The organism is Acidobacteriota bacterium (genome assembly GCA_035471785.1).
Lineage (GTDB): Bacteria > Acidobacteriota > UBA6911 > RPQK01 > DATIPO01 > JANQFM01.
The window spans coordinates 1-42,986 of record DATIPQ010000079.1; the positions used below are offsets into that span (position 1 = coordinate 1).

Consider the following 42,986-nt stretch of genomic DNA (forward strand, 5'->3'; position numbering starts at 1 on the left):
ACCTACGGCTGCGTGGCCTGCCACGGCGATCCCGGGGTTCCCGACAGCAACATCATCGGTCCTCATCTGGGCCGCATCGGAACGGCGGCGGCCTCACGCATCGAGGGCAAGTCGGCGGCACAATACATCTACGAGTCGATCCTCGAGCCCAACGCCTTCATCGCCCCCGAATGCGAGCAGGGACTGCCCTGCGACGAGCCTTCGGCCATGCCCGAATACGCCGCCCTGGTCGACATCGAGCACGTGGCTCACTTGGTCACCTTCCTGCTCGAGCAGCAGGACCAGGGGACGGATGCGTCCTCTGAAGACGTGAACTCGGGGCAGTAAGTCAGGCCGTTTCGGCCGCATGCAGCTCAAGGCTGGGCGCGCGGCTCAGGCACTCGTTGATGCGGGGGGCGAATTCGTCGTGGATTTCGGAAAAGACGTCCTTAGCCTGCTGGCTCGCCAGGTCCTCTATCTCCATCCCGGTGTGCAGGAGCTTGTGGAAGTACTCATAGTCGACGTGGGCGATCTCCCTGGCCCAGGTCCGCAATCTCGCTGCCTGTTCTTTGTGTCCGGCATACTCCAGGTGAGGCACGTGAAGCCAGATCGCAGGCGGCCGGTCGTTGCTGCGGATATTGACGTTGAAGGGGGAGAAGACGGTGTTGAAAAACTGCTGCACCCGGTCATCGACGAAGTCGAAGTCGAAGTGGCAAAAAGACCCCGGCCGCGTGAGCAGCATGTTCTGCTCTTTCAACATGTCGTGGACCTTGGTGCCCTTGCGCGGAAGGAGCTTGTTGGAGAAGAGAGGAAAGTTGGCGCTGCCCAGTTGTTCTTGAATCTTGATCTGGTCCATCAGGGCCAAATGCTCGGCGGCTTCATCCATGGTGATCCAGGGATCCCAGAAGATGACGTTGGTCTGATAGTCGATGGAAAGCGATTCGGCGATTTCGAGGGCTTGAAAGATGTGTTCCTGCTTGTAGCCCTTGTTGTACAGCTTCAACTGACGGGGAAGTATCGATTCCATGCCCAGCGACATGTGGGAGAGTCCCAGTTCGATCATTTCCGGCAGCAGCGCCGAGCCCCTGATGACGTCCGCCACCCGGGTTTCGATGCCCCAGCAGAATGTCACTTTGCGGCGGCGGATTTCGTCGAGAAAGTCCTGGCACCATTGACGGTCGAACTTGGCCGACATGCCGAAATCATCGTCATAGACCATGAAGTTGGTGGCGCCCTGATCGACGCAGTGTGCGATCTCGTCGACCACGTCGGACGGTTCCCTGCGCCTCACGATGGGCCCCAGCGAAGTGTCGTAGAAAGGCACCATCGAGCAGAAGGTGCACCGGCTCATGCAGCCCCGCCGGGTGACGATGGGAGTGACGTCGCCTTGCTGCGGCCATTCCCGCACGGGCCAGGGGATCTTGGTCACGTCCACCAGCGAATGCTCGGGGTTGAAACGGATCTCTCCATTGTCGCGGTAGACCAGATTGGGTACCTCTTCGATGGGGCGCTTTCCTTCCAGATGCTCCATCAGGGCCACGATGGCGTGTTCCCCCTCGCGCATCACCACGTAGTCGATCTCCGGCCACTGGCGCAGCAGGTCTTCGGCGTGAAAGGTGGGAGTGTAGCCCCCCACCACGATGGGACCCTTGTAGGCCAGGCGCAGCAAGGAAAGGGTGCTCTTGGCCATGGGAAGCGTCTGGTCATAAAGCGTAAAGCCGATCAGACTGGGCTGATGAGAGTTGATCTCCGAAGCCAGCGTCAGGGGGTTGGGCGGATCCCACTGGCGGTTGAGAGTCACGACCGGATAGCCGGACTCCTCCAGTGAGGAGGCCACGTAATACATTCCGAAGGTCGGCATGCGTCCGATCAACACGTCGATTTTGTATTCGCTGCCGTCCGGAGCCATGACCAGGACGACTGGTCCTTTGCTTTCGCTCATCGTGAAACCTCCGTCGTTCATCGCGACCCTTTCTCTGGGGCCGGATGTCGCTTCTGCATGTTCTTCAGCCCAGGGCCGCCTCTCGGGGCCGGGGTCTAGTTCAAATAAGAGTTCATCCATTCTCCGGCCGACGGCAGCCTCGATACGCTGTCGAGGTAAGCCTCCTGCCGTCGCCACATGCTTTGCCGGGCTAGCGGGCTGTAAAGCAGTTGTTCGACCCGCTCCTCGAGCTTCTGGCTATCGAGCATCTCAATCCAGTCGAAACATTCGCAGTAGGCGTTTTCGGAGAGGATCGGTTCGAGGAAGCGCTGATAGCCCAGCGGCCACACCGTAAAGGGGTGGATGGGCAGGGCGCTCTTGAGCAGTCCCTTGAGACCGTTATCCAATCTCTCGACTTCCTCCAGGTCGCCGGGGCGCCGCAGGCGTCGGGAGTTGCGCAGCACCAGCAGGGGGGTCTTAAAGGCCATGGCCTTGACGTTGGTGGTGGCGGCGATGTTGCCGCTGACCACCAGGTCGGCGGCCGCCAGCAGGGAGTCGAATTCCTCGGCCCGGCAGGAGGGCAGCCAATGATATCGGCATCCTTCCTGGGGCAGCTCGAGGGCCGAAGGGCCGACGTGCACCAGGTGAATCCTGGAACCCAGCTTGCTGAGGCTGCGGTGGAGGATTCGAGGCAGCAAGCCGGCCAAGCCGCGGCTGTCCGCAGGCAGTCGATCGGGTTGCTGCCAGGGCGAGGTGGGGAAGAGCACCAAGCGCTCTCCCGGCGACAATCCCAGTCGCTGACGGGCTTCGAGATCCCACCGGCAGGTCCGCCAGTCGGGCAGACAGCGGAACTTCCCCCTGCGGCCGTCGCAGGCGGCAACCGGGACCGGTATCAGACGATGCTCGATCTGGGCATAGAGTCCCAGGGTTTCTTCGGCTTGCTCTAGAACCAGGCTGCGCGTGCTTCCGTCGGGCAAGTCGATGAGATGGCCGGTCTGGGCCGAGTCCCAGGTGTCGAGGGACGCCGTGAGGCAGTCGTATCCGAGCAGGAAGCGGGAGTCGCCGATTCCCAGGCGGTGCAACAGGTTGACGGTGTTGAAGAAGTCGAAATAGACGATCCCGCCCGGCTTGAAGCTGCTGACGCGGGCGTCGATCAAAAGCCGCAGCAAGCCGCCGATGTGGTTGCGCACGGTCTGGAACCTGAAGGGGCCGCCCTGGAGAAGAGCCCGAGTGGACTCGTGGACCAGGAACTCCACTTCATAGCCGGCCTCTTGGAGGTCGCGAGCGGCCCGCACGGCCATCTTGGTACGGCCCCAGGAACGGTCGTGAATCGCCACCAACAGAAGACGCCGCGCTCTGCTCCGCCGAGTGGCGCTATGCGCGATGGGCATGGCGTTCAAGCCGGCCGAAGAAGATCTGGTGACACTTCGGTTACTGGACATGATCGGCTACCAAAGTGGCCGCGCTGGGCAATTGTCGAAGGCGCTCGACATAGTGGAATTGACGGTCGACTTGCTCCTCTCGCGCGGTGGCATTGAAAAGCATTTTGTCCAGCTCCTCTAAAACCCGTTCCTCGTCGAGGACTTCGAAGGAGGGGATGGCGTCGCAGTATTCGTTGTTCTCCAGCAGAGGGGCGATGAATTCGAAGAAGCCTACCGGCCACATGTAATAGGGGTGGACGGGCGCCGCCTTTTTGAGCCAGGCCTTCATTTCACTGGAGACGCCGCCTCCGATGGCTTGGGAAAGATCGTCGGTTCCTTTCACCAAATGGCTGTTGATCAGCAGCATGCAGGGGAGGCCGTAAACCATGGCCTTGGCGATGGTGCTGGCCGAGACGTTGAACCCCAGCAGCAAGTCGGCTCCCGAGAGCAGCGCGTTGAAGGTATCCGGCGCGCAGGAGGGGACCCAGCGGTATTGGCCGTTCATCTCGAGCGGGAGAGCTGCAGGGCCGACGTGGACCAGGTGGACGTTGGAACCCAGCTTGCTGAGGTACTGAGAGAGGAGCTCGGGCAGCCAGCGCTTGATCCGGTTGCAGTTCTCGCTGGTGAACTGGCTGTGCTGCCAGCTTGCCGTCAGGAAGAGCACCATGCGCTCCTCGTCGCCGACTCCCAGCGAGCGGCGGACGTGGCGGCTGACCTTCTTCATGACGCGCTGCCGGGGCGCAGGGGGCAGACAGCAATAGGGACTTCCCCCCGGACCCGCTTCCACGGGAGCGATGGGAACCGGCGTCAAGCGGTAATCGAGCAGGTCGGACCAATCGGGAATCTTGCGGGTGACGTCGAACATGGTGTCCATGTGAGGGCCGCAACGCTTCAGGTCCCAGGTATCGATCGCTCCCAGGGGCACCTGAAACTCCTTCAGGAATTGGGGGGAGGTCTTCGACTTGTCGAAGGCCAAGTCGGTCGTGTAATAGTCGGCGAGGATGATCGAGTCCGGTTTGCACTGGTCGAAGAAGAGGCGCAGGGCGATGGTCAGGAACTCGGACATGGTGGCGTGATCGCCCATCTTCATGACCGGGAAGCTGAGATTGGCAAACAGGGGCCCGGCACCCTCGTGAGTGAGAAAGACGCACTCGTGCCCGATCCTGCGCAGTTCGTGGGCCATCCGGATGCCCAGGACGGTTTCTCCCCATCCGCGGGTGCATAGGGCCAGTATCAAGTGCTTCACTGAGCCACCTCCAGGGAAACGAGAGGACCTTGGGAGAAGTCCACCGGCGCTTCCCCGAAGCGGAGAGCCAGGCGGATGTTGATTTCTTCCTGCACCTGCGGACGGCTGGTGAATTCGCTCAGGCACTGGCGGCCTTCCTGGCTGACCAGCACCGAAAAACACATGTCGCAAGCCTCGCTGAACTCATCGCGTCCGACGGCCGGCTCCAGCGTGTCCGAGTACTCCTGGTAGAGGCGGGCGATTCCTTCCGGCCCGTGAGTGCGCAAGAACTGGTATTCCTTCTTGTAACGGGCCTTCTCCATGATCTCCCTGAAGGGCTGGCGCCTCAGATTGCCCAGCCAATAAGGAAGATCTTCCATTGAACCGTGTGCGCCCACTTTTCCGATGTGGCAGGCGAAGACGTCGCCGTTGGGATTGATGATGGGGGTTTCAAGCCAGCACTTGGGGCCGTAATCGGCCTCGGAGATCTTGGTCATCGGATCCTGCTCCCTGAGGATGCGCCCGATGAACTCGGTGGGGATCACGCGGGATTCGTAAAAGCGGACCCGGTCTTCGAATTCCTGATATTCCGACCTGACCTTCCCCAGGTCCTCGTCGGTGGCGTAAGTGATGCACAGGGTAATGCCCTCGATCCCGCACTGGTCGGCGACGCGGATCACGTTGCGGACGTTTTCGTAGGGCACGGTGCGCTGATGGTAGATGTCGGTGCTCAGGTAGAGGCGCTTCAGCCCCTTGAGCTGTTCCAGGTAGGAGAGAGTCACGTCCTCCGACGTGGCCCAATAGGAACTGGTGAAGAGCGAACTCATCGTCCCTTGGCTGGTGGCGGCCAGAACGCCGCTGCGCAGCACCTCGAATCGTTCGAAGGGTTCCCCGCCGGTAAAGATGATGTTGGGCACGCCGTAGGAACAGGTATCGGTCACCCATCGGCACAACTCCTCGGGATCGGTCTCGCGGTCCCGGATGGAGCCGATGAATCCGCAGTGGGCGCAGCCCACGTGACAGCCTTCGGTGACGCTGACCAAAACGGATGCGAATTCCGGAAGTGTCTTGATCATGATCCCACCGCCAGTCCTTCCTTGCCCCCTCGGTCGCGGCTGGAGGCCAGGCTTGCACCGAACTCGGACCAGCCGTTGTATTCGATGTACTCGGGATAGACGCCTGTGCAGTCTTCCTTCCAGGGGCAGCCCTGGCAGGGCGGACCGAAGACGGCCATCTGCTCCTTCATGAAGGTGTCGTAGTGTTCCAGGACGTCTCCCCTCACCAGCATCTTGATGTCGCGATATTCGTTGCACAGGTGGAGCCTTTCGCGGCCTCCTCCGATGGTGCAGTGTGGAAAACCCTCCAGGGTTACCGTACGTCCCTCCCCCACAACCAAATCGACGGCAGGATAGAGATATCGGCGGATTTCTTCGAAAGTGGCCATCTGCCGGCTCCGCGACAGGCGGGCGCTGCCCACCGGATGGAGATTGGAATAATTCACATGGGAAACGCCGACCTCGCAGGCCAGGCGGGAGATCTGGGGCAGCCGCTCCAGGTTCTGGTGAGTGATGACCGTATTGGTGCGGATGTGCACTCCCAGGGAATGGACGTGGCGCATGCCCTGCAGGGTCTTCTTCAGGCCGCCCTTGGTGAATGTCTGGGAATCATGGTACTCGGGCGTGTCGCCGTGCAGCGAGACGATGAACTTGGTGACGTTCAGATCGACCAGCTTCTCGGTGAACTCGCGCTTGGCCAGGCGTATCCCGTTGGTTTGCAGGTGGATTTGCGGATATCCGAGTTCGCGGATGGTTTGCAGGGTTTCCAGGAAACGGGGATGGATGGTGGGCTCGCCTCCGTGCAGGTTGACCACGTCGTAACCCTGCCCCCGATGACTTTCCAGGAAGGAAATGACGTCTTCATAGTCGACGGTATCCTTCGTATAGAAAGGGGAGGCGACGACGCAAAAGGTACACTCGCTGTTGCAAAGATCCGTCAGGTGAATACTCAAGCACTTCATGCTGTAGGCCTCAAGAGCCAGACAATGACGAGCGGCGAGAGACTCGCCGCCCGCTTGTCCAAATGAATGGTGATACCAACGCCGATCCGGACCCTCGACAAGGAGGGCGCCGGAGTTCAGCGCAGGAGGTTACTCGTACTCGAAGCCATCGTCGCAACCACAGCCTTGATCCTGCTGCAGTTGGAAGAGTGTGAAGTCGCTGAAGGTCACGGCTTCCGAGATGGCTGCGATCGAGGCGGAAGTCAGGTTAAAGGCTTTTTGGAAGCGACGAGGCTCCTTAACCAATGCACCTGCGAACCGCTCGTCCTGCACCGCCAAGCGGAGCAGGTCATTCACATCGAGTGTTGCTACATTTTCCATTATTGGAAACGCCTCCTTTCATGCGTCACACGGAGTGACGCACGTTGTGATTGGGCGCCCGGAGCGTTTGGCCCCTTCACATGAAGCGGCCGTCCGAACGCGTTTGGACAAGATCGGTGCGTTAACTGCCGCTTGCTCCAATGTGAGGATTGAGCAGGAGGCTACTCGTACTCGAAGCCACCGTCGCAACCACAGGGATCCTGCTGCAGTTGGAAGAGTGTGAAGTCGCTGAAGGTCACGGCTTCCGAGATGGCTGCGATCGAGGCGGAAGTCAGGTTGAAGGCTTTCTGGAAGCGACGAGGCTCCTTGACCAGTGCGCCTGCGAACCGCTCGTCCTGCACCGCCAAACGGAGCAGATCATTGACATCGAGTGTTGCTACATTTTCCATTGTGAACTCCTGTTTTATGCGTCATGAATGCGACGCGTGTTGTGATTGGGCTTCCTGCGAGTGTGGTCTCCTCCCGCCGAGCAATGCATCAATTGCCGTTCGCCCTGGCTCGAGGCGCGGGATATTGGTGCTCCAGCATTACCAGGGCCTGCTCCGGATCTGGGCTCGATTCCCCCGCCGAGCGAATTCCGGCGATCTGCGATTCGCTCAACTCGAAAGCCTCGTCCAAAGTTTCGGGGGTCGCGAAAAATACCGTGCGGAACTTCTCGTCCTTACGACACAGACGGATCGCGTCTCTGATGTTGAGGTCGCCCGTTTCTTGAACGGTCGCTTGGTCGGATCGGGTGGGAAGCGGCTGTTGAGACTTGACTAGTTCGGACAATGTTCACTCTCCGGTTGTCACCATCCATAAAATTCCTGACTTATCTGCCTGCTTATGCGAGAGAAGAACGGCCCATCCTTTCCTCTCCCCTGACAGCTTCAGAACGTGACGCGAAATCGATAAAGCGGATTATAAAGAGCCCAATTCCGAATTTTTCCTTGCAAAAATTGCCGATTCCTGCTGAAATGTCGCCAATGTCAATGTTAAAAACAAAACAAATTGTGTTCATGTGCTTTACAAGCGGAGTGTTCGGGGCAGGCCGTCCACGAGTGTGAAGCAACGTGTGCAGATTGTCGGCCAAGGAGAGGAGGAGAAAGAGCATGGAGTTTTCGGCAGTTGAAGTCGGCGTCGTCCTGGCCGCCGGCAAAGGAAGCCGCATGTTGCCTTTCAGCGCCACGCTGCCCAAGGCCCTGCTGCCCGTCGGCAACCGGCCCCTGATCGAGCGGCAGATCCGCCTCCTGCGGAATCTGGGCATTCGCAAGGTCGTCCTGGTGGTGGGGTACTTGGGAGAGGCCATCCGGTCGGCGCTGGGAGACGGCGCCGCCCTGGGCGTGCAGGTCTGCTACGTCGAACAGAAGCGACCTCTGGGCATCGCCCACGCCCTCTCGCTGCTGCGGGGACGCATCGAAACGCCGTTTCTGCTCTTTCTGGGCGACATCTATTTCGAGGCCCAGGGACTGGACTCCTTGCTGCAAGGAGAGCGTCCCCGCACCGACGCGGCCGTTCTGGCCGTGCGCCGGGACTCGCCCCGGGCCGTTCGCAAGAACTTCGAAGTTCACCTCGACCACCAGGGCTTGGTCCGTAAAGTGGTCGAGAAGCCGAGAGTCGTCAAGAGTCTTTTCAAGGGATGCGGCGTATACCTTTTTCAGGAAGCGATCTTCGACGCCATCGCCAGGACTCGTCCATCGAGTCTGCGCGGCGAGCTCGAGTTGACCGATGCCATCCAGGTGCTGATCGACGAGGGAAGGCGGGTCTCCGCCGCCGAGGTCATCCGCAAGGACATCAACCTGTCCTTTCCCGCCGACCTGCTGAGGAGCAATCTGTCCGCCCTTGAAGAAGAGCGGCAGCCTAACCTGATAGCGGCTGACGCCCGCCTCCACGAGCGGGCCGAGGTCCACAATTCGGTTATCGGTCCCGGGGCGGTCCTGGAAGGCCCCCTGCGCCTCGCAGACAGCCTGGTGCTGGCCGGATCCCGCTTGAAGGCAGGCGAAAACCTGCGCCGAGTCATCGTCACGCCCGACGGTGTCCTTTCCTGTTTCCAGAAGGCCGAGGCGCAAGGACGCATCGCAACTCTGCCGCAGTCTTCCCGCGGCGGCGCGATGCACCCCCAATCGAGGGTCGAACTTAGGGCGTTAGGAGAGGAATCATGAAGAAAATGAAGATACCGAAATCGGTTTGGATGGAGGCCCGTGATCTAGTCTGGAAGCATCGCTATCGCATTCTTATCGGCTTGCTGATTCTAGTGTTTTCCCGCCTGGGCGCTTTCGTCATGCCGATCTCTTCCAAGTTCATGATCGACGAGGTGCTGGCCAAGCAGAGACCTGAGTTGCTGCCCTGGCTGGTGGGTCTGGCCATACTGGGGGGGCTGATACAAACGGCCGGCACCTACGGCCTTTCGCGCTACCTGGGAGTGTCCGCCCAAAGGGTCATCGCCGATTTGCGGGAGGATATCCACCGCCGCATGCTGCGTTTGCCCATCCGCTTTTTCGATTCCCAGAAGAGCGGAAGCCTGACCACCCGGGTCATGAACGATCCCATGGCGGTCCGCAACCTGGTGGGCACGGGCATTGCCGAACTCATCGGCGGACTGGTTTCCAGCGCTTTCGCGCTGGCCATTCTGACGTGGCTGAACTGGCAGATGACGGCCCTCCTGGTGGCGGTGATGGGGCTGCACTCGGTCTACGTAGGCAAAGCCTTCATGGGACTGCGCTCCACCTATCGGCAGCGTTCCGAGCTTTATTCGCACGTCAACGGACGCCTGGCCGAAGCCCTGGGGGCGATTCGAACCGTGAAGGCCTTTCGAGCCGAGAAAACCGAGGAGGACGTCTTTCGGCAAGGCAACCGCAGCCTTCTCGACTTCAACACGCGCACCCTCATGATGGTGAGCGGATTCAAGTCCATCACGACCCTGACGTTCACCTCTCTGGGCGGCATTCTCATGGGTTGGGGGGGATATGCCGTTCTGCAGGGAACGATGACGTTGGGGGACGTGGTTCTGTTCACCACCCTTCTGGTGATGGCCTCCCAGCCCATGATGGAGATCACCCGGGTGGCCAGTCAGATCGGCGAAGCCTTCGCCAGCCTCGACCGTCTTCACGACATCCGGGGTCAGGCAACCGAGCAAGAGCGCGTGCGGGGAGAGCCCCTCACCGAACGCTTGGCCGGGCGTGTGGAGTTCAGGAACATCTCCTTCCACTATCAGCAGGGAGTCCCCGTGCTGCGCGATGTCAGCCTCAGGGTGGAGCCGGGCTTGACGGTCGCCCTGGTTGGCCCCAGCGGAGGGGGGAAGAGCACTCTGGTCAATCTCCTGCTCAACTTTTATCAGCCCGCGAGAGGCGAGATTCTGGTGGACGGCCGCGACATCTCCTCCATCGATCTGCACGACTACCGCGCACAGTTCGCGGTGGTGCTGCAGGACAACGTACTCTTCGACGGCTCGGTTGCCGACAACATCGCCTACTCCCGCCCCCAAGCCAGCCTGGAGGAGATCAAAGAGGCGGCCCGGATGGCCTATTGCGACGAGTTCATCGAACTGCTGGAAGACGGCTACGACACGGTTGTGGGAGAGAGAGGCGTCAAGCTGTCGGGAGGACAGAGACAGCGGGTGGCCATCGCCCGGGCCATACTGGCCAATCCCTCCATCCTGGTTCTCGACGAAGCCACCTCGAGCCTCGATTCGGAGAGCGAACAGCGTGTCCAGGAAGCCTTGAACGCTCTGCGCAAGGGGCGCACCACCTTCGTCATCGCCCATCGGCTCTCCACCATCCGCAGCGCCGACGAGATCATGGTGGTGGACAATGGCCGGATCGTGGAGCAAGGGACTCACGAAGAACTCATGCAACGGCCAGTGGGACGTTACCGGGGACTCTACGAGCGCTACCAGCAATTGGAAACGGAACGCTTTCTCAACCCTGGAGAGGAAGTGGAATCCGACGAAGACCAGTCGCAGGCCAGGGTCACCGCCTCGCCCTTGTCCGACTCGCCGCTTGAGGATCTCGATCCCCTCAGCGTCCTCGAGACTTCTTCCTGATACGGGTGAAGCCGGGCGCCTTTCCGCCCCCACGGGCGGGGAGGCTCCGGCCAGGCGGAACTGCTTGGCTGGGCGGAGGCGCAAAGCGCCCCTTGGCTAACCCGCATGGCGCTATCGCCTCCTCGCTACGAAAACTTGCGGGCTAAGAGGGGCTAAGAGGCTTTGCTGACGGCGTCGTTGCTGCAGCAGTGAGACCAGATTCCCTTGGTTTCAGTTCGCATCAAGCGCATGCACAAGTCGCACTCCGTTACGAACCGCTCGCCTCGAACCGCTGCCATAACTTCCTTGCGGCCTTGTGGAGTCAGGGAATCGATGAAGCCGCGGGCCTGAAGCATGGACTGATAGACGGGGTTGGCATCCAATTCCTTGAAGGCTTGTTTGATGGAGGCTTCCTCTCCGTTGCTGGGGTGACTGATGGGCGAGTCGTCGCCGCAGATGGCCCAGCAGCATCCATGCACCGTGTACTCGGTGTCCAGCAGGGTGTTGCCGAGCTGGCAGGTGCGGGGAATGCGGTTGAGATCCGCGTCCTCTTGAACATCGACCCAGACCTGCCCCAGATCGAAGTGTTCCGCGTTGCCTACCGAGTTCACCAGCGCCGGGGCGATGAGGGCCCGCGGCCCGAGGCTGTCCAGGGAATCCACCAGGCGCTGTTTTTCCTCCTCCTGGGCATAGCAGATCTCGAACACCACGTGGATGTTGCGCTTCATGGCCTCCTGGGCGGCGTTGCGGTAGTGATCGAAGGAGAGGAACTCCAAGTGGTAGTCGTCGTAGCTGAGGATGATCAGGTTGATTCCGCCCACCTTGTCCAGAAATCGCTGGGCCGTCTCTGCTGAGCGTCCCCAAACCGGGGCCGACACCATGTAGCTGAGCAGGCCTCGCTCCCGGCAGGCTTCGACACCGGCTCGAAGGGTCTTGGGCGACAGGGAGGGCTCTCCTCCCGCCATGGCCACGATCCCGTAGACGTCCGTGTCGACGAGATAAACGAGCCGGCGCATCTCCTCCGGCGAAATGGAGTGGCCGGTCCCCCGATAGGACTCCGAAAAGCCGATGGAGCAGTGTTTGCAACTTAAAGGACAGCGTTGGTTGACAAGAACTGCGACACACTTCATGAATGCTCTCCTCGCCGGTCTGGCTGCCGGCCTTTTCTTAAAGATCTGCACTTAAGGTTTCAGAGAAAGGTGCAGCGGAGGCTGATCGGCTGCTGCAATTCTTCTCCAATCCGTCCACGCCGGAGACGTCGCTTTGCTTCCCCGGCTCAGGTCTCATCGCGGAGCGCCAGGGCCGGATCGACTCGGCTGGCGCGCAGCGCCGGATGCAGCGAAGCCGCCGCCGAGAGCGTCAGCATCAGCAGCGCCACGCCCACATAGGTCAGCAGGTCGAAGGGCCGCACTCCGAAGAGAAAGCTGCTCAGGACCCAACTGACGGCCAAGGCCATCAACAGTCCTATCACGATTCCGCGCAGCACCAGCTTCATGCCTGCCGACATGACCATGCGCACGACTTCGCTGCGATTGGCTCCCAGAGAGATGCGCAGACCGACCTCGCGCGTCCGTGCGGCGGCCGAGTATTTGACGATGCCATAGAGTCCGATGGCGGCCATCAGGACGGTGAGCCCGCCGAAGATGCCCAGGACGATGCCTCCGGCCCGATAGGGAACCAGAACCAGCGCCAGATGCTCATCCATGCTCTGGCTCTCTACCACCATAACGTCCGCATTGAGGCCGGTGGCCAGCTCGGCGATCCGTTGGGCCACTCCCTTGGGGTTGCCGTGGGACTTGGCCACAACACGCACTTCCAGTACGTCGTTCTGGGCCAGAGGCGTGTAGATGAAGGGCCGGGGGGCTTCTCCGAGGCGGCGTACGTGGATGTCGGCGGCCACGCCCACCACGCGATGCTGGGTGCCGGCCGGGTCGACCACGAACTGGCCCAAGGGGTCGGCCTGAGGCCAGAACTTGCGCGCCATGGCCTTGCTGATGACCAGCACTGGATCAGCGTCCGGACCGTCCTTTTCGCTGAAGCTCTCTCCCGCCACCAGGGGGATGCCCATGGCCTTGAAGAATCCAGGATCGACGATGATGAAATCAATGCGGTGGCCCTGGGCTCCCTGAGGAGGATCGGCGCCCGCCACGTTGACGGTGGTGGTGAAGAAGTTGTTGCCGCTCAAGGGCAGCAAGTTGGTCATTCCCACGGCTTCCACGCCGGGCAGCGCCTCGGCCTCCCTGGCCACCTCGCGGAAGTAGCGCCGCGCTTCATCCACGTCGTACTGGCCCTTGGCAAGTCGCAGATGGGTCACGGCCGTGGGGCTGTGAGCGAAGCCGGGATCCGAAGTCTGGGCCTCCCATAGACCGCGCAAGAACAGTCCGGCTCCGATCAGCAACAGCGAAGAGAGGGCAACCTGCCCCACCACCAGGGAATCGCGTATGCGGAAACGGCGTTTTTGCCTCTTGAAGATCGGCTCGTCCTTGAGCGCCGGCGCCACTTCCGCCCGAGTGGATTGCAGAGCGGGGAGCAAGCCGAAAACGAGGCCCGCCAGCAGCGAAACCAGCAGGGTGAACCAGAGCGCCGTCTGGTCGAGGCTCATCTCCAACTGCAAGGGCACGGGCGTCGGCAGATCGAGCACGCCCAGCAGACGAAACGACCAATGCGCCATGAGAAGTCCCAGCGCCCCGCCCAGCAGGCTGATCACCAGGGTTTCGGTGAGCAGTTGCCGTATCAGCGTCCCGCGGCGGGCGCCCAACGCCAGGCGGACGGCGATCTCCCGGCGCCGGTCGGCGGCGCGTGCCAACAGGAAGGAGGCCAGGTTGACGCAGGCGATCAGCAGGACCAGGGCCGGAACGATCAGCAGCATGGCGGCCAGGGGATAGACGAAGCGGTCCACCAGCGGATGGAATCCCACCTCGGTGGTAGCCACCGCTTCAAGAGCCCAGTCGTCGTCATAGTTGGGAAAGCGCCGGTGGATGTCTTCGGCCACCCGCTCCAGCGCCGCCTGGGCCTGCTCGACGGTGGCGCCGGCTTTAAGACGGGCCTTGCCGAAAAAGACGTGATAAGTCCTGGCCTTGAGCTGGTCGAAATTCGAGTTGGTGACCTGATTGACCATCATGGCGGGCACCCAGACATCGGGTTGCATCGAGGGCATGATGCTGGGGGTTCCCTCTTTGGCGACACCCACGATGGTGTAGCGCAGTCCGTTGAGCCGCATCGTCCCGCCCACGATGTCGGGGTCGCCGGCGAAACGCTTGTGCCAAAAGGAATGGCCGATCACCGCCACCGGATGGCCGCCCGGAAGAAGGTCGTCGCCCGGGGCCAGCGGTCGGCCCTTGATGACTTCGCCTCCCACCAGGTCGAAGTAATTGCCGCTGACGATGGCTGCCATCAGGCTTTCACTTCTATCCTCGAAGTTCTCTTGAACCACCGAAACGGTCCCCACGCCGACGCTGGCGAAGACTTCTTGCGAACCTTCCGCCACGTCCTGGTACTCGGGATAAGAGAGGGTGCCGAAACTGACCTCGCCGCCCTTGCTGGGATAGATCTCCACCAGGGATTCCGGATTGCTGTATGGCGTATCGGGCAGCAGCAATGTGTTGACTACGGTGAAGTTCGAAGTATTGGCGCCCACTCCCAGGGCGATGGACAGTACGGCCACCAGCACGAAACCGGGATTTGCCTTGATGCGCCTCCATGCGTAGCGCAGATCACGAAGGGTCTGTTCCATACTCGGTTCTCCACAAGGGAGGGGTGGCCAAGCGTCCGCTCCACCCCATCCTCAATGTCGTTGTCTGAGCCTAAGAAATGAATTGACGAGTTTGAGTATAGCAGACGCCAAATACCGGCTTTCCCCCGAGAATCACTCGGGAAAAGGGGGTTGCGGAGTCCAGCCTGAGCCTGGGGCCCGAGCCGGCGGAGAAGATGCGCAGGCGGCGGCGGCCAAGTCGAGGGCTCTCTGCACCGAAGGCGAGGGGACGACCTGTTGGGGTGACTGCAGCTCCAGGCTCCACTCCGGGCCCCGGCGGGCGATGGTCATCCCGACGTTTTGCACCAGCGGGCCGTCTACCGCGATGGCCAGCAGGCGGGCTTGCTGTCGGTCGGCGTCCCACTTGACCCGCCTGAACTCGACCACGATGTCGCCGCGGGCGCTTCCCGGAGAAAAGGAGTCGGGACGGAAGCTCTGGATGGGTGGGATCTCCAACTCGATGTCGGTGATCAGCGGACGGTCGATGTGGCAGCGCTTTTGAAGACGGATTTCGTGAAAGCGCTGCTGGCCCCGCTCCTCCCGCCATTTGCGCTCGAACTTGGTGCCGTAGTGGGGAGGCGTCAAACGGTGGAGGCAATCAAAGCCCGTGTCCTGGGCCTGCTCCAGGATCCACTCCGAATAAGCCGCTTGGTCGGTCACGATAAAGGCCTCGCCTGCCTCCCTCAGGCGGCTGTTCATCAGTTCCAGGAAGTTGCGGGAGAAGAGGCGGAACTTTTCGTGCTTGGCCTTGGGCCATGGATCGCTGAAGAGACTGTGCACGCGGGAGATCGATTTCTGGCGGAAGAAGCGCTGGAAGGCCACCCGGGCGTCGGCCAGCACCAGGCGGACGTTGCCCAGGCCTCGCAGCTCTAATTGACGAAGGGCTTTCTTGAGGCGGAAGGCCTTGAGTTCGAGTCCCACGAAATTGCGCTCGGGTGCGTCCGCGGCGATTTCGCACAAGTACTCGCCGTTGCCGAATCCGATCTCGACTTCCAGGGGGGCCTCGCGCCGGAAGAGGGCGGTCCAGTCGAGTGGACGGGGCAGCTCTTTCCAGGGCACCTGGTTGCGCTGCCCCTGCTCCAGTTTCCAGTCCCGGTGTTTCTTGCGTCCCACCGAGGGCAAAGTCTAGCAAGGAAACGGCCTCGGCTGCCCGTCAGGTCGAGGAAGCCGGGTCAGGTGCAGTTGAAGTGAACGCCGACGACGGAGGGGACAGGTAAGATAGGTCCTTCATGGCACCCGCACGCGACCGTCTGCAAACCACTCTGGAAGAGGTCTTCGGCCACCGCACTTTCCGTCCCTTTCAGAAAGAGGTGTGTCGGGCTGTCGCCGGCGGGACGGACACGCTGGTGGTGATGCCCACGGGAGCCGGCAAGTCGCTTTGCTACCAGCTTCCCGGACTGGTGCGGGGAGGGACCACGCTGGTGGTTTCGCCGCTCATCGCCCTCATGGAAGATCAGGTGGCCAAGCTGCACAAGCTCGAGTTGAGGGCCGAGCGCATTCATTCCGGACGCTCGCGTCCCGATTCGCGCCAGGCTTGCGTGGAGTACTTGGCGGGACGCCTCGACTTCCTCTTCATCGCTCCCGAACGCCTGCGCGTACCCGGATTCCCCGAGATGCTGGCCAAGCGCAAGCCCGCTCTGGTGGCGGTCGACGAAGCCCACTGCATCTCCCACTGGGGACACGACTTCCGCCACGACTACCGGATGCTGGGCGAGCGCTTGCCGCTGTTGCGTCCGGCGCCGGTGGTGGCTCTCACCGCCACCGCCACCGAGTTGGTCCAAGACGATATCGCCTCCCAGTTGGATCTGCATTCCGCTTCCCGCTTCATCCACGGGTTCCGCCGCGACAATATCGCCATCGAGGTGGCTGAGCTGCCTGCGCCGGGACGTCCCGAGGCCGTCCGCCAGCTTCTGGCCGACCAGGATCGGCGTCCTGCCATCGTCTACGTTCCTTCGCGACGGCAGGCCGACGAACTGGGACTGCAGATGAACGCGGTGGGGAAGTCGGCTGCCTATCACGCCGGCCTCCCCAGCCAGCGGCGCGAGAAGGTCCAGCGCGACTTTCAGCGCTCGCGCCTGGAAATCGTGGTGGCCACCATCGCCTTCGGCATGGGGATTGACAAGCCCGACATCCGTACCGTCATCCACACCGGGCTGCCGGGCAGCCTGGAGGCCTACTATCAGGAGATCGGGAGGGCGGGGCGCGACGGCAAGCCTTCCCGGGCCGTCCTGCTCTGTTCGCGCGACGACCGGCAGATACAAGAGTACTTTCACGACCGCAACTATCCTGCGGTGGACGTGCTCAAGCAGGCCTACCGGCGCCTGGGCCAGCGTCCCCGGACCGTTTCCCAGCTCACTGAGGACTCGGGAGAAGACGCCGAAATCTTTCTCAATGCTCTGGAGAAGCTGTGGATTCATGGCGGAGCCCTGGGGCATCCCCGCCGCGGCTTGCGCAGGGGTGGGGGAGACTGGCAGCAACCCTACCTGGAGCAGAAGAGCTACAAGAAGGCCCAGCTCGATCAGGTGACTGACTTCGCCGAGGGCTCCCGCTGCCGAATGGTGCACCTGGTGGACTACTTCGGCGACCGCCGCGATTCGGGCCGGAGCTGCGGCCACTGCGACGTCTGCCATCCGGGAGAGTCCGCCGTGACCTTGCAGCGCCAGGCCACCGCGGATGAACAGGACATCGCCCGGGCCATCCTGGAAGACCTCCGCCGCTGGGACAACCGGGGATCGACTCAGCTCTACAAGGACGTTTGCGGTGTTGGAGGCGTGGAGCGCAGCCTCTTCGACCGGGTGCTGGCCAATCTGGCGGCTCAACGCCTGATCCGCCTGCGGGGCGACAGTTTCGAGAAGAACGGACGCAAGATCCGTTTTCAGCGCGTCTCCCTCACCGCCCGCGGATTCCGCAGCGGCGCCGACCCCATCACCATCAGCCTCACCGAAACCCTCTAGGCCACCCGCGGATTCAGGGCCCTCAAATTGAATCCCGTGGCGCCGGGGAACCTTCTCATGAGGAGGCCTCGGGACTGGCCTGGGATCGCGGTTTGCCCTCGGGTTGAGGCTTGTGCGCCTCGGCTCTGCGGGCAATTTCTCTCAGCATGCCCCGGAAAATGAGGGCATGGATCGGATAGATTCCGTACCAGTAGACGAGTCCCGAGAGTCCGAATGGGTCGAAGATCGCCGTTTGCCGGATCTTGGATCCGCCGGCCTCACCCGTGACTTCAAACTGGAGCCAGGCCCGTCCCGGAACTTTCATCTCGGCGCTCAGACGCAACAGTCGATCGGCCTCGTATGCCTCGATTCGCCACCAATCCAGAGGCTCGCCGACCTCCAGATTCTCGGGACTGTGTCGTCCCCGCCTGATGCCGATCCCACCCGCCAACAGATCTATGAATCCCCGCACACGCCAGAGCCAATTGCAGTAATACCAGCCGTTTCGACCGCCGATTCGCCGGATCGGACCAAAAGCCGTGGCAGGGGGCACACAGACATCAACCGTCCGCGAATCCACCAGCCGCTTTCCAAAGCGGATGCCTCCCCAGTAGGACTGCCCGCCTCCTGCCGAGTTGGCGTCCGACCAGCGGGTGGCGGCAAACTCCCGGTCCTCGTCCTCGAGAGCGTCCGCGATGGTCCGGCTCAGACCGCGCGGCCGCACTGAAAAGACCTCCAAGGCCGAGTCGTCGCGGACCACCGTGGGATGACGGATGCTGTCGATCAGTTTTCGCCCCACTCGGGCATAAAGGGGCGTGACCAGCGCCAACCAAAGACTGGAGAGCCGTGGAGTGAGCACCGGGACGGGGATCATGTAGCGGCGCAATCCCCGCTGCCGCGCGTATTCCTTCATCAGTTCGCCGTAGGTTACCCGGTCGGCGCCGCCGATCTCGAACACCCGGCTCTCAGCCGGCCGCAGATGAATCGCTTGCTGGAGGTACTGCAGAAGATCCTGAACGCCGATCGGCTGGGCTTTGACCGAAACCCAGCGCGGCGTGGTCATAACCGGGAGCTTTTCCACCAGATCGCGTACCATCTCGAAGGAAAGACTCCCCGAACCAATGATGATGGAAGCCCGGAACTCGATCGTCTCTATGCCGGACGACCGCAAGATCTCCCCCACCGCGTGACGGCTGCGCAGGTGAGCGGACAAATTCATTTCTTCGTCGCCCAGACCGCCCAGGTAAATGATCCGTTGAACGCCGCATTTCCGGGCAGCCCCGGCGAAGTTTTCGGCTCCGCGCCGTTCGATTTCCTCGAAATGCTTGGAGTCTCCCATCGAGTGGATCAGATAGAAGGCGGTGTGGATCCCCTTCAAGGCCTCGTCAAGGCTCTCCGCTTCCAGCACATCACCCTGAACGACCTCGGTGCCGGGAGCGACTCGCTTTTCCAGATAGGCCGGACGCCTTGCCAAACAGCGAACCCGGTAACCGGCCCCTGCCTGCGGTCTGTCAGATGTCGACTCCAGATTCTGCCTGGACCGGGACTTGTGGTTTCCTTCCAGCACCTTGAGAAGGCGCCCCCCCACGTATCCGGTAGCGCCCGTCAGGAGGATCATGTGCCTGTGTTTATCGAACATTGTGCCTTCCAGCAACCTACCCGCGTTCACGTTTAGAGGATCACCCAAAATAAGGATTCGGATGTTCCCCGACCGGTTTCAGGAAAAGGCTTCTCCCCCAGGGCTTCCCCCTCGCAAGACAAGGGCGATACGAAGAACGGCGGAGCTCCTGGATGAGGCGCGCCGGATTGCAACCAGCCTCCCGGCTGCTGGCTCGCTTTCGATACTTTTGAAGACTTTGTGCTTCAATAAGGGCATGTTGCCGGCTTTGTTGTTATTGGCGGTGCTGATGCAGGGAGGGCCCGATCGCGAGGCGGTGGAGTGGTTCCGCAAGGGGGAAGCCCTGATCGGGACCGGGCAGGCTTTCTCGGAGCAGCAGGCGGAATTCTTTGCCAAGGCGGTCGAGATCGATCCGGATTTCGCCGAGGCCCGCTACAACCTGGGACTGGTTTACCTGCGCCAGGGACGCCTGCAGGAAGCCCTGCAGCAATTCCAGGCCCACATCGGCCTGCGTCCTGATGAAGCCGCCTCCCATTTCCTGGCCGGACGCGCGCTGCTGCAGATGAGGCGCGACCAGGAGGCGGTCAGCCGGCTCAGGGCCGGACTTGAAATGGACCCCTCCGACGTGGGCGGCTGGTCAGACTTGGCCCGGGCCCTCTTCAACCTGGGCCAGTTTGAGGAATCGGTTCGGGCCTCGCGTCAGGCCCTGCAAAACTCGCGGGAGGAAGACCCGCAGTTGCGCTACCCTCTGGCGGCGGCGCTGCTGGAACTGGACCGCCCGCAGGAAGCCGAGCAGGTGTTGCGTCGTCAACTGGAGTTCCATCCCCAGGACTACGAGTCGGCTTTCCTGCTGGGCGAGATGCTGTTGCAGGATCCGCAGCGCCAGGAAGAGGCGGCCCGGTGGCTCCTGGAGGCCGAGTCGCTGGACGATTCCGATCCCCGCCTGGCGGCCCTGCTGGGCGACCTCCTGCTCAGCCTGGGACGGCGCGAAGAAGCCGTCGCGCGCCTGGCCCGGGCCGACCCGCAAGCGGCTTCCACCCTGGCCAACAAAGGCCTGGTGGCCTTGCAGGAGGAGCGCTACGCCGAGGCCGAGCAACTGTTGCGCCAGGCTCTGGCCAAAGAGCCCCGGCATCCCCTGGTGTGGGGCCATCTGGGGGACGCGCTGGCGGCTCAGGACAAGAAGCGGGAAGCCATCGCCGCCTATGACCGGGCCCTCGACTACGATCCCGACGACCTCAATTCGCTCATCAATGCCGGCGCCCTGGCGGCCGACTCAGGACGCCAGGAAGAGGCCCGGGACTACCTTGAGAGGGCCCTGCAAAGCGCACCTGAGAACGGGTTCGTCCTCTACAGTCTGGCGGTGGTGCTGGACCGCCTCAAGGAAGACGAACAACGCCTTTTCTCCCTCTACTCCAAGTCCCTTCAACTCGGAGAAGAGCGTCCGCTGGCTCATTTCCGCCTGGCTTTCCTGCTGGCCAAGCGGGACCGAGCTGAAGAAGCGCTCGATCACCTCGAGAAGGCCCTCGAGGCCGATGCGGAACGCTTCTATCCCCAGTTGCTGCAGGAACTGCGCCGGGTCCACTCCGATCTCGACAGCATCCGCTACACCGGCCGCTTCGCCCAATTGCTGCAAAAGTACGGCGACGCTCAAGATTCCGCCGACGGGGATCAGCCTCCTCCTTCGCCGCCCCGATGATGGAGAACGGCTGATTGGCGTATCCTGACCTGCATGGGACTCTATTCGCGCTACGTCTTTCCCCGCCTGATGGATTGGAGCATGCGCCGGGAAAGCATTCGGGGGCAGCGCCGTGAGACCTTGCAGGGGCTGTCGGGACGCGTGCTGGAAATCGGCTTCGGCACCGGGCTCAACCTGCCTCACTATCCCGATGAGGTCCGCCTGCTGGAGGCTGTAGACGTCAATCCAGGCATGAGCCGGTTGGCCCGCCAGCGGCTGCAAGAGACTTCCCTTAAGGTGCAGCATCACAGCCTGGATGGAGAACGCCTGCCCATGAGCGAGGCGAGCTTCGACTGTGCCGTCAGCACCTGGACGCTGTGCAGCATTGCCGACGTGGAGGCGGCGCTGGGAGAGATCTATCGCGTCCTCAAGCCCGGGGGCCGCTTCGTTTTCATCGAGCACGGACTGAGTCCTGAGGCAGGGGTGGCCCGCTGGCAGCGCCGGCTCACGCCGTTGCAAAGGCTGGTGGGCGACGGTTGCAGGCTCGACCGCGACATCGCCGCCCTGCTGGCCTCGGCCGGTTTTGAGGAGGAGGAAATGCACCGCTACTATTTCCAGGACGCTCCCCGCATTCTCGGCTATTTCTATCGGGGCGCCGTCTGCAAACCCGTCCGCCGCGACCGCGCGCCGGCAACCAGGGAGCCATAGATGGCCAAGTACCGCGCCGTCCTCCAGTACGCCGGAGGCCGCTATTCAGGGTGGCAAGTGCAAAAAGACCGCGACACCGTGCAGGGGGCCCTCAACCAGGCTCTGCGCCGCATCACGGGATTGGAGAAGGTCTCCTGGGTGGGCGCCGGACGGACCGACGCGGGAGTCCACGCCATGGGTCAATGCGCCCATTTCCGCCTTCCCGAGGCGGCCCAGGCGGAGGGCCTGCAAAGGGCTCTCAACGGTGTGTTGCCGTGGGATATACGGGTACAAAAGCTGAGCCGCGTCCAGGACGCTTTCCACGCCCGCCGCGACGCCCTCAAGAAGCTCTACGAGTACCGCATCCATCACGGCCCCGTGCTTCCTCCCTTCCGTCACGGATGGGTCTACCACAGCTACTACCGCCTCGACCCCGAGCGATTCCGTCAAGGCGCCGACCTGCTGCGCGGCACCTGGGACTTCAGCGGATTCGCCGCCTCTTCTTCCTCGGTCAAGACCCACGTCCGCACCGTTTTCGAGTCCCGCCTGCGCCGGCAGGGGAGCCTGCTGCGCTATCAGATCGAGGCCGACGGATTCCTTCAGCACATGGTGCGCAACATCGTCGGCACTCTGCTCGAGATCGCACGCGGACGGCGGGCGCCCGAAGACGTCCTGCGCATACTGGCTTCACGCGACCGGCGCAACGCCGGCCCTACGGCTCAGCCGCAGGGCCTTTACCTGATCAAGGTGTTCTATCCTGCAAGCTCTTGAGGCGGCCATGCCGCCACCGTCCTTTCAGAAAATTCATTCCCGTTAGCCTCATCGAAGGATTCGACATTTCCGCCGGGCTTGGGGTATGCTAAAAGCCCTGTCTCTATGAAAGATCTGGGCAAGAACTTCGAGGGCGTTTGGAGTCGCAACGGCGCCGAAATGCGCCTGCTGGAACAGATCGATCCCGAGCGGCTTCCCAATCACGTGGCCGTCATCATGGACGGCAACGGACGCTGGGCCGGAATGCGCATGCTGCCTCGTGTGGCCGGCCACAAGGCGGGCATCGAAGCCGTGCGGGCCACCGTCGAGCACACCGCCCGCCTGGAGATTCCGGCCCTCACCCTATACGCCTTCTCGACCGAGAACTGGAAGCGTCCCGAAAATGAGATCGACACCTTGATGAATCTCCTCAAGGACTACCTGCAGCGCGAGCTGGGGACTTTGCAGAAGCACCGCATCCGCTTCCGGCCTATCGGGCAGATCGACGATTTGCCGGTCGGTGTGGCCAAAGAACTGCGCCATGCCGAGAGGGCCACCCGCGACAACCAAGGCATGCAGTTGACGGTGGCTCTCAGCTACAGCGGACGGCAGGAATTGGTCGGCGTGGTCAACCGCATGCTGGAAGAGGGGCTGCAGCCGCCCATCGGCGAGAACGACATCCGCAGCCGCCTCTACACCGCCGAACTGCCGGACCCCGATCTGCTCATCCGAACCAGCGGCGAGATGAGGGTCAGCAATTTTCTTCTCTGGCAGATCGCTTATTCCGAGATCTACGTCACCGACGTGCTGTGGCCCGACTTCCGCGGACTGCATCTGCTGGAAGCCATACTCGACTACCAGAAGCGCGACCGCCGCTTCGGAGGCGTGCGTGTAGCCCCCCTGCAGCACACCGGGTGAGCGGCCTTTGGCCGGACTCCCAATTTCCAATCCCCAACTCGCAAGCCTTACTTGGGGGTTGGACGTGGTTGAAAGTTGAAAGTTGAAAGTTGGAAGTTGCGAAGCCTTCTTGCCTTAGCCGTCCCTAGACATTAGGCTTTCACCTGCCCCGGAGGGAGCGCCTTCGGGCGAACGCTCAAGATCCGATTCCCAACTCGCGAGTCTCACTCGGGCGTTGGCTCCTGGAGCTTGGAACTTGCGCAGCCCTCGGGCCGGAAATCATGCTGATCCGCTTTACCGTCGCCGCCGCTTTGATCTTGGCCACCGTCCTGGCGGTGGAGTTGACTTCGACAGCCGGGTTTCTCGCTACCCTCAGTCTCTTGGCCGTCATCAGCGCCCATGAACTGGGCAGGATGCTCAGGGCCTATTCCTTCTCGTTTTTTCCCTCCACCTATCTGTGGTGCGCAGTGCTGCCCTGGATGTGGGTCTACGGGCGGGGCTGGATGCCGGAAGTCGTGCTGGCGGCTCTGCTGCTGACCCTGGTTTTCGGGGTGGCGTCGCTTCGCAACATCGAGGTCGGTTTTCCCTCCATCTCCTGCAACTGGCTGGCCGTGCTCTACCTGGGAATGCCCCTTTGCATCCTGGCTCATTACCGCGAAGTCTCCCGTTGGGAAATCTGGCTGGTGCTGCTGACCATCTGGGCAGGCGACAGCATGGCACTGATGGCGGGGCGTTGCTGGGGCAGCATCAAGATCACTCCCATCATTTCGCCCAAGAAGACGCTGCAAGGCTATCTGGGCGGAATGAGCGCCTCGCTGGCGGCGGCCCTGATTTTGGGGTGGATGTGGTTTCCCGCACGCTCCTTGTGGTTCTGGGCGGCGGCCGGACTGACGGTCGGCTTCTTTGGAATCATGGGTGATCTCTTCGAGTCCGTCATCAAGCGGGGCGCCCACATCAAGGACAGTTCCCATCTGCTTCCCGGCCACGGGGGCCTGTTGGACCGCATCGACAGCACCCTTTTCGCCTTCCCCGCCTATTATCTGCTCAGCCGTCTGGTAGAATAGCGCCTCCCGGAGAACGACCTATGCCCCCTCGCCTAAAGAATCTGGCGGTCCTGGGATCGACTGGATCCATCGGGACCAGCACCCTGAGCATCGTCGACCTCTATCCCGAGCGATTTGGGGTGGCCACCCTGGCCGCCAACGGCAATGTCGACGAGATCGTACGCCAGTGCGACCGTTACTCTCCTCGTCTGGTGGCCATGTGCGATCGGGAGGCGGCCGGCGAGTTGCGCCGCCGCCGTCCTGAAGTGACGGTAGCCGAAGGTCAAGAGGGCATCGTCGAAGCAGCCACTTTGGCCGAGGTCGACGTGGTGGTGGCCGCCGTCACCGGAGCCGCCGGTCTGCCCGCCGTCTACAAGGCCCTGGAAGAGGGCAAAGACGTGGCCCTGGCCAACAAAGAAACGCTTATCGCGGCCGGCGAAGTGATCATGGCCCAGGTGCGGCGCACCGGTGTGCGCCTGATACCCATCGACAGCGAGCACAACGCGCTCCACCAGTGTTTGCGCGGGGCCAAAGAGGGCGAGGTGAAGCGCCTTTGGCTGACCGCTTCAGGGGGGCCCTTTCACCAGCAGCCCCAGCGCGACCTGTCCCAGGTCACCGTCGAGCAGGCTCTCGACCATCCCACCTGGAGCATGGGGCCCAAGATCACCATCGACTCGGCCACCCTCATGAACAAGGGCCTGGAGGTGATCGAGGCTCATCATCTCTTCTCGATTCCGCCCCGGGACATCGCCATCGCCGTCCATCCCCAGTCGGTGATCCATTCCATGGTGGAATTCGTGGACGGCACTTTTTTGGCTCAGATGAGCATCACCGACATGCGCTCGGCCATTCTCTACGCTCTCTGCGACCCCGAGCGTTGTCCCTCGCGCCTGCCCGAGTTCGATGTCTTTTCGCTGCCTGCGCTCGAGTTTCACCGTCCTGATCCCCAGCGCTTTCCCTGCATCCGCCTGGCCTATGAAGCCTTGCGGATGGGAGGCACTGCCCCCGCGGTACTGAATGCCGCCAACGAGGTCGCGGTGGGCCGCTTCCTGCAGGGCGGACTGGCTTTGACCGCCATCCCCGAAATCATCGAACGCACCCTGCAGCAACAGCAGCCGGTGCCGGCCGATTCCCTGCAGGCTGTGCTGGAAGCCGACCGCCAGGCCCGCCGCCTGGCCACCCAAGCCCTCAACCAATTCACCCCCGCCCCATCTTAGTGCAGTGCGTCAAAAGTTCCGAGCCATCCTGCATCCCAACTCGGGTTAACCTCGGTACCCAGGGTTCGAACTTCGCATATCGCCCCTCGGACGTGGCAAGACTCTGGCTCAAGACTTTTGAGGTGCACTGTACCAGGGCGCTGAAGGCGCGGGTGAGATTTGACAAATTGACCCCCTGCGGCGGACAATAAAGGCTCTTTTTCGTGGTGGAGAGGACGCTGGGCAGCGAGGAGAAGACGTGGACTTATTGAACGATTACGCCTTTACTGCGGCAGCTTTCATCTTTGTGCTGGGCATCCTCATTTTCATCCATGAGCTGGGACATCACTTGATGGCCAAGCTGCTGGGGATTCGGGTAGAGGCTTTCTCCCTGGGATTCGGGCCCCGCCTTTTCGGCTTCCGCATGGGCGAAACCGACTATCGCGTCAGCCTTCTGCCGCTGGGCGGATTCGTCAAGATGGCGGGAGAGAACGTGGTCGACGATTTGACGGGGGCTCCCTACGAGTTTCTCTCCAAGCCGCGCTGGCAGCGCTTTCTGGTGGCCATCGCGGGGCCGGCCATGAACCTCGGCCTGGCTGTGGCGCTGATGACCGGACTATATCTGGTCGGCATCGAGGTTCCCCGCTATCTCTCCCAGCCGCCCGTCATAGGCTACGTGGCCCCCGAGTCGGCCGCCCAGCAGGCCGGTCTGCAGAAGGGCGATCAAATCCTCTCCATCGACGGTGTTGAGACGACGACCTGGGAAAAAACCAACCTGCAAATCCTCACCAATGGAGGAAAGCTGGTTCCGGTCGTCTACCGGCGCGATGGTCAGCGGCAGGAAGAGCTCATCGAAATCCGCGCCGTCGGTCCCAGCCAGCAAGGCGCGCTGGGGATTGCTCCCGCTCTCGATTTCAAGATCGACCAGGTGTCGGAGGATTCCCCTGCCGAACGGGCCGGTTTGCGTCCCGGCGACGAAGTCGTCATGGCTGAACTGGACGGCCAGACGGCACAAGGTTTCTACGCCATCCAATACCTGGTTTCCCGACAAGAGGCGGGAACCCCTATCGACTTCACCATTGTGCGCGACGGCCAAACCATCACCAAGACGATCGCTCCCGTTCCCGACAAGAACGACCCCGAGCGGATCGTCATCGGTGCAGCCCCTTTCGTCCCCTTTGAAACGCGCCAATACAGTTTGGCCGGATCGGTTCAAGAAGCCGTGCGGCGAAATGTCGAGGTGGCCGGACTGCTCTTTAAGATCCTGGGTCAGATCGTTACCGGGGACACTTCCATCCGAACCCTCTCCGGACCCCTCGAGATCGCCAATTTTTCAGGAATCGCGGCCCGCCAGGGGGCCAGCACGCTCATCAACTTCATGGCCTTCATCTCCCTGCAACTGGGGATCCTCAACTTGCTGCCCATTCCCATCCTGGACGGCGGCGTCATTCTTCTGCTGGCCATCGAAGGACTGCGAGGCCGTGATTTGAGCGTGCAGGTGAAGGAACGCATCCTGCAGGCGGGGTTCCTCTTCCTGGTGCTGCTGATGAGCTTCGTCATCATCAACGACATCACCAAGCAGTTTTAGACCCCTGCCCTCCGTAGCCTTGGCGAAGGAGGGCCGCCCCAAGCCGCCTGAACCTATGCCCTACCGTCCCAGAGCCTGCTTGAGCAGTTTGTCGTGATCGATCTCCAGCTCCCGCCTCAGAGTGTTGGCGATGACCGAGAGCACTTCCCGGATGGTGCCCTCCAGGATGTCGTTTTCCACGATGGGAGTATCGTTTTCCTCGGCCTGATCGGCGATGAAATCCTGGATCATGCGGATTTCCTCGAAATAGGTCTTGTAGCGCTCGGCCGAGCGCAGCGAACAGCCCCGTTCACGCTCTTTGAAACGCTTGAGAAGGGCCTTGGAACTGAGGGTGGTGACGACCACCGGCACGATGAAAAAGCGCTCCCGAAAAGCCTCCAACCCCAGATATCCCGGTACCAGGTGGACCCCCTCCAGGATGATGGAATGTTCCTCCTGGGAGGCCCGGTCGAGGATGGCGTGGATGCCCACCATGACACGCCGCGTCTGCTCTTGAAAAGCCCCGATGACCGACTTCTTGTGACTGTTGCCCTGCCACTCGCGCCAGGCCTGGTAAGAGGAGGTGTGGATGGCGGGCAGCAGCTCGCGCGAGAAGAGCATGCGCATGACCTGACGCACCGAATCGGTGGAGAGCACGTGGCGAATGCCCAGGCGGTGGGCCACCTCGGAGGCGATGGAACTCTTGCCCGTGCCGGTGGCGCCTCCGAAGAGCAGCACCAGGGGCTTTTGGGGTTTGCGGCGGGAGTTGGGGTCGAGGGTGAAGAGGCGCCACAGCAGGTAATTCTCGGCGTTGCCCTTCTCGCCTATCTCCACCAGCGTGTCGAAGGTGAGGGCACGCAACTCGTCGCGGCTGATGCGGTTGCGCCCTTCTTGCAGAATGTGAGCCTCGATGCGGCGGGCGATGTCGAATCCCTCGGAAGGCTCAAGTCCGGCGGCCAGCAGCGACTGGGCCAGTACTCCCTTGCTGAAGGGAAGCCGGGTTTCCGCCCCTTCCACCGTGATGGTGTGAGGCTTGAGGGGGCGGCGGCTCAGGTCGTAGGAATCGCCGAATTTCTCTTTGACCACCTTGCGCACGATCTTGGGTAGCTTCTTTTTCTCGACCTGGCCCTTGGGCCGGATGAGATCGCGCACCGTGTCGGCCGTCTCATAGGCGTCCTCGAAGCTGAGTCCCTTGGCCACCAGCGAGTGGGTCATGACGCCCCGCAAGAAAGGGACTCTCTGTCCTTCATCTACGACAAAGAGGCCGTCTTTGCTCATAGGGACTCCTCCTGTAGCCCGCCAGGGCACAGCAATACTTGAGGCAGCGACGAGACGCAGCGAACGCACGCCTCCATCCTGCAAGCATTGGAGAGCCGAGCTCTCCCATGTTCGATTCACCCGTTGGGGACTATAGCACGAGCCACTGCCTATGCTCCGGCCCTGCTGATGCAGCGCACCGGGGCGGCTCTAAGGCTGGCGGGCCTTGAGAAGGGCTTTCGGTTCCTCGCGCGTGCTGCTTGTGGACTCCATGCGCCAACCGCCTCCCTTTTTGATCAGGTAGTGCTGGGAATCGATGGCGGTTTCGCCTCGGGCGGGCCGCAGGCGCATGCGGGTGCCGTCGGGCAGCAGCAGCCGGGCCTTGACGTTGTCGCGCAGGTGGAGGAAGAGGATATCGTCGCGAATGGCCTGCAGCAGCTTCGGATCCTCGACGGGGAAGAGGGTCTCCACACGATGGTCGAGGTTGCGCGGCATCAGGTCGGCGCTGCCGGCCAGGATCTCTTCCTGGCCTCCGTTGCGGAAATAGTAGATGCGGCTGTGTTCCAGGAAACGCCCCACAACGGAGGTGACGGTGATGTTGTCGCTGACGCCGGGAATGCCGGGACGCAGGCAGCAGATGCCGCGCACCTGAAGATCGATCCGCACGCCTTCCTGAGAAGCCCGATAGAGAGCTTGAATACAGCTCTTGTCCACCAGGGCGTTCATCTTGAAGGCCAGGTGGCCGCCGCCTTCCTCCCGATGCTTGCTGATTTCGCGGTCGATGCGCGAGATGATCTGCCGGCGCATCCCTCCCGGCGCCACCAGCAATTTGTGGTATTCCTGCTTGCGCGAGTAGCCGGTCAGCGAGTTGAAGAGGTCGGAGACGTCTTCGGCGATGTCCTGACGGCAGGTGAAAAAACCCACGTCGGTGTAAATGCGGGCGGTGGTGGGATTGTAGTTGCCGGTAGACAGATGGGCGTAGCAGCGCAGTCCCTCCCGTTCGCGCCGCACCACCAGGCACATCTTGGCGTGTGTCTTGAGTCCCAGCACGCCGTAGACGACGTGCACGCCCGCCCGCTCCAGCGCCTGAGCCCAGCCGATGTTGTTTTCTTCGTCGAAACGGGCTTTGAGCTCCACCAGTGCCGAAACCTGGATGCCGTTCTCTCGCGCCTCCTTCAAGGCCTCAACGATGGGGGAGTTGGTTCCCACGCGGTAGAGGGTTTGCTTGATGGCCAGGACCTGGGGATCGTTGGCGGCCTGGCGCAGAAAGTTGACCACCGGCATGAATCCGTCGTAGGGGTGGTAGAGCACCACGTCGCGGCGCTGGCGGAGGGTCGAAAAGATATCGGCTTTCTCCTGCAGCGAGTAGGACACCAGGGGCAGATAGCGGGAGAAGCGCAGTCCCGGCCGGTCGATGGAGTTGAGTTCCGAAAGGTGAGCCAGGCCGATGGGGTTGCGCATCTCATAGACCTGGTAGGGCTCCACTCCCACGTTGCGGGTCAAGAGGTCGCGAATGACCTGGGGCATCTTGGCGTCCACCTCCAGGCGCACCGCCGAGCCGAAGTGGCGCATGCTGACGATCTCGCTCATGGCGCTGAGCAGGTCGGAGGCTTCGTCTTCCTCGATCTCGAAGTCGGCGTCGCGAGTCACCCTGAAGGGATAGGCGGCGGTAACTTCCAGTCCGGGGAAAAGCAAGTCGAGGTTGGCCACCACGACTTCCTCCAGCCACACCAGGTTGGCGGCGTCCAGGTCGCGCAGACCCATGCTCTCGTAGCTGCTGTCGAAGTTCTCGTCCTCGGGAATTCGCATCAGGCGGGGAAGTGTCTGGGGCACCTTGAGACGAGCGAAGCGTTCCCCTTCCTCCGGGTCCTGCACTACCACGGCCAGGTTGATGGAGAGGTTGGAGATGTGCGGGAAGGGGTGTCCCGGGTCCACCGCCAGAGGGGTCAATACGGGGAATACGTCCTTCTTGAATCGATCGCGCAGCAGCCTCTTCTGGCGTTCGTCGAGTTCCTTGTAGCGATGCACGCGGATGCCGTGGCGGCGCAGCTTGGGCGCCAAGTCTTTGCTCCAGCAGCGTTGCCCCGTTTCCAGCATGGGAGCGAGCTGTTCACGGATGGAAGCCAGTTGTTCGGTGGGGGTCATGCCGTCGGGAGGAGCCTCCAGAACTCCGCTCTGCATCTGCCGGCGCAGCCCCGAGACGCGTACCATGAAGAACTCGTCCAGGTTGCTGTAGAAGATGGAGAGGAAGTTGACCCGGTCAAGAAGGGGATTTCGGGAATCAAGAGCCTCCTCCAAGACCAGTTCGTTGAACTTGAGCCAACTGAGTTCGCGGTTGAAGTAAAGGGAAGGGGCCTCCAGATCGGAGGTGTCCTCCACTTGGGGAGCCCGGATTTCGCCGGGTGCTTCTCCGCCGCCCAGAATCGTCTTCAAGCGCCCGGGATGGGGAATGGACTCATCGCTCGCCGGGGATTTCTCCTCAGAGGTTTTCCGGCCCTGCGGGGGAGCCTTCTGCTGCTTCGCCTCGATCACTTTGCCATCAGCCATAAGTCATTAGTTTACCGTATTTTGAAGACGGGCGGATGACTTGATTTACGGCTCCAGCAGGCCCTGGATCAGCTTGGGGGGGACGAACCACAGCAATTGCCCGCCGCCGGGTCGCACTGCCGACCAATTGCCGCAAGGAAAGCTCAGGCAGCAGGCGGCTGCCGTGGGATAGCGCATCTCTCCTCCGCCCATGAGGCGGCTGCAGGTTTCCGACCAGGTGGGCTGATGGCCGGCCACCAGCAGGACTTGGGCCTGGTCGTCCTCCTTTTGGATCTCTTCGATCACGGTGGCTGCCGAAGTGCCGTAGAGGCGCCGGGTCAGCCGCGGAGCCACCTCCCACCCGCCTGCTTCGGCCGCCAGTTCCACCGTGGTGCGGGCCCGCACGGCGGTGGAGGAAAGAATGGCATGGGGACGGTTGCCGCTGCGCTCCAGGAACACCCCCATGGCCCGGGCCGCCTTGCGTCCCCTCTTATTGAGCGGACGCTCGTGGTCGCCCGAGTAGCCGGCATTCCAGTCGCTCTTGCCGTGACGGATGAAGATCAATCTCAGCATGACGCCATTTTATCCAGGTTTGCCTAAGAGCGCGAGGCGGGGACAGCTTCCTTTTGGGCTTCGTACTCCAGCACCAGTTTCTTCTTGAAGGCCTTTTCGAAGAGGTCGGACTGTTTGCGCGTCTCCCACAGTTCGATGAAAGGGTTTTCTTGTCCCTGGCAGAAGATAGTGACGTCTGGCCCGGAGATTTCGGCCCGCAAGTCGCGCACCCGGCCGCCCCGCGACCGCTCCAGGAACTCGGCCAGACGCAGGCAGCAGGAAAGTTGCCGCAGTTTGCGCTTGTCCCCGGGGCGGGCCAGCGCTTTGAGCCGTTTCCACTTGGGCGTGCCTTTGCGGTGATAGCGGACCAGCAGCGCCAGCAGGGCCTGCTGGCGGTGGGTAAAGCCGTTGAGATTGAACGATTCCACCAGGTAGGCACCGTGCTTGTGGTGGTCGTGATAGCCCAGCGTCATGCCGATGTCGTGCAGCCAGCAGGAGGCTTCCAGAAGTTCCGAATCGGATTGGCCCAAATCGTGCAGCGGACTCAGTTCCTGGAAGAGCCGCAGGGCCAGGTGGCGCACTTGCTGGGTGTGGAATTCCGATTGAGGAAACTGGGCGAACAGGTTGCGGACGCTGAAGGCGCGGATGTCGCCGACCGAATGTGGAGGAGGCAGGAAAATCCGGTAGAAGGCCCCTTCCCGCACGCCCTGTCCCGAGACCCAGATGCCGTCGCGGTCGGTTTGGCGCAGCAGCCAGCGGTAGACCAGGGCCGCGGCCACGATGATGTCGCCGCGGTCGGGATGTATGCCGGGAATGGAAGAGCGTTGGGAGGCCCGCAGGTGGAGCAGCTTGTAAGTGATGGTCTCCAGTTCGCCCCTCTGCAGGAAGAAGCCGTGGATGCGGTCGAGCGGGTAGTTGTTCTTCTTTTGCACGGCCCGCGTCAGGTTGCGGATCGATCCGCCCATGGCCACCAGGGGGCAGGACTCGTCGCGCATCCGCTCCACCGTACTCCCCAGTTCGGCTGCCGCTTTGCGTTCCAGCGCTTCGACCTCGGCGTCGTCGGGAGGGTCGCTGCTCAAGAAGGCCTCGTAGAGGCGAACGGCGCCCAGAGGGTAGGCCTGTCCCGTTTGGAAGATCCGGTCGCGCATGCGCGAGATCTGCATGCTGCCGCCGCCCAGGTCCATCACCCAGGCTTCCTCCATGGGGAATCCGTTGGCCACCGCCAGCACGCCCAAGGCGGCCTCTTCCTCGCCCGACAAGATGTCGATGGGCAGGCCGAAGGGACGCACCATCTCCAGAAACTCTTCACGGTTGGAGGCATCGCGCACCGCACTGGTGGCGATCACCCGCAGGTCCTCCAGGTGCATGGCTTCGCGGTACTTGGCGTAAAGGCGCAAGGCGGCTGCGGCGCGTTCCATCCCGGCTTGAGACATCGTCCCCGAGCGTCCCAGCGACTCTCCCAGGCGCACCGGCTCGCGAATCTCGTCGATCAAGCGGAAGGAGCGGCCGGGTTGGTAGGCGAAAACCACCAGCCGGGAGGTGTTCGATCCCAGGTCGACTATTCCCGTACGCTGGATTCGGGATTCGTACATCTGCCCCTCGGTCCTCGCCAGCCCTCTACGGACTGTTCTCCTGGGCGGGCTGTTCTTTGTCGGTTGGCCACTATATCATGGGCGCGCGCGGGTTTTCCGCGCCTTTTCCGACATGCGAAAACGAGTCTACATCGCTTATACCGGCGGCACCATCGGCATGCGCAGGAGCGAGAAGGGATACATCCCCGAGCCGGGCTATCTGGAGTCGCTGATGGCGCAGATGGTGGAATTGCAGCAGGAGGAGATGCCGGAGTACGTCATCCACCAGTATCAGCCCCTGGTGGACTCTTCCAAGATGCGTCCCAGCGGATGGCTGCGCATCGCCCGCGACATCGCCGACGCCTATGACGATTTCGACGGATTCTTGGTGCTTCACGGCACCGACACCATGGCCTACACAGCCTCGGCCCTGTCCTTTATTCTTCCGGGGTTGAGCAAGCCGGTGATCGTGACGGGCTCACAGATTCCCCTTTGCGAGATCCGCAGCGACGCCCGCGAGAACCTCATCACCTCGCTGCTCATCGCCGCCCGCTTCTCCATCCCCGAAGTGTGCCTCTTTTTCGGCAACCGCCTGTTGCGGGGAAACCGCGCCGTCAAGGTCCATGCCGACGGGCTGCACGCTTTCGATTCGCCCGACTTTCCGGCCCTGGGGGAAGCGGGTGTGGACATTGAGATCAAGTGGGACCTGATTCACCGGCCCAAGCAGTCTTCCCGCAACCTCATGCTGGAGAACCTCGAGCCCTGCCGGGTGGGCGCGCTGCGTCTTTTCCCGGGAATCTCGTCGCAGATGGTGGAGGGGATGCTCAAGCCCTTGGACGGGCTGGTCTTGGAAGCCTTCGGCATCGGCAACGGACCCGACGACGAAGACTTTCTCAAGGTCTTGCAGTCGGCCACCGATCAGGGCGTGGTGATCGTGGCCTGCACCCAGTGCCTGCGGGGACGCGTCGACCTCTCCAGCTACGCCACCGGACGCCGCCTGGCCGAAGCCGGCGTGGTGAGCGGCTACGACATGACCGCCGAAGCCGCCCTCACCAAGCTCTTCTGCCTGCTGGGCGCCAAGAGGCCGCCCCAGGAAGTGCGCATCCTGGCCCAAACCAACCTGCGCGGCGAACTCACGACTTAGGGGCTTGGAAAGCGCCAGTTTTGTGAGTTGGTCATCGGCCCTCGGGAGTTCGCCAGACGGCGTCTTCGCCGGCGGCGGGATGGGGATGGAGGATCTGGTGGGGGCGGAAAGACGACTTGTAGCGCATGGAGGGATTGGCCTCGATCCAGTAGCCCAGGTAGGCCCACTTCAAACCGCGGCGCTGAGCATAAGAGATCTGGTTGAGAATCGAGAACACGCCCGGGCTTTGGCCGCGCCATTGTGGGTGGTGATAGAAGTAGACCATGGAGACGGCCTCGGGCACTTCATCCATCAGGGCCACGCCCACCAGCTTCGACCCCTGAAAATAGAGCCATTGCCGGCCGAAGGCTCCGCTGCCTTCCACAAAGCTTTCCACGTACGAGGCTGGAGAGATTTTTTGGGCCGGCCATCCGCGGCGCTTCTTCATGTCGGCGTGATAGAGGTTGTAGAGCTCGATCAGCTCAGGCGCCACGTAGGGCGGGCAGATCTCCACGTCGATGTTCTGATTCGCCTTCCAGGCTCTTTTCTGGGAGCGGCTGGGGCCGAACTCGTCGACGGGCACGCGCAAGGAGATGCACTGGCTGCAGTGAGGGCAGGCGGGACGGAAGATCTGGCGTCCGAAACGGCGGTAGCCGCGGTTGAGCAGATGGGAGTACTCCCGAGGACTCAGTTCGCTCACCAGGCGAAACTCCAGAGCCGCCTGTTCTTCGGGCAGGTAAGAGCAGCGGCGCGGCTCCTCGACGATTTTGAGAAGTTCCCGCATGGTCTTCCATGATGAGCGTTAGTACAGGGCTTTCCAAGCCGGCGGAAGGAAAAAATCTGTGATCAGTGTAGCTGAGAGGCTCTCAAGAAGCCCTCTGGGCCTGATCGCGGGCTTGTGAGCCTCGCCGGGATTGCTGGCGCGGTCCCGGATCGTCGCTGAAACCGCTCAGCATCTCTCCGCACTCGATCCGGTCGCGGCCCAGGCGCTTGGCCCGGTAGAGCGCTTCATCGGCATCGTGGACCAACTCCTCGATGTCGGGCTCGCTGCGGCCGTCATAGACGGTCAGCCCCATGCTCATGGTTACCGGCAGCTTGATTTCGCCGCAGTCGACGGGCTGGCTGCCGACCGTTTCATGCAGTCGGCGGGCCTGTTTGAGGGCGTCCTCAGGACCGCAACCCGGTACCACCACCAGAAACTCCTCGCCCCCGTAGCGGCCCACCGAGTCATAGGAGCGAGAGGACTTGCGCAAGCGGGCCGAGAGTCGGCGCAGCACTTCGTCGCCGGCCGGATGTCCGTGATTGTCGTTGATCTGCTTGAAATGGTCGATGTCGCCCAGGATCACCGCCACCGGCTCGCCGGACCGCTGGCCGCGCGAGAGTTCGCTGTTGAGCTTGTCGAGGATGGCGCCCCGGTTGAAGAGTCCGGTGAGGGGATCGTGCAGGGCCATGATGCGCAGGGTTTCGCGGGCCTGAATCAGTTCTTCCTGAAGTTCGATGATGCGCTTTCCGGCCCGCAGCCGCACCTCCAGCTCGTGCTTGTCGAAAGGTTTGGTGATGTAGTCGTCGGCTCCCGCCTGCAATCCCAGCACGATGTCTTCCTGATCTTTGCGGGCTGTCAGCAGCAGGATGTAGGTGTAGGGCTCGCGGTCCACTTCGCGCACGGCGCGGCAAATGTCGACTCCGTCGCGTCCGGGCATTTCCCAATCCAGGATCACCAGAGAAGGCGCAGTTTCACCTTCAAGGACTTTCCAGGCCTGGTCGCCGTCCTCGGCCACCACCACCTGATATCCCCATTTCTCCAGATATTTGCACAGGATGCGGCGTGAAACGCGCTCATCCTCGGCGATCAGGATTTTCACAGATGACCTTCCTGGACTAGATTCTGCAAGGTCGGAACGAGTCTTTGCAACTCCGCCTTGAGGGACTCAAGAGCCTGCGGAGCTGCTTGCAGGTTCTCTTGGCGGCCCATCTGCTCAAGTCGGAAGGCGGCCTCTCGGGCGGGCTCGGCCATGAAGTTGGCAACCGACCCCTTAAGCGCGTGGGCGCTGCGTTCCAGCCCATGTGCGTCCTCCTCGGCGATGGCCTTCTCGATCTTCTCCAGCAGTTGCGGATAGTCTTCGACAAAGAGTTCCACGATCTCGCCCAGCAGTTCCAGGTCGTGATCGACTCGTTCCATGAGTTGTTGGCGGTCGAACAATTTTCTTCCTCCGGACGAGTTGTGCTCTTGCCTGGAAGCGTTGGAAGGGCGGACTGATTTTCCGGTCAGGGTCTCCATGGCTTCAAACAACTCCTCTGGTTTGATGGGTTTGGCGACGTAGCCGTCCATACCGGCCTCCAGGCAGCGGTCGCGGTCGCCTTTCATGGCGTGAGCCGTGAGGGCCAGGATAGGAGTTCTTCGCTCTTTTGCCTCTTCCCAGCGCCGAATGGCTGCCGTGGCTTCCAAACCGTCCATTTCGGGCATTTGTATGTCCATTAAAATGATGTCGAACTCCTGGCGGCGGGCTTCCTTCAAGGCCGCTTTTCCGTCGCTGACGGCTGTCACGCGGTGGCCACGCTTTTCCAACAGGTGCAAGGCCAGTTTCATATTGACTGGATTGTCCTCCCCCAGCAAGACTCTGAGCCTGCGCCGCTTTTCCCGCAGGGTGTGGCGAGTCACCAGTTGGGCAGGTTGAGGCGATGCCGCCGCGCGCAGCACGGTGCTCACCGTGGTCATCAGGTCGCTCGATGTGATGGGCTTGAGCAAGTAGGCTCCAATGCCCAGTTGGCGGCAGCGAACGGCGTCTCCCCGAATGCCGGTTCGGGTGGAAACGATGACTGAGGAGCGGCATCCCAGTTCATCGCGCATCCGCTGCACCAGGGCGAAAGCCTGAAAGTCGTGCAGGTGGTTGTCGATGAGCAGCAGATCGAACGGTTGGCGGCGGTCCTCAGCCTCTTCGACCACCTTGAGCGCCTGCAGGCCGCTGGTGACGCCTTCGACCTCCATGCCGCGGGCCGTCAAGCTGTTTCGCAGCACTTCCAGGCCCGTGCGGTTTGTCTCCGCGATCAACGCCCGTCTTCCCTTTAGTTGGCTGCCCGTCCAGCCGCTCTTGGCGTCTCGCTGGGATGGAGCGCCGACCTTGTTCAAGATCACCGTAAAGTAAAAGGTGCTTCCCCGGCCCGCTTCGCTCTCAACCCGGATTTCGCCTCCCATGCGCCTGACAAGCTTGCGGGCGATGGCCAATCCCAACCCGGTGCCGCCGTATTTCCGTGTGCTGGAGCCGTCCACTTGGGTGAAGGCCTGAAAGATCACTTCCTGCTGCTTCTTGCTGATGCCGATTCCAGAATCCGCCACCGAAAACTGCAGCACAACGTCCTCTTCACGATCCTCAAGGACCTCGGCGGCCACCACGATCTCGCCTTTTTCAGTGAATTTGACGGCGTTTCCCAGCAGGTTGAGCAGGACTTGGCGCAGGCGTCCGGGGTCGCCGCGCAGTTTTTCGGGCAGGTTGGAAGGCATGTCGCAGACCAGCTCGAGGGGATCGTCGGCGCGAAGGGGTAGGGTCTTGAGCGTGTCGCGGACGCAGTCGGAAAGGTTGAAAGTGATCGAGTCCAGGTCGAAGCGTCCCGCCTCGATCTTGGAAAAGTCGAGAATGTCATTGATCAGTTGCAGCAGATGTCGCGCCGAGGAGCGCACCATCGTCAGGTACTCGGTCTGTTCGCCCGAGAGGTCGGTCTCCAGGGCCAAGTCGGTCATTCCGATGATGCCGTTCATGGGGGTGCGGATTTCATGGCTCATGTTGGCCAGAAATTCGCTTTTGGCGCAATTGGCGGCTTCGGCTTCCAGGGCCATCCGATTGGCCCGCTCGATGGCCTTTTCAAACTGGACGTGGGTGGCTTCCAACTCGCGGTTGACCGCCTCGGCCTGCTCTTTGGCCCGGCGCAACTCGTCCTCGACTTGCTTCTGTTCGGTGATGTCGTGGATCAGTACGAAGTATCCGCCAGGGCGCTCACCCTCCAGATCGGGAACCAGAACGGCATTGAAGCGCCGCATCCCTCCCTGGCGCTTGAGGTCCATTTCATAGCCGCAACATTCTCCTGCAAGGGCCCGGTCGATGTAGGGCTTGAAGCGCCTGTAGTTGGCTCCAACCACCTCCTTGACCCGCATTCCAACCATCTCTTCGGGAGGGTGGTTGAAGTAAGAGGCATAGCGGCGGTTGACGAACTTGTAGCGCTCCTGGTCGTCGACCTGTGCGATCAGGGCGGGTAGAGAATCGGCGATGACCCGCAGTTGCTTTTCGTTCTTCCTGAGCAGGCGTTGGGCCTTCTTGCGCCGGGTGATGTCTTGACCGACGGCCAAAACTCCCGCCGGCTTGCCCTGCTCGTCGAGAAATCCGCTGACGTTCCAGAGCAGGACGCGGCGCCGGCCGTCCTTGGTCAGGACCTCGCCCTCCTCCGTCTGCACCGAATCGCCCTCCAGAGCCAGCCGCAGCTTGTCGCCGATTTGTTGCCGCAGTTGTTGGGGAATGATGAGTTGCAGGCAGTCCTTGCCAAGGGCTTCTGAGCGGGGTGTCCCCAGCAGGCGCTCGGCCTCGGGGTTCCAGTCCATGATGCGCAGGTCGGGAGCCAGGACCAGAACCACCACGCCGGCGCTCTCGAAGAAGGACTGAAAGAGCGAAGCGGGAGAGGCGATCGAGACAGGGCGGGACTTGTCATCCCAGGCGGAGCCCATCCACTTCTGACTGTTGCTGGCAGTCGCCATATCGTCTGTCCCGGTCCCCAGATCCTCTGAACCGAAGGTTCTTGGATAAGGTCCGTATCGGCGACCATGCCCAAAATACTTAGTCTTTTTTCACGTAATGAGGCACGGATTCGAGATTCCAGTCCAAGACTAAACCGGAGGCGATGCGGCGGGCCGTCTGGGCGCCCCACAGCTGCTCCACTACATAAAGGGCGTTTTCGTAACTGGCCACCCCTCCTCCCCCTGTGATGAACTTGCCGTCGCGGACAAAGCGCTTGTCCTTGACGGGCTTGATGGCGGGAAAGCGCTCTGCCAGTTTGTCGATGTCGGGCGGGTAGGTCATGGCGAAACGTCCCTTGAGAAGTCCGGCTTGAGCCAAGTAGAAGGCCCCCCAGCAATTGGAGAGGACCCAATCGGCCGAGTGGGCGTTTCGTCTGACCCAGTCGATGACCGGCTGTTTGGCTTCCAGGTCGCTCTCGTAGTCGACAAAGCTGGGAATGATGAGGATGTCGATGGGCGGATGGTCGTCGAGCGCATAGTCGGGCTGGAAGAGCAAACCTTCTGCCGAAGTAATGGCTTCCAGGCGTGGAGCCACCAGGAAGACTTTGACCTCGCGCCCCGCTTGGTCGGCGTGTTCGAAAACGTCGTAAGGGGCCACGAACTCGGTGTTGTAAACGCCGGGATAGACCAGGATTCCGACATTCACCCTGTCGGCGGCCTGAAGCAGGCCGCCGCTCAGGAGGAGGGCCGCCCACAGCGCCGGGATCGCGGGAAATCTCATAGTTGGGCCAAAATAGCATAGAGGTTAGCCGTCTTGGCCCCGTGCTGCTGTGGGAAGGCGAGGAAATGTCTGCTAAACTCGCCTTCCAAGCGGCACAGGAGAATAAGCAAATGTCATTGAAGCAATGGATTCGTAGTCAGGCCGGCTGGAGGGTCTGTACAATGTTGATCGTGGTGGTGCTGGGCGTGACGTCTTGCACGGGACCGGATGGAGGGGAGCCAGTCGTCGAGGTGGAGCAATATGATGCCAGGACGTTTTTCGAGACCCTTGCGGTGGCGGGCGCTTCGTTCTCGCCGGACGAGTCGAAGATTCTGTTCACGAGCGACGCCAGCGGCGTGTTCAACGCCTACGAGCAGCCGGTAGAGGGTGGTGAGCCCAAGCAACTGACGAACTCCACCACCAATGCCGTTTTCCCCCTCGGCTACTTTCCTCATGACGAGCGTTTTCTCTACACCTTCGACGAAGGCGGCAACGAACTCAACCACATCTATGTGCGCGAGACGGATGGTTCCAGCAAGGACCTGACGCCGGGAGAGAACCTCAAGGCCGGATTTGCCGGATGGAGCGGAGATCGCGAGTGGTTCTGGGTGCAGACCAACGAGCGCAATCCGCAGTTCTTCGACCTCTATCGCTACTCGTCCGACAATTATGAGCGCAGCCTGGTGATCGAAAACGAGGAGGGCTGGCAGATCGCCGACATCAGCCGGGACAGCCGTTGGGCCGCCGTCATCAGGGTCAACAACAACGCCGACAGCGACATCTACCTGCTCGACCTGGAGAATCCGCAGGCTGAACCCAAGCACGTCACCCCCCACCAAGGCTACGTCTCCCATCAGTCGCTGACCTTCACTCCCGACAGTTCGAAGCTGATCTACTCCACCAATGCTGAGAGTGAATTCTCCCAGGCCTGGAGCTACGAGATCGCCAGCGGAGAGCGGGCTCCGGTGCTGCAAGCCGATTGGGACGTGGTATTCATGACCTACTCGAGGACCGGGCGCTATCGGGTTTCGGCCATCAATGCCGATGCCCTCATCGACGTCACCATCCTCGATACCCAAGAAGGGACCGAGCTGGATTTTCCCCAGGATCTGCCTCAGGGCGAGGTGGTGCAGATGTCTTTCTCGCCCAGCGACGAGAAGCTGGCGTTCTACATCAACAGCGACACCTCTCCCAATAATCTCTTCGTGATGGATCTGGCCAGCAGTCGCTACCGCCAGTTGACCCACAGCCTCAATCCGGCCATCAACCCCGATCACCTGGTTGAAGGCGAGGTGATCCGCTATGAGAGCTTCGACGAACTCAAGATCCCTTCCATTCTTTACCGTCCTCATCAGGCCACGGCCGACAGTCCTGTGCCGGCGCTGGTCTGGGTGCACGGCGGACCGGGAGGGCAGAGCAGCAAGGGATACAGTCCCGTCATTCAGCACCTGGTCAACCATGGCTATGCCGTCTTGGCCGTCAATAACAGGGGATCGTCCGGGTACGGCAAGACCTTCTATCACATGGACGACCAGAAGCACGGCGAGGTGGATCTGAAGGACTGCGTTTACGCCCGCACCTACCTGGAATCGCTGGATTGGGTGGACGGAGACAGGGTGGGCATTATCGGAGGCAGTTACGGCGGCTACATGGTGGCTGCGGCCCTGGCCTTCGAGCCCGAGGCCTTTAATGTGGGAATCGACATTTTCGGCGTCACCAACTGGCTGCGGACGCTGAGCGAGATCCCGCCCTGGTGGACCTCCTTTCGCGACGCCCTTTACGCCGAGATGGGCGATCCGGCCACCGATGAAGAGCGCCTGCGCCGCATCTCGCCTCTCTTTCACGCCGACAAGATCAGGCGTCCGCTGCTGGTGGTGCAGGGAGCCAACGACCCCCGCGTCCAGAAGGTGGAGAGCGACGAGCTGGTCGAGGCTGTGAGAGAGAACGGGGTGCCGGTGGAGTACGTGGTGTTCGATGACGAGGGGCACGGATTCCGCAACCGCGAAAACCGGATCGAGGCCTCTGAGCACTACCTGAAGTTCCTCGACCAGCACCTCAAGTAGGGCGGTCGTGCTCAGGCAGGACACTTGGGGGCTGGGTCCGACCGTTCGCTTATTCGACTCGGTTGAATCCGCCGGGGGACTCCAGACGTCTTATAGACAGCGGTTTCGTCCAGCGAGGACAGTGTTATGAGCGACAGTGTTTCCACTCCGGACCCGGCCTCCCGACTTGATCCCTCCGAGGACATCCGTTGGCTGAGCCTGCTGCATGAGATCAGCCAGGACCTCAACGGCATCCTCGATCTGGGCCAATTGATCGAGCGCATCGCCCAACAGGTAGGATCGCTGATCGAGTACCGGCTCTTCGATCTCTATGACTGGGATGAGGAAGCTCAGCTCCTCACGGCCCGTTTCTCAATGGACAGCGGAAATGCCTGGGAGCCGCGCATGAGCCTGCGTCCGGGCGAAGGTGTGTGCGGCTGGGTAGCTCTTCACCGGCGTCCCCTGCGGGTTGCCGACGTGCGCCGCGATTCGCGTTTCGTGGACTGCAGCAGCGGTATTCCTACACGCTCCGAATTGGCCGTACCCCTGCTGGCCAAAGGGCGCTTGGTGGGAGTGATGAATCTGGAGAGCGACCGGGTGGGAGCCTTCAGCCGGCGCCACGAGCTCATGCTGGAAACCCTGGCCAACTCAGTGGCCGTGGCCCTCGAGAATGCCCGTCTGGTGGAAGAACTGAAAGGCAAGGAGGGCAGCCTGCGGCGAGACCTGAAGATGGCCCGCCAGGTTCAAAAAGCTCTTCTTCCATCTCACTCCCCTCTGCTGAAAGGTATGGAGATCGGACGCTCCTGGCGTCCCGCCCGCCAATTGGGGGGCGATTTCTACGATTTTCTCAACTGCGGGCCCTCGCGCATGACCATCGCCGTGGGCGATGTCTCCGGCAAATCCACTCCGGCGGCCCTTTACGGGGCCATGGCCATTGGAGCCCTGCGGGCCCAGATCGTCCACTCGCCCTGCTCTCCCGGCCTGCTGCTGCGGCGCATGAACCACTACTTGCTGCAGCCCGAGCTGGACAACCGTTTTCTGGCCATGACCCTGGCCATGGTCGACGCCTCGGCCCGCACACTGACCATGGCTGCCGCCGGACTGCCTCATCCCCTCCTGCTGCGCGACGGCAAGGTCGAGGCCATCTCGGTGGAAGGCATTCCGCTGGGCCTCTTTCCCGATCAACGCTACCAGGAGCACGTGCTGGAGTTGCAAAAGGGCGATGTAGTCGTGATTTGCAGCGACGGTCTGCACGAGGCCATGAACTCGCGTGAGAAGCAGTTCGCCGACGGCTGTCTGCACGCCAAGCTGGAGCAACTCGGCTCTCTCCCGGCCCAGGACATCGCCGACGGAATGCTGGAGGCCAGCCGCCTCTACAGCGGCGGCGTCTCCCCC

34 protein-coding genes are annotated in these 42,986 nt (G+C 62.0%); 14 read left to right on the top strand and 20 right to left on the bottom strand.

What is annotated here, in order from left to right:
• Positions 1–327 (top strand): hypothetical protein (locus tag VLU25_11175; GenBank protein HSR68494.1); only part of this gene is annotated, 327 nt, incomplete at its 5' end.
• A gap of 1 nt (position 328) precedes the next feature.
• Here the strand turns inward: VLU25_11175 and VLU25_11180 are convergent.
• The 8 genes from VLU25_11180 to VLU25_11215 form a co-directional block, all read right to left on the bottom strand.
• Positions 329–1,921: a radical SAM protein gene (locus VLU25_11180; GenBank protein ID HSR68495.1), complete on the bottom strand. Its 1,593-nt coding sequence runs from the start codon at positions 1,919–1,921 to the stop codon at positions 329–331.
• Between the two features lie 95 nt (positions 1,922–2,016).
• On the bottom strand, positions 2,017–3,237 hold the full coding sequence (locus VLU25_11185) for a DUF6365 family protein (GenBank protein HSR68496.1): 1,221 nt from the start codon (positions 3,235–3,237) through the stop codon (positions 2,017–2,019).
• Positions 3,238–3,331: 94 nt separating this feature from the next.
• On the bottom strand, positions 3,332–4,567 hold the full coding sequence (locus tag VLU25_11190; GenBank protein HSR68497.1) for a DUF6365 family protein: 1,236 nt from the start codon (positions 4,565–4,567) through the stop codon (positions 3,332–3,334).
• The gene (locus VLU25_11195; GenBank protein HSR68498.1) at positions 4,564–5,622 is read right to left on the bottom strand and encodes a radical SAM protein; all 1,059 of its coding nucleotides are present in this window, start codon (positions 5,620–5,622) and stop codon (positions 4,564–4,566) included. The genes VLU25_11190 and VLU25_11195 overlap by 4 nt, the downstream gene beginning before the upstream one ends.
• Positions 5,619–6,563 carry a radical SAM protein gene (locus VLU25_11200; GenBank protein HSR68499.1) on the bottom strand — a complete coding sequence of 315 codons (945 nt, stop codon included), beginning with the start codon at positions 6,561–6,563 and terminating at the stop codon, positions 5,619–5,621. Before VLU25_11200 ends, VLU25_11195 begins: the two co-directional genes overlap by 4 nt.
• A 129-nt stretch (positions 6,564–6,692) precedes the next feature.
• Positions 6,693–6,923: a hypothetical protein gene (locus VLU25_11205; protein ID HSR68500.1), complete on the bottom strand. Its 231-nt coding sequence runs from the start codon at positions 6,921–6,923 to the stop codon at positions 6,693–6,695.
• Positions 6,924–7,084: 161 nt separating this feature from the next.
• Positions 7,085–7,312 (bottom strand): hypothetical protein, encoded by a 228-nt coding sequence (locus VLU25_11210; protein ID HSR68501.1) that lies wholly within the window; start codon positions 7,310–7,312, stop codon positions 7,085–7,087.
• Between the two features lie 88 nt (positions 7,313–7,400).
• Positions 7,401–7,694, bottom strand: coding sequence for a hypothetical protein (locus VLU25_11215; protein ID HSR68502.1), 294 nt, complete (start codon positions 7,692–7,694; stop codon positions 7,401–7,403).
• 320 nt (positions 7,695–8,014) lie between these two features.
• Here VLU25_11215 and VLU25_11220 point away from each other — a divergent pair, with 320 nt between their 5' ends.
• Both VLU25_11220 and VLU25_11225 read left to right on the top strand, forming a co-directional pair.
• Positions 8,015–9,064 carry a sugar phosphate nucleotidyltransferase gene (locus VLU25_11220; protein HSR68503.1) on the top strand — a complete coding sequence of 350 codons (1,050 nt, stop codon included), beginning with the start codon at positions 8,015–8,017 and terminating at the stop codon, positions 9,062–9,064.
• The gene (locus tag VLU25_11225; protein ID HSR68504.1) at positions 9,061–10,944 is read left to right on the top strand and encodes an ABC transporter ATP-binding protein; all 1,884 of its coding nucleotides are present in this window, start codon (positions 9,061–9,063) and stop codon (positions 10,942–10,944) included. The genes VLU25_11220 and VLU25_11225 overlap by 4 nt, the downstream gene beginning before the upstream one ends.
• Before the next feature lie 152 nt (positions 10,945–11,096).
• Here the strand turns inward: VLU25_11225 and VLU25_11230 are convergent, their stop codons facing one another.
• The 3 genes from VLU25_11230 to trmB all read right to left on the bottom strand — a co-directional run bounded on the left by VLU25_11230 (position 11,097) and on the right by trmB (position 15,787).
• A complete protein-coding gene (locus VLU25_11230; protein ID HSR68505.1) occupies positions 11,097–12,053 on the bottom strand; it encodes a radical SAM protein in 957 nt (318 codons plus the stop codon).
• A 146-nt stretch (positions 12,054–12,199) separates the two neighbouring features.
• The gene (locus VLU25_11235) at positions 12,200–14,656 is read right to left on the bottom strand and encodes an ABC transporter permease (protein HSR68506.1); all 2,457 of its coding nucleotides are present in this window, start codon (positions 14,654–14,656) and stop codon (positions 12,200–12,202) included.
• Positions 14,657–14,788: 132 nt separating this feature from the next.
• Positions 14,789–15,787, bottom strand: coding sequence for a tRNA (guanosine(46)-N7)-methyltransferase TrmB (gene trmB / locus VLU25_11240; protein ID HSR68507.1), 999 nt, complete (start codon positions 15,785–15,787; stop codon positions 14,789–14,791).
• Between the two features lie 116 nt (positions 15,788–15,903).
• Here trmB and VLU25_11245 point away from each other — a divergent pair, with 116 nt between their 5' ends.
• Positions 15,904–17,628, top strand: coding sequence for an ATP-dependent DNA helicase RecQ (locus VLU25_11245; GenBank protein HSR68508.1), 1,725 nt, complete (start codon positions 15,904–15,906; stop codon positions 17,626–17,628).
• Positions 17,629–17,683: 55 nt separating this feature from the next.
• On the opposite strand, the gene VLU25_11250 is transcribed toward VLU25_11245, so the two are convergent.
• Positions 17,684–19,246 (bottom strand): SDR family oxidoreductase, encoded by a 1,563-nt coding sequence (locus VLU25_11250; GenBank protein ID HSR68509.1) that lies wholly within the window; start codon positions 19,244–19,246, stop codon positions 17,684–17,686.
• A gap of 235 nt (positions 19,247–19,481) precedes the next feature.
• Here VLU25_11250 and VLU25_11255 point away from each other — a divergent pair, with 235 nt between their 5' ends.
• From VLU25_11255 to rseP, 7 genes are all read left to right on the top strand, one after another.
• Positions 19,482–20,921, top strand: a complete 1,440-nt coding sequence (locus tag VLU25_11255) for a tetratricopeptide repeat protein (GenBank protein ID HSR68510.1) — start codon at positions 19,482–19,484, stop codon at positions 20,919–20,921.
• 33 nt (positions 20,922–20,954) lie between these two features.
• The gene (locus VLU25_11260) at positions 20,955–21,608 is read left to right on the top strand and encodes a class I SAM-dependent methyltransferase (GenBank protein HSR68511.1); all 654 of its coding nucleotides are present in this window, start codon (positions 20,955–20,957) and stop codon (positions 21,606–21,608) included.
• Entirely contained in the window at positions 21,609–22,358 is a 750-nt protein-coding gene (gene truA / locus VLU25_11265) for a tRNA pseudouridine(38-40) synthase TruA (protein ID HSR68512.1), read from the top strand.
• A 105-nt stretch (positions 22,359–22,463) separates the two neighbouring features.
• Positions 22,464–23,255, top strand: a complete 792-nt coding sequence (locus VLU25_11270; GenBank protein ID HSR68513.1) for an isoprenyl transferase — start codon at positions 22,464–22,466, stop codon at positions 23,253–23,255.
• Positions 23,256–23,515: 260 nt separating this feature from the next.
• Positions 23,516–24,298, top strand: a complete 783-nt coding sequence (locus VLU25_11275) for a phosphatidate cytidylyltransferase (protein ID HSR68514.1) — start codon at positions 23,516–23,518, stop codon at positions 24,296–24,298.
• A gap of 20 nt (positions 24,299–24,318) precedes the next feature.
• Complete coding sequence (locus VLU25_11280; GenBank protein ID HSR68515.1) at positions 24,319–25,494, top strand: 1-deoxy-D-xylulose-5-phosphate reductoisomerase; 1,176 nt, start codon at positions 24,319–24,321, stop codon at positions 25,492–25,494.
• Positions 25,495–25,732: 238 nt separating this feature from the next.
• A complete protein-coding gene (gene rseP, locus VLU25_11285) occupies positions 25,733–27,061 on the top strand; it encodes an RIP metalloprotease RseP (protein HSR68516.1) in 1,329 nt (442 codons plus the stop codon).
• A 60-nt stretch (positions 27,062–27,121) separates the two neighbouring features.
• On the opposite strand, the gene VLU25_11290 is transcribed toward rseP, so the two are convergent.
• The 4 genes from VLU25_11290 to VLU25_11305 all read right to left on the bottom strand — a co-directional run bounded on the left by VLU25_11290 (position 27,122) and on the right by VLU25_11305 (position 32,967).
• Positions 27,122–28,318, bottom strand: a complete 1,197-nt coding sequence (locus VLU25_11290) for a hypothetical protein (protein HSR68517.1) — start codon at positions 28,316–28,318, stop codon at positions 27,122–27,124.
• A 189-nt stretch (positions 28,319–28,507) separates the two neighbouring features.
• Positions 28,508–30,844: a polyphosphate kinase 1 gene (gene ppk1, locus VLU25_11295; protein HSR68518.1), complete on the bottom strand. Its 2,337-nt coding sequence runs from the start codon at positions 30,842–30,844 to the stop codon at positions 28,508–28,510.
• A gap of 45 nt (positions 30,845–30,889) precedes the next feature.
• Positions 30,890–31,396 carry a histidine phosphatase family protein gene (locus VLU25_11300; GenBank protein ID HSR68519.1) on the bottom strand — a complete coding sequence of 169 codons (507 nt, stop codon included), beginning with the start codon at positions 31,394–31,396 and terminating at the stop codon, positions 30,890–30,892.
• Between the two features lie 23 nt (positions 31,397–31,419).
• Positions 31,420–32,967 (bottom strand): Ppx/GppA phosphatase family protein, encoded by a 1,548-nt coding sequence (locus VLU25_11305; GenBank protein ID HSR68520.1) that lies wholly within the window; start codon positions 32,965–32,967, stop codon positions 31,420–31,422.
• 112 nt (positions 32,968–33,079) lie between these two features.
• Here VLU25_11305 and ansA point away from each other — a divergent pair, with 112 nt between their 5' ends.
• A complete protein-coding gene (ansA, locus tag VLU25_11310; GenBank protein ID HSR68521.1) occupies positions 33,080–34,090 on the top strand; it encodes an asparaginase in 1,011 nt (336 codons plus the stop codon).
• Positions 34,091–34,121: 31 nt separating this feature from the next.
• Here the strand turns inward: ansA and VLU25_11315 are convergent, their stop codons facing one another.
• The 4 genes from VLU25_11315 to VLU25_11330 all read right to left on the bottom strand — a co-directional run bounded on the left by VLU25_11315 (position 34,122) and on the right by VLU25_11330 (position 39,570).
• The gene (locus VLU25_11315) at positions 34,122–34,853 is read right to left on the bottom strand and encodes an arginyltransferase (GenBank protein HSR68522.1); all 732 of its coding nucleotides are present in this window, start codon (positions 34,851–34,853) and stop codon (positions 34,122–34,124) included.
• Positions 34,854–34,935: 82 nt separating this feature from the next.
• Positions 34,936–35,931: a diguanylate cyclase gene (locus VLU25_11320; GenBank protein HSR68523.1), complete on the bottom strand. Its 996-nt coding sequence runs from the start codon at positions 35,929–35,931 to the stop codon at positions 34,936–34,938.
• Positions 35,928–38,810 (bottom strand): response regulator, encoded by a 2,883-nt coding sequence (locus VLU25_11325; GenBank protein HSR68524.1) that lies wholly within the window; start codon positions 38,808–38,810, stop codon positions 35,928–35,930. The genes VLU25_11320 and VLU25_11325 overlap by 4 nt, the downstream gene beginning before the upstream one ends.
• A 79-nt stretch (positions 38,811–38,889) precedes the next feature.
• Positions 38,890–39,570: a DJ-1/PfpI family protein gene (locus VLU25_11330; protein HSR68525.1), complete on the bottom strand. Its 681-nt coding sequence runs from the start codon at positions 39,568–39,570 to the stop codon at positions 38,890–38,892.
• Between the two features lie 110 nt (positions 39,571–39,680).
• Between VLU25_11330 and VLU25_11335 the strand changes: the two genes are divergently transcribed.
• Positions 39,681–41,612, top strand: a complete 1,932-nt coding sequence (locus VLU25_11335; protein ID HSR68526.1) for an alpha/beta fold hydrolase — start codon at positions 39,681–39,683, stop codon at positions 41,610–41,612.
• 126 nt (positions 41,613–41,738) lie between these two features.
• Positions 41,739–42,986: GAF domain-containing SpoIIE family protein phosphatase (locus tag VLU25_11340; protein HSR68527.1), on the top strand; the 1,248-nt coding region annotated here is incomplete at its 3' end.

What these genes read in the sequence shown, in the direction of transcription:
- VLU25_11180 (HSR68495.1), bottom strand. Translation starts at nt 1,921, where the DNA reads ATGAGCGAAAGCAAAGGACCAGTCGTCCTGGTCATGGCTCCGGACGGC.
- VLU25_11195 (HSR68498.1), bottom strand. Translation starts at nt 5,622, where the DNA reads ATGATCAAGACACTTCCGGAATTCGCATCCGTTTTGGTCAGCGTCACC.
- VLU25_11200 (HSR68499.1), bottom strand. Translation starts at nt 6,563, where the DNA reads ATGAAGTGCTTGAGTATTCACCTGACGGATCTTTGCAACAGCGAGTGT.
- VLU25_11205 (HSR68500.1), bottom strand. Translation starts at nt 6,923, where the DNA reads ATGGAAAATGTAGCAACACTCGATGTGAATGACCTGCTCCGCTTGGCG.
- VLU25_11210 (HSR68501.1), bottom strand. Translation starts at nt 7,312, where the DNA reads ATGGAAAATGTAGCAACACTCGATGTCAATGATCTGCTCCGTTTGGCG.
- VLU25_11220 (HSR68503.1), top strand. Translation starts at nt 8,015, where the DNA reads ATGGAGTTTTCGGCAGTTGAAGTCGGCGTCGTCCTGGCCGCCGGCAAA.
- VLU25_11225 (HSR68504.1), top strand. Translation starts at nt 9,061, where the DNA reads ATGAAGAAAATGAAGATACCGAAATCGGTTTGGATGGAGGCCCGTGAT.
- VLU25_11230 (HSR68505.1), bottom strand. Translation starts at nt 12,053, where the DNA reads ATGAAGTGTGTCGCAGTTCTTGTCAACCAACGCTGTCCTTTAAGTTGC.
- VLU25_11235 (HSR68506.1), bottom strand. Translation starts at nt 14,656, where the DNA reads ATGGAACAGACCCTTCGTGATCTGCGCTACGCATGGAGGCGCATCAAG.
- VLU25_11245 (HSR68508.1), top strand. Translation starts at nt 15,904, where the DNA reads ATGGCACCCGCACGCGACCGTCTGCAAACCACTCTGGAAGAGGTCTTC.
- VLU25_11250 (HSR68509.1), bottom strand. Translation starts at nt 19,246, where the DNA reads ATGTTCGATAAACACAGGCACATGATCCTCCTGACGGGCGCTACCGGA.
- VLU25_11255 (HSR68510.1), top strand. Translation starts at nt 19,482, where the DNA reads ATGTTGCCGGCTTTGTTGTTATTGGCGGTGCTGATGCAGGGAGGGCCC.
- VLU25_11260 (HSR68511.1), top strand. Translation starts at nt 20,955, where the DNA reads ATGGGACTCTATTCGCGCTACGTCTTTCCCCGCCTGATGGATTGGAGC.
- truA (HSR68512.1), top strand. Translation starts at nt 21,609, where the DNA reads ATGGCCAAGTACCGCGCCGTCCTCCAGTACGCCGGAGGCCGCTATTCA.
- VLU25_11270 (HSR68513.1), top strand. Translation starts at nt 22,464, where the DNA reads ATGAAAGATCTGGGCAAGAACTTCGAGGGCGTTTGGAGTCGCAACGGC.
- VLU25_11275 (HSR68514.1), top strand. Translation starts at nt 23,516, where the DNA reads ATGCTGATCCGCTTTACCGTCGCCGCCGCTTTGATCTTGGCCACCGTC.
- VLU25_11280 (HSR68515.1), top strand. Translation starts at nt 24,319, where the DNA reads ATGCCCCCTCGCCTAAAGAATCTGGCGGTCCTGGGATCGACTGGATCC.
- VLU25_11290 (HSR68517.1), bottom strand. Translation starts at nt 28,318, where the DNA reads ATGAGCAAAGACGGCCTCTTTGTCGTAGATGAAGGACAGAGAGTCCCT.
- ppk1 (HSR68518.1), bottom strand. Translation starts at nt 30,844, where the DNA reads ATGGCTGATGGCAAAGTGATCGAGGCGAAGCAGCAGAAGGCTCCCCCG.
- VLU25_11300 (HSR68519.1), bottom strand. Translation starts at nt 31,396, where the DNA reads ATGCTGAGATTGATCTTCATCCGTCACGGCAAGAGCGACTGGAATGCC.
- VLU25_11305 (HSR68520.1), bottom strand. Translation starts at nt 32,967, where the DNA reads ATGTACGAATCCCGAATCCAGCGTACGGGAATAGTCGACCTGGGATCG.
- ansA (HSR68521.1), top strand. Translation starts at nt 33,080, where the DNA reads ATGCGAAAACGAGTCTACATCGCTTATACCGGCGGCACCATCGGCATG.
- VLU25_11315 (HSR68522.1), bottom strand. Translation starts at nt 34,853, where the DNA reads ATGCGGGAACTTCTCAAAATCGTCGAGGAGCCGCGCCGCTGCTCTTAC.
- VLU25_11325 (HSR68524.1), bottom strand. Translation starts at nt 38,810, where the DNA reads ATGGCGACTGCCAGCAACAGTCAGAAGTGGATGGGCTCCGCCTGGGAT.
- VLU25_11330 (HSR68525.1), bottom strand. Translation starts at nt 39,570, where the DNA reads ATGAGATTTCCCGCGATCCCGGCGCTGTGGGCGGCCCTCCTCCTGAGC.
- VLU25_11335 (HSR68526.1), top strand. Translation starts at nt 39,681, where the DNA reads ATGTCATTGAAGCAATGGATTCGTAGTCAGGCCGGCTGGAGGGTCTGT.